The 45,480-nt window shown below is 36.5% G+C and carries 37 protein-coding genes and 2 pseudogenes; 30 read left to right on the forward strand and 9 right to left on the reverse strand.

Features of this window, described 5'->3' with window-relative positions; translation table 11 throughout:
• Window positions 1-97 precede the first annotated feature (97 nt).
• On the reverse strand, window positions 98-286 hold the full coding sequence (locus H6W52_RS16835; RefSeq protein ID WP_241277864.1) for a hypothetical protein: 189 nt from the start codon (window positions 284-286) through the stop codon (window positions 98-100).
• A gap of 18 nt (window positions 287-304) precedes the next feature.
• Window positions 305-361, reverse strand: a pseudogene (locus H6W52_RS21465) (hypothetical protein); the annotation flags it as partial.
• A gap of 362 nt (window positions 362-723) precedes the next feature.
• On the opposite strand from H6W52_RS21465, the gene H6W52_RS16840 reads away from it, so the two are divergent.
• The 6 genes from H6W52_RS16840 to H6W52_RS16865 all read left to right on the forward strand — a co-directional run bounded on the left by H6W52_RS16840 (window position 724) and on the right by H6W52_RS16865 (window position 6,189).
• On the forward strand, window positions 724-1,542 hold the full coding sequence (locus H6W52_RS16840) for a hypothetical protein (RefSeq protein WP_116099353.1): 819 nt from the start codon (window positions 724-726) through the stop codon (window positions 1,540-1,542).
• A 172-nt stretch (window positions 1,543-1,714) separates the two neighbouring features.
• Entirely contained in the window at window positions 1,715-2,110 is a 396-nt protein-coding gene (locus tag H6W52_RS16845) for a hypothetical protein (RefSeq protein WP_116099354.1), read from the forward strand.
• Window positions 2,111-2,120: 10 nt separating this feature from the next.
• Complete coding sequence (locus H6W52_RS16850) at window positions 2,121-2,852, forward strand: CsgE family curli-type amyloid fiber assembly protein (protein ID WP_116099382.1); 732 nt, start codon at window positions 2,121-2,123, stop codon at window positions 2,850-2,852.
• A gap of 11 nt (window positions 2,853-2,863) precedes the next feature.
• Complete coding sequence (locus H6W52_RS16855) at window positions 2,864-3,271, forward strand: curli production assembly/transport component CsgF (protein WP_087712102.1); 408 nt, start codon at window positions 2,864-2,866, stop codon at window positions 3,269-3,271.
• 31 nt (window positions 3,272-3,302) lie between these two features.
• Entirely contained in the window at window positions 3,303-4,667 is a 1,365-nt protein-coding gene (locus H6W52_RS16860; protein ID WP_116099355.1) for a CsgG/HfaB family protein, read from the forward strand.
• A gap of 10 nt (window positions 4,668-4,677) precedes the next feature.
• Entirely contained in the window at window positions 4,678-6,189 is a 1,512-nt protein-coding gene (locus tag H6W52_RS16865) for a carboxypeptidase-like regulatory domain-containing protein (protein ID WP_116099356.1), read from the forward strand.
• A 212-nt stretch (window positions 6,190-6,401) separates the two neighbouring features.
• Here the strand turns inward: H6W52_RS16865 and H6W52_RS16870 are convergent, their stop codons facing one another.
• The 7 genes and pseudogenes from H6W52_RS16870 to H6W52_RS21395 all read right to left on the reverse strand — a co-directional run bounded on the left by H6W52_RS16870 (window position 6,402) and on the right by H6W52_RS21395 (window position 13,253).
• The gene (locus tag H6W52_RS16870) at window positions 6,402-7,049 is read right to left on the reverse strand and encodes a response regulator transcription factor (protein WP_087712167.1); all 648 of its coding nucleotides are present in this window, start codon (window positions 7,047-7,049) and stop codon (window positions 6,402-6,404) included.
• 229 nt (window positions 7,050-7,278) lie between these two features.
• Window positions 7,279-7,746, reverse strand: a pseudogene (locus H6W52_RS16875) (OsmC family protein).
• On the reverse strand, window positions 7,743-8,627 hold the full coding sequence (locus tag H6W52_RS16880) for a hypothetical protein (RefSeq protein WP_116099357.1): 885 nt from the start codon (window positions 8,625-8,627) through the stop codon (window positions 7,743-7,745). The pseudogene H6W52_RS16875 and the gene H6W52_RS16880 overlap by 4 nt, the downstream one beginning before the upstream one ends.
• Before the next feature lie 98 nt (window positions 8,628-8,725).
• The gene (locus H6W52_RS16885; protein WP_116099358.1) at window positions 8,726-10,144 is read right to left on the reverse strand and encodes a T9SS type A sorting domain-containing protein; all 1,419 of its coding nucleotides are present in this window, start codon (window positions 10,142-10,144) and stop codon (window positions 8,726-8,728) included.
• 80 nt (window positions 10,145-10,224) lie between these two features.
• On the reverse strand, window positions 10,225-11,784 hold the full coding sequence (locus H6W52_RS16890; RefSeq protein WP_116099359.1) for a ribonuclease E/G: 1,560 nt from the start codon (window positions 11,782-11,784) through the stop codon (window positions 10,225-10,227).
• 366 nt (window positions 11,785-12,150) lie between these two features.
• Complete coding sequence (locus tag H6W52_RS16895) at window positions 12,151-12,441, reverse strand: HU family DNA-binding protein (protein ID WP_027388329.1); 291 nt, start codon at window positions 12,439-12,441, stop codon at window positions 12,151-12,153.
• A gap of 140 nt (window positions 12,442-12,581) precedes the next feature.
• Window positions 12,582-13,253, reverse strand: coding sequence for a LuxR C-terminal-related transcriptional regulator (locus tag H6W52_RS21395; RefSeq protein WP_116099360.1), 672 nt, complete (start codon window positions 13,251-13,253; stop codon window positions 12,582-12,584).
• 179 nt (window positions 13,254-13,432) lie between these two features.
• Here H6W52_RS21395 and tssO point away from each other — a divergent pair, with 179 nt between their 5' ends.
• The 24 genes from tssO to H6W52_RS17020 all read left to right on the forward strand — a co-directional run bounded on the left by tssO (window position 13,433) and on the right by H6W52_RS17020 (window position 45,387).
• A complete protein-coding gene (tssO, locus tag H6W52_RS16905; RefSeq protein ID WP_076392023.1) occupies window positions 13,433-13,969 on the forward strand; it encodes a type VI secretion system TssO in 537 nt (178 codons plus the stop codon).
• An 11-nt stretch (window positions 13,970-13,980) separates the two neighbouring features.
• Entirely contained in the window at window positions 13,981-14,508 is a 528-nt protein-coding gene (locus H6W52_RS16910) for a type VI secretion system transmembrane protein TssO (protein ID WP_116099361.1), read from the forward strand.
• A gap of 61 nt (window positions 14,509-14,569) precedes the next feature.
• Window positions 14,570-15,478: a PKD domain-containing protein gene (locus H6W52_RS16915; protein WP_076392027.1), complete on the forward strand. Its 909-nt coding sequence runs from the start codon at window positions 14,570-14,572 to the stop codon at window positions 15,476-15,478.
• 52 nt (window positions 15,479-15,530) lie between these two features.
• Window positions 15,531-17,930: a type VI secretion system protein TssR domain-containing protein gene (gene tssR / locus H6W52_RS16920; protein ID WP_116099362.1), complete on the forward strand. Its 2,400-nt coding sequence runs from the start codon at window positions 15,531-15,533 to the stop codon at window positions 17,928-17,930.
• A gap of 93 nt (window positions 17,931-18,023) precedes the next feature.
• Window positions 18,024-18,527, forward strand: a complete 504-nt coding sequence (locus tag H6W52_RS16925) for a DUF4280 domain-containing protein (RefSeq protein WP_116099363.1) — start codon at window positions 18,024-18,026, stop codon at window positions 18,525-18,527.
• Window positions 18,528-18,547: 20 nt separating this feature from the next.
• Complete coding sequence (locus H6W52_RS16930) at window positions 18,548-20,776, forward strand: M23 family metallopeptidase (protein WP_116099364.1); 2,229 nt, start codon at window positions 18,548-18,550, stop codon at window positions 20,774-20,776.
• Between the two features lie 8 nt (window positions 20,777-20,784).
• A complete protein-coding gene (locus H6W52_RS16935) occupies window positions 20,785-21,714 on the forward strand; it encodes a hypothetical protein (RefSeq protein WP_116099365.1) in 930 nt (309 codons plus the stop codon).
• A gap of 268 nt (window positions 21,715-21,982) precedes the next feature.
• On the forward strand, window positions 21,983-22,510 hold the full coding sequence (locus tag H6W52_RS16940) for a hypothetical protein (RefSeq protein ID WP_116099366.1): 528 nt from the start codon (window positions 21,983-21,985) through the stop codon (window positions 22,508-22,510).
• 250 nt (window positions 22,511-22,760) lie between these two features.
• Window positions 22,761-23,723, forward strand: a complete 963-nt coding sequence (locus tag H6W52_RS16945) for a hypothetical protein (RefSeq protein WP_116099367.1) — start codon at window positions 22,761-22,763, stop codon at window positions 23,721-23,723.
• Window positions 23,724-23,912: 189 nt separating this feature from the next.
• Complete coding sequence (tssD, locus tag H6W52_RS16950; protein ID WP_076392041.1) at window positions 23,913-24,317, forward strand: type VI secretion system tube protein TssD; 405 nt, start codon at window positions 23,913-23,915, stop codon at window positions 24,315-24,317.
• 258 nt (window positions 24,318-24,575) lie between these two features.
• Window positions 24,576-27,071: an ATP-dependent Clp protease ATP-binding subunit gene (locus H6W52_RS16955; RefSeq protein WP_116099368.1), complete on the forward strand. Its 2,496-nt coding sequence runs from the start codon at window positions 24,576-24,578 to the stop codon at window positions 27,069-27,071.
• Window positions 27,072-27,125: 54 nt separating this feature from the next.
• Window positions 27,126-27,998 carry a lytic transglycosylase domain-containing protein gene (locus H6W52_RS16960; protein WP_116099369.1) on the forward strand — a complete coding sequence of 291 codons (873 nt, stop codon included), beginning with the start codon at window positions 27,126-27,128 and terminating at the stop codon, window positions 27,996-27,998.
• 42 nt (window positions 27,999-28,040) lie between these two features.
• The gene (locus H6W52_RS16965) at window positions 28,041-29,978 is read left to right on the forward strand and encodes a type VI secretion system Vgr family protein (RefSeq protein ID WP_116099370.1); all 1,938 of its coding nucleotides are present in this window, start codon (window positions 28,041-28,043) and stop codon (window positions 29,976-29,978) included.
• 2 nt (window positions 29,979-29,980) lie between these two features.
• Window positions 29,981-31,660 (forward strand): T6SS phospholipase effector Tle1-like catalytic domain-containing protein, encoded by a 1,680-nt coding sequence (locus tag H6W52_RS16970; protein ID WP_116099371.1) that lies wholly within the window; start codon window positions 29,981-29,983, stop codon window positions 31,658-31,660.
• A gap of 58 nt (window positions 31,661-31,718) precedes the next feature.
• Window positions 31,719-32,711 (forward strand): DUF2931 family protein, encoded by a 993-nt coding sequence (locus H6W52_RS16975; protein WP_228457593.1) that lies wholly within the window; start codon window positions 31,719-31,721, stop codon window positions 32,709-32,711.
• Window positions 32,712-33,079: 368 nt separating this feature from the next.
• Window positions 33,080-33,487: a type VI secretion system tube protein TssD gene (tssD, locus tag H6W52_RS16980; protein WP_084196398.1), complete on the forward strand. Its 408-nt coding sequence runs from the start codon at window positions 33,080-33,082 to the stop codon at window positions 33,485-33,487.
• A 232-nt stretch (window positions 33,488-33,719) separates the two neighbouring features.
• Complete coding sequence (locus H6W52_RS16985) at window positions 33,720-35,759, forward strand: type VI secretion system Vgr family protein (RefSeq protein ID WP_116099373.1); 2,040 nt, start codon at window positions 33,720-33,722, stop codon at window positions 35,757-35,759.
• A 6-nt stretch (window positions 35,760-35,765) separates the two neighbouring features.
• Window positions 35,766-36,656 carry a hypothetical protein gene (locus H6W52_RS16990; RefSeq protein WP_116099374.1) on the forward strand — a complete coding sequence of 297 codons (891 nt, stop codon included), beginning with the start codon at window positions 35,766-35,768 and terminating at the stop codon, window positions 36,654-36,656.
• A gap of 233 nt (window positions 36,657-36,889) precedes the next feature.
• The gene (locus H6W52_RS16995; RefSeq protein WP_116099376.1) at window positions 36,890-38,509 is read left to right on the forward strand and encodes a hypothetical protein; all 1,620 of its coding nucleotides are present in this window, start codon (window positions 36,890-36,892) and stop codon (window positions 38,507-38,509) included.
• Between the two features lie 6 nt (window positions 38,510-38,515).
• Entirely contained in the window at window positions 38,516-39,016 is a 501-nt protein-coding gene (locus tag H6W52_RS17000) for a hypothetical protein (RefSeq protein ID WP_116099377.1), read from the forward strand.
• 169 nt (window positions 39,017-39,185) lie between these two features.
• Complete coding sequence (locus H6W52_RS17005; RefSeq protein ID WP_116099378.1) at window positions 39,186-39,536, forward strand: immunity 51 family protein; 351 nt, start codon at window positions 39,186-39,188, stop codon at window positions 39,534-39,536.
• Between the two features lie 856 nt (window positions 39,537-40,392).
• Window positions 40,393-43,230, forward strand: a complete 2,838-nt coding sequence (gene polA / locus H6W52_RS17010) for a DNA polymerase I (protein WP_116099383.1) — start codon at window positions 40,393-40,395, stop codon at window positions 43,228-43,230.
• 3 nt (window positions 43,231-43,233) lie between these two features.
• Entirely contained in the window at window positions 43,234-44,571 is a 1,338-nt protein-coding gene (locus H6W52_RS17015) for an AbiH family protein (RefSeq protein WP_116099380.1), read from the forward strand.
• 123 nt (window positions 44,572-44,694) lie between these two features.
• On the forward strand, window positions 44,695-45,387 hold the full coding sequence (locus H6W52_RS17020) for a hypothetical protein (RefSeq protein ID WP_123892005.1): 693 nt from the start codon (window positions 44,695-44,697) through the stop codon (window positions 45,385-45,387).
• Window positions 45,388-45,480 lie beyond the last annotated feature (93 nt).

Consider the following 45,480-nt stretch of genomic DNA (forward strand, 5'->3'; position numbering starts at 1 on the left):
TAAATCTTGTAATAAGCTCTTATTTTTCATCCTAAATAAATAGGCTGTCGTAAAATGAAAGGTTTTTCAGTGACCTCCCGCATTGCGGTGGGTTTTGTTATTTAGTGAACGCCTGTTTCGTTTTAAAATTTTGGATAATGTTATCTACGAGAAAGAACAGATGTTCTTTAGTTTCAGGATCAAGCTTGTCGATATCTTCAATGCGCTTCATTACTTCTTTATCATAAGAAGAAATCTCGCCTTCCCCAATTAAATAATCTACCGTTACATTAAAGGTTCTTGCCATTTTCATCAGCACTTCAATAGAAGGAGTATTTGCATTGCGTTCGTAGTTCTCTATGATGGTTCTGGAAACTTCAATCCTTTAGCAAGATCTTCCTGCGAAATATTAAAAAAGAAATGTCATAAATCTTTACAGAATATTGGTTTTATAGTCTAAGAATACAACATCCAAATTAAGAATCATTTGAATTTAATCGAATTCTAACAAAGTTCTTATAAATTCGTTCTCCAAAAATATTAGAAATAAATAACGATAAAACCTCTATTATTTAGCCAACCCGTATTTTCCCCTAATCATAACCCGTGATGCAATAAAAACAGCAAACGGTGATAAAACCGTACTGTAATCAGTGATTTTTAAAATTTACCATTTTATTGTGGTTCGCGGAGTTGCTGTAGAGTCTACCTTTGTCTTACTATTAACCAATTAATTTTTATAATATGAAAAACTTAGTTACAGGCGTATTTACATTAATGGCCATGGGATTCACATTTGCACAGGCAAATATGGATATGAGTACTCAAAACGGAAACATGAACGTTGCTACAGTAGACCAGACAGGTCTGATGAACGTAAATCAATTGAATCAGGATGGTAACAGAAACACTGCGGATATTGATCAGGTGGGAATTTTAAACACCAATGAGGCAGAAAGCTTAGGAAACCGAAATGCTGTAGACGTAGAACAAACCGGTGTCGGAAATTCAAATCTTACAAGCCAGACCGGAAATCGTAACGAAGCTACAACTTGGCAGATAGGTATGCTGAATTCTACACAGCAGACACAGCTCGGAACAAGAAACGAAACATCTTCTACACAGTGGGGAAATATGAATACTGCTGTTCAGTATCAGGACGGAGAAAGGAATGATGCTTCCTCTTTCCAGTGGGGGAATAGCAATGCTGCTACCCAGATCCAGTTAGGACAGAGAAACGAAGCCTCTTCCACTCAAGTAGGTGATGAGAACACTTTGTTGCAATATCAGCAGGGTAATGATAACGGTGCGACAAATATTCAGACAGGCGATAACAACATTGCTGCAGCCTTCCAGGTGGGAGACGATAATATGGCAATGGGAAGCCAGACAGGAGACGACAACCTGCTGGTTCAACTGCAGATCGGTGATGGAAACAGTGCTATGAATACACAGACGGGTGACGGAAATCTGGCGGCGGTAAGCCAAAGCGGAGACGCACACATTCACATAGGAAATCAAATAGGAAACAATAATTCTTTAATGGTTAATCAATCAAATTAGTACTTCTGTAATCTGAAGTTTGGGAGAGACGACAGTCTCTCCTTTTTTATTTTTTAGCCGTTGTTTATAATCCGTGTTTATACGTAACTGTAAGCAGTGATTTTGACGGATTACCAATTATACGTGTTTTATAGCAAGTTATATTAGACTAACTTTATCAAAATTAATAATCATGTTTACTCTAAAATGGGTTTTCTTTACAATGTTCTTCTTCATATCTGTAAAATCTCAACAGATAGATTGGGACAGGATTAACAGCAATAATGTTTTCAGCATTATCGCTGTACAGAATCAGGATCTTGTGGCTTCCTCGGATATTATTCAGATGGGTAATGGTAATCATGCAGAGCTTTCCATCAATGCCAAAACAGATATTGCGGTGATACAGTCGGGAGACTATAATGCGCTTTACTTTGTGAATTCATTTTCGGAAGCAGAAACAAAAACTGCAGTTACAACTCAAGGTAATAACAATATTATTGATATCACAGGAAGCAACAGGATATCCGAAAATTTACAGATCCACGTAAAAGGAGATAACAAAACCATCTTCATGAGGAATTATTAAAAATAGGATGATGAAAAACAGGTTTCCCCTTATTTTGTGTACTTTTCTTATCCTTCTGTCACACACCACTTTCGGGCAGGAGGATAAAAAAGTCACTGCAAAGATAGAAAGCAGAATTGTGGAAGATCAGATTCAACTCAAAGCAGTGGTTGCCAATAATACTCCAATCTATGCAGAACTCAATTATCTTCTCATTTCAATAAAAAAGGGAAACGGAGGAAATCTGTCTAACAACAAGCAAAACGGTAAATTTTCTATCAATCCTAATGAAGTAAAGGTTTTGTCTGAAATAAATGTAAACCTTGAGAAAAAAGATGCTTTAAAAGCTTTTCTTTATGTAAAAGATGAAGAAACACAGAAACTTATTGCGAAAGACAGCCTCGAACTTAATGGAGATTTATTCAGAAAAAAAATAGCCGGAATAGAAGAAGATGTTTTTTTTGAGTTAAAAGGTTTAACCATTGATGAAACCAAAAGTAAAGTAGGGAAGGACTTCTATGATATGTTTTACATGACTTACAGCCAGATTAAAGATAAACTGAATGCCGCTGTAAAAATCTCAGAACTTCCTGTTCGCGGAACCAACGGACAGATCAATATTGAAATTGAAGACAAAATTATATACAGTTTTATAACCAATCCGGGCGAAGATTACCTGAAAGAGCAATTGGTTGCTGCCTTAAAGTATATAAAAGAATTTAATGCTAAAAAAAATCTGATAAAGAATGAATTCATCTATTAATAACATCAGTCATGAAAACTCTTATTATTCTACTGAGCATTTTTGCGGGAATTTTCTCAGGAAAAGCACAACAGCTCGTTTACAAGCCTATTAATCCCGCTTTTGGAGGAGATACGTTTAATTATCAGTGGCTTTTGAGCTCAGCAAACGCTCAAAATCAGTTTGATGATAAAAAAAGCAACAGCTTACTTGATAATTTTAATTCTCTCGACAGCTTCAGCCAGAGCCTTAACCGTCAGGTTTTGAGTGAACTGTCCAGAAAATTATTTGCAGACCAGTTCGGAGAAGAAACTATTCAGCCGGGAAATTACCTGTTCGGCTCTATGTATTTACAGATTACCGCTACCGCTCAGGGACTGCTGATTAATATTTTGGATACCAAAACAGGCGATCAGTCCGAGATTGTTATACCAAAATAAAGAAGATTACCAATTACTAATTTTTTTGACCATGAGATCCACAACCTACACCAGAATTTTTTTCTGGGTAACGATGCTGTGCATTCTGCAGGCATGCAGCTCTTTGCTCGGATTGCCCTCCAGTCCGGAAAAGTCTACGCTTGGCGAAAACACATCGTATACCACAGAACTTAAAAATTTACCCTTGCCCAAGGAAAAAATCGTGATCGGAGTATACAAATTCCGGGATCAGACAGGGCAGTACAAACCTGCAGAAAACGGAAATAACTGGAGTACAGCCGTTCCGCAGGGAACCACAACCATTTTAATTAAAGCATTAGAAGACAGCAAATGGTTTATCCCGATTGAAAGAGAAAATATTGCCAATCTTTTAAACGAAAGGCAGATCATCCGTTCCACAAGGCAGGAATACCTTAAAGATGCCGATAAAAACAGTCAGGCATTACCTCCGCTCTTATACGCCGGAATTTTACTCGAAGGCGGCGTTATTTCCTATGACAGCAATATTATGACGGGCGGATTGGGTGCACGATACTTCGGAATCGGAGCTTCTACACAGTACAGACAGGACAGGATTACCATTTATCTTCGTGCTGTTTCCACATTAAATGGCGAAATTCTTAAAACCGTCTATACTTCAAAAACCATTCTTTCCACGAGCGTTAACGGAAGTTTTTTCAGATATATCGATACCGAAAGATTGCTGGAAGCTGAAGTGGGGCTTACTCAGAACGAGCCTGTTCAGCTTGCCGTTACAGAAGCGATTGAAAAAGCCGTAAAAGGATTAATTGTGGAAGGAATTAAAGATAAAATATGGGGGAAATCGGTAGATAATATCGATAATTATCAGGCGATTGTTGATGAATACGATAGAGAAGAACAAAAGAATGTAAACAGAGTAATTGGAAATAAATTTCAGGGCAATTACCGAAAGAATTTTGCCGTTTTCGGAAATGTTGAAGCACAAAAAATTAAAGACGATTACGTAAATCCCAAAATGAATATTGGCGGAAAACTGGGCTTTAAATATTTCATGAATCCGAATTTCAATCTTGAATTCAATTCAAACGTATTTACATTAGAAAATGAAAACATCGTAAAAAGAACTTTCATTGTTCCCGAAATTAACATCGAATATCTGCTTTTCCCGAAATATAAATTCACACCCTACATTTACGGTGGGGCAGGAGTGATGTATTCTGAGATCAAACCTCAGTACAAAGCACAGTTTGGCGGCGGCTTCGAGTATATTTTTGCTAAAAATGTAGGCTTAAGAGCATCTTCTCAGTACGATCTGGGTTTCAAAGACAAATGGGAAGGTCTTATTAACGGCCAAAGAAAAGATCAGGCGCTGAGATTTTCGCTGGGACTTAATTTTTATATCGGTAACCAATAAACCCTGAACTATGAAAACAATATTTAAAATATTCAGCATCTTTCTTCTTTCCTTACTTCTTTTTTCCTGCAATGAAGAGCTTGTAGATCAGGCACAGACAGGAACGCTGAAAGGAAAAGTAGTAAAAAGGGGAACCAATGCCCCGATTGCCAATGTGAAAATTTTTACTTCTCCCAGTACACAGACTGTATTTTCCGGAGCAGACGGATCTTTTGAAATTACAGGAATGCCTATCGGAAATTATTCTGTAAAAGCAGAGCTTACCGGCTACGTTACCAATTATCAGGCAGTTAATATCCAGACCAATGATCAGGCGGTAAGTGTGGTTTTTGAAATGGATGACGACAAATCTTTAAATTCTCCTCCCACAGCTCCGGTATTACTCAGTCCTGTTGATAATGCGGTAAGCCAGCCTTTAAGTGTAGAACTTACATGGAACGCAAGCGATCCGGATACCAAAGATGAACTTAAATACAGTTTAACAATTAAAAATAATATCAATACAAATGTTGTTCAGGTAAATGATTTAACGGTAAAACATTACACGCTTTCCAATCTTAATTACGGAGTAAGCTATTTCTGGCAGGTTTCTGTTTCAGACGGAATCCATCCTCCGGTGATGAGTGCCATCGGAAAATTTACCACCAGTACAGTTCCGACGAACAGATATCATTATGTTAAAAAACTCAACGGGAATCTTGTGATCGTTTCCAGTGATGTCTCAGGAACGAATTTTCAGTTTACCAGTTCTTCTTTCAACAGTTGGCGTCCTAGAAAAAACAATAATTCTGGGCTGGTTGCTTTTTTAAGAACAGAAGGCGGCAGTAATCATATTTACACTGCAAATCCCGACGGTTCCAATCTTTTTAAAGTGACTACGGTTCCGGTTGCAGGTTTCAGGAATGATGAGCTGGATTTTTCCTGGAGTACAAACGGGCAGGAACTTTTATATCCAAATTTTAATAAATTATACAGGATTAATAAAGACGGAAGTGGTCTCAGTCTCGTGTACACCACACCCGATGGCAGCATGATTTCCGAATGCGACTGGAGCTACGACGGATCTAAAATTGCTTTAAAAACAAATGATTACAGCGGTTACAATTCAAAAATTTATGTGATTGATATGCTGGGAAATGTTCTTAAAACCGTTCTCACAGGAATTTCCGGAGCCAGTGGCGGACTGAATTTTTCTGTAGATGGGCAAATGCTGCTTTACTCTCGGGATATTTCAGGATATCAGGATACTTCCGGAAATTACAGACAATTGGATTCCCATGTTTTTGTCTATAATCTCACAACAAACACAAACCACGATATTTCGGCAGAAAGCGATAAGATGATGGGAACTAATGACCTTGATCCCAGATTTTCGCCGAACAATGCTCAGGTAATTTTCATGAATACTTCTAATGATAACATCTCCCAACGGAATGTTATGGTTATTGATCTGAACAGCTCGATGACGGATCTCACTAGAGCTGTTCTTTTCAGTAACGCGGAAATGCCGGATTATGAATGATATTGATGAGGTTACTTTTTGTGAATAGCCAATGAATTCACAGGTACAGAATGGTTAGCTGTCAGTCCTTAATTACCATTTGTCTGTGTCGCAAAATTGGCTGTTCACTTTTTTTAAGAGATAACATTTTTTTGATTTTTTCATGGTTCTTAAAAGGAAATTCCAAACCCGTAAGTTTGGAATTTTTTTTAATGAAAAATTGGAGCTGCTGTTTAATCTATAATATGATTTTCCAATGCATATTTTACAACTCCTACCGAATTTTTTACATTCAGTTTAAGAAGAATTCTTTTTCTGTGTGTTTCTACCGTGTTTATACTTATGAAAAGTTTTTCAGAGATGTCTTTGCTGCTGAGTCCGTCGCAGATAAGCTTCAGGATTTCCATTTCGCGCCTCGTTAACGGATCTTTTATTTGGTTTTTGCCCGTGTCCTGCTCATTGCTGATGAAGTTAATCATTCTGTCTTTTGCATGATTGCAGACGTAGATTTCATTGGACAGAAGTGCTTCTATAGATTTTATAAATTCATCGTAGCTGCTGTTTTTATCCAGATAGCTTTTGATGCCTTTGTTGAATAATTTTCGGATATCGATCACGTCATAATCGTTTCCTATAATAATAATCTTAATCGCTTTATTTTCGGTGGTAATATTTTCCACAGATTTATACAGTTCCGTAAAAATCAGCATATTGGCACTGATCATGAGAAATTCCGGCGGATCGTCCTTCAAAAGTATTTTTAATGCTTCCGGGCAGTTGCAAATATCAATTGTTGTGAAAATTCCACTTTGTTCGAGAAGTTTTGAGAGCCCTTCCGTATACAACAGAGGCTCGTCGAAGATGGTTAATCTTGGTCTCATCATGATTAGTTTTAGTTTATATAAAAATAAGAAAAAAACTTAATATTTATATAAATATAATCAAAAAATATCTAATTAAATCGATTAAATTGTTAAAATAATACAGTTATTTATGATTATTTGATAAATAATTCCCTTTGGTTTGATTTTTAAGGGCTATTTTTAGAGTTATTGATTATAAATGCCTTTATTTATCATGCTTCTCAAGGGTCTGTTTTAATTTGAAAAATTATTTAACTAACACTTTTGGGATATGTTTTATCGGAAAATTTACAGAATTGGCGATGAAGCAGAATTCATTTGCTTTTTGATGAAGTTCTGTTGCTTTTTCAATCATAGACTCTTCCGAAACCGTAACTTCAGGATGAAGAATTATTTCCGTAAAATGTCCGCTTCCGTTTGCCAGTTCTGTCATTATACCTGTAGGAAAATCGTTATAATCCGTCACTACAACTCCCGCTTCCGAACAAAAGTGAAGATACCAAAGCATATGGCATGAGGAAATTGAGGAGAGAAGCATTTCTTCGGGATTATATTTTGTCTTGTCACCACGAAATGCCGGATCGGATGAAGCTTCGATTATCATTTTATTTTCTCCGGAAATTTCATGACTTCTTTCATATTCTCTGTAAGAACTGGTTCCTTTTCCTTTATTTCCGGTTCAGCGAACGGTTATTTTGTATTGGTGATTTTTCATTTTGATAATAGTGCGTAAAACTTTGAAAAATGTAAAATTTTATTAAGTTTTTTCCTTGTTTCACTTTTAGATAAATTTTTAAAATTTATATCGTATAAAATTACATCTCTATCCATGAATTTGACGTAATATATAGTATTTTCTATAGTATTTATAACGCCTTGCTTGGAGTAAAGCGTTTTAAAAGATTTTTTAAAAAATTTTCTAAGCTCATCTTTTGTATATTTTTTGGAAAGAATTTCATACAGTTTTGTAACAGTAGGAGAATTTTCATGTACCATTGGAATAGCAGCTACCGGAATCAGGATGTCACAGATTTTTTCATCATCGTGAAGATTTGAATAGCATTCAGAATAGAGATATGCAATATAAGCGATTTCTGAAAATAGCCCATTTCCGCAAGATATTCTTACCGGGTTATTTTGGGCTAAATTAAGATATTGTATGGCTTCCCTGTAATTTTTTTGAATCATCTCAAGATGAGCGAGCTTTTTGTAGAGTTCATACAAAAACTGACGATCTTCACTGTAGGGTATTCTTAAAAAAGGATCTTTTAAGTTTTTGTTTTGTTCAAAATAATTTAAAAGTTCCACATAAGATTTTTTTGCCTGATCGTAATTTTTCAATGTATATTGAGCAGAAGCTTTACCTCCCAAAATACTAAATGTGTAGTCTGATACAGGAAATTTTAATAGAAACGTATCATATTGCTCAAATAAATGTTTAAATTTTTCATTAGCTGAATCCTGTTTCCCACTCTCTATATTTTCTATAAAGTCATCTTCAGTTTGCCTTATTATTTCATATGCAACAGAATCTTCCTTCTGCCCAAAGGCAAAAAATGAACACTGTAGTAAGAGTAAAGAGAAAATGCTTCTCATTAGGTATTAGTTTTTATAATAAGCGTGTAAAATTATGAAAATCAGACCATAAAAAATCTCCGTAAAAATACGGAGATTTTAAATTTTATGCGTTAAAATTAATTTTTGATAAGTTTTTTTGTTAAAATTTTTCCATTTTCAAAAGTGGTTTTTGCAATATAAATACCCTTTTGAAGCTCGGAAACATTAGAATTGTTTTCTCTAACGATCTTTAGAAGCTCTCCATCGATAGAATAAATGTCTATTTTGCCTATTTTTTCTTTCGATTTATAAACTAAATTTAGTGTTACAGGATTCTCAAAAGAAATATCATTCTCAGCTTTTGTAATATTTAGAGTTGATAATGTAGTCGTATTAAATAAATATTTTACAATACTTCCGCCGACATTTGAAATAATATTATTGTTGTTGACTATTATTTCTTCAACACTAGCAAAAGAGCTGTCCGCATAATAACCAAAATCAGAAGCTATTGAACCGCTTTGAGTGAGTTCTGTGAAAAAAACAGGAGATTCATCTGATCCGTAAGGAATATATGGATGAGAAGATTGGTTTCCTCCAATGTAATAATGTCCATCTTTTTCAATAATGCTTTTTGCTAAAGCAGTGGGATGTATTGCAGATAAAGCACAATTAAATGTGGTATCAAGAGTTCCATCAGGGTTAAGTCTAAAAACTTCATTACCGGCAGGATTTGATTTTGAAATAACAATCTTATTATTGCTGTCTATAATTGCTGTACTAAAAGGAGCAAAATCTAAATTAGACTGTAAAACACCATTATTTCCAAAGTTCATTAGCGGCTGTCCATTCGGATTGAATTTTTCAATGATGCTATTACTGTAGGGTGAGTTGATTTTAGTAAGACAAATAATATTAGATTGATTATCTAGTAGTACAAACGCGCCATAGTAAAAGTTTCCCTGAATTGCTACGGAACCATTAACTCCGAATGAGGTATCCATACTTCCGTTAGCATTAAGCCTGTAGATAGCAGTAGAATTATAAACGAGTATTTTTCCATTTTGTAGGAGTAGTCCTAAAGAACGACCATTGGTATCACTGTTAAAATCATTAGATATAATAGAGACTCCATTAGTTCCGAAAGTGGTATCTAGTTGTCCGCTTGGAAGTATTCTGTATACAATTCCTACATTGGCAGAACCGGAAATTCCACCACTCACATTACCGTAACCAAAAATTACAAGTTTTCCATCAGGTTGCATTTTGGATTGACATTGATAAGTGTAATAAGATAACTGAATTTTTCCATTGTTTCCAAAATTCGAATCCAGAATTCCATTATTTGTAAGCTTATATACAAAGGTTTCGTTACCATTCGGCACAGAATAAGATGAGTAAATACTGCCATTGGAATCTTGAGTCATAGTCCATGAATAGCTGTAATTGGCAACATCGGATATTCCGTTTGAACCAAAAGAAAGATCTTTGGAAATAATCTGTGCAAAAGTAAGATGTACTACAGTAAGCAGCACAAGAAATAATAGTTTTCTCATTTGTGTTTAAAATTCTTTTGTGTAATCTGATACAAATATATAAAAAAACCTCTGGTTTTCCAGAGGTTTAAAATTTTGTATCAATTAGAATATCCTATCAATTCTTCTTTATTGGAATTGTAAATTCTGTATTCTAAATATTTAAAAGAATCCCTTGGAATAACGGTTACCCACTTTTTGTATTTCATAAACCATTTCATCTGGATGCTCTTAATTCCTTTCGTAAGGTAAGCTTCCACAAACGGATGTACATGCAGATAAAGTTTTCCTTTTTCCTTCTGCATAATGGTTCTCAGGGTTTCTCCCATTCTTTCCACGATCACGATCGGAGCTACGATTTCTCCGTCTTTGTTCGGGTTTTCTTCTTTGGTGTCGATCTGTTTTTCCGGACGGTTTCTTTGTCTGGTAATCTGAATGAGCCCGAATTTACTAGGCGGAAGGATTTTATGGCGGGCTTTATCACGCTTCATCTCTTCCTTCAGATGTTCGTACAGATCTCTTCTGTGTTCGGGGTTTGGCATGTCGATAAAATCGATCACAATAATTCCACCCATATCACGGAGACGCAGTTGTCTTGCGATCTCGGTTGCTGCCATTTTATTCACCTTTAAGGCGTGTTCTTTATTTACGGCAGTTCCGGTTGTGATGTTGTTTCCGGAGTTTACGTCAACTACGTGAAGTGCTTCTGTGTGTTCTATCACCAGATAAGCGCCTTTTGAGCTTGGGATATTGACGTGTTTTCCAAAGCTTTGTTTGAGCTGTTTTTCAACATTGTAATATTCCAGAAGAGGAATATGGGAATCGTAAAAATGGACAATGTTTTTCCTTTCCGGAGCGATAACTTCCAGATAGTTTTTCATCTCTTCCACCATCTGTTCGTCGTCGCAGGTAATGCTCACGAAATCCTGGTTGAAGTTGTCTCTTAAAATAGCTGAAGCTTTATCATCTTCGCTTAAAACTCTGGACGGAACTTTATTTTTCTGTATATTTTTGAAGGTTGTTTCCCACTTCTGAATCAGCTGATTCATATCATTGTGCAGGTCTGCAACTTTTTTGCCTTCGGCAACGGTTCTTATGATAACCCCGAATCCTTCAGGCTTGATGCTTTCGATTAAGGTTCTCAGTCTCTCTTTTTCTTCAGAACTTTTTACTTTCTTGGAAATTGAAACTTTGTTATCGAAAGGAATAAGTACCAAAAAACGCCCTGTTAAAGAAACCTGAGTGGAAATTCTCGGTCCTTTGGTGGAAATGGGTTCTTTGGTAATCTGAAGCAGAACAAGATCGTCTTTGGCGATTACCTTGTCTACTGTTCCGTTTTTGTCTATTTCGGGTTGTATCTCGAAATTTTTTAAGCTCGAAGTATTCTGTTTTTTGGAAATCGTATCTCGCAAAAACTTTCTGTACGTAAGGTACTGTGGTCCCAGATCCTGATAATGCAAAAAGGCATCTTTTTCGTATCCTATGTTTACGAAAGCTGCATTAAGGTTAGGTGCCAGTTTTTTTACTTTCCCAACAAACAAATCTCCAACTATAAAATCGCTTTTGTCCTCTTGCTCATGAAGTTCACATAGTCTTCCGTCTTCCAGCAGTGCAATCTTTGTAAGATCATCCTCATGCGAAACTATTAGTTCTTTCTTCATTTTGTTGTAAGATAAAATTGTTAAGATTGTAGGAAAAGAGTGTTTTTTTCATCAAATAAATTTTAACCTTAAGTTAAGCATAACAATTGAATGAATGATATTTTTTTTTGATAAAATATAAAACGTTCTTTTCCTTAGACATCTTATAGTTGCAAAACAAAATATAGTCGGTGAGGCTTTAAAATTTAAAATCACCAACTATATCTTTATATTGTAAATCCCGAGAAAAAGAGATTATTTCTTCTTATGTCTGTTCGCTCTTCTTCTTTTCTTTCTCTTATGAGTTGCAACCTTGTGTCTTTTTCTTTTCTTTCCGCTTGGCATAATTATAATTTTTTAGTAACTAGTTAATATTCAGTTAATTTCTTATTTTACTGTAACTTTCGTTTTTACTTTCTCCACAAAAGATTTTGATGGTTTGAAAGCAGGAATGTTATGAGCAGGGATTTCAATGGCAGTGTTCTTAGAGATGTTTCTTCCTGTTTTTGCTGCTCTTGTTTTAATGATAAAAGATCCAAAACCTCTTAGATAAACGTTATCTCCATTATACATAGAAGTCCTGATTTCTTGCATAAATGCCTCTACAACTTTCTGTGTTTCATTCTTTTCGGTTCCCAACTTATTTGAGATGGTGTTTACCAATTCTGCCTTTGTCATTTCCTTATTTTAATTTTAAATTTTAGGTGTGCAAATTTAGTTAAAAAAATTGAATATTAGCAAATTAGTGGTAAAATATTTTTTGATAAGAGGTTGAGAACTTAGTATTTATTCTGTAAGCATATTATATTAAGTCACCATTACATACTGGAATTGTAGTAACCATTCTCCACGCAGAAGCGGATGAGGTGAAGTTTTGTCTTTAATCCGAGCTTTTCCGTAAGACGGTTAATGTACGTGTCGATTGTTCTCGTGCTGAGATTCAGTTTTTCTCCTATCTCTTTGTTACTGAAGCCTTCATAGCAGAATTTCATCAGTTGGATTTCTGTAGGAGAAAGTTCTTCCTGACTTTTTTTCTGGCGGTTCATATAATCCATTACCGCCAAAGGCTGTTGTTCCCACTGTTTTGTGTACGCTTCATAATCGAAACTGTCTGAGGTAATTTTTCCTTTGATGATTTCTTTAATAATCGTACTTTTTTTCTGGCAGTAAAAAATGTTGGGAATTTTAGAAAGAATCTCCGCCATATCTTCCTGATAAGTTCCGGAATACGTAATAATCGGGGTTTCAGAATCGCTTTTCCGGATGTATTTAATCGCTTCCAGCCCGCTGAGAACAGGCATAAAAAGCTCTACAATAAATACATCTTCCTGCCTTCTGTAATTCCTGCTGATCAGTTCATGCCCGTTGTTGCAGTCGTTCAGAAGCATGTAGAACGGATTTTCTGTCAGCGTCTTGATCATGATTTTCTTAAAATAAAAATCACTGTCGGCAATAGAAAATCGCACAGTATTGGTTAATATTTTGCTCACTTTTAATATCGATTTGGTGGTGATAATTAAAATTCAGATCACTAAATTAGGAAAATATGCTGAAAGTGAAAATTAATCTTAATTTAATTCGAAAAATAGAATTATTTAATGTAAAAACTTAAATTTTGTGCATAAATTATTTTTTTATAATTTCACAGAACCAAACCAAATCACAAAATATGTCTTCGATCAGGGAGAAAAAACTAAACAAAGCAGACGTTAGGGTAGGCATTTGGAAATTTGTTCTATCATTCATTGTCTTATCAGGTGTATCCTTCATCTGTGTCTTTTTCTTTTTTAAAAGCTATGATATCCAGCGGGAAGGAATCAAAAAACAGGCGGATGACTACCGCGAACTGCTCACCAGAAGCGATCTTCTCAGAATTCATGTAGACAGCATCCTCTATCGTATGGATCAGCTCGACATCAATAAAGTGGATAACGATATTTTCCTCCGCAACTACATTATGGATAACGTAAGAGATGCCAAAAACATCATGGGAAAAGACAGTGCCGACAATTTCAAGCATTATTCCATCCTCATGAAGCAGATTGAGCCGATGCTTGCACTGAAAAACCAGATCGTGAACGTTTCCTACAAAGAGCAGAATGCTTTACGGGATCTCAGCGAATGCCGCGGTAAAGTAGGAATTGTAAACCACGAACTCAGGGTAGATCCTACAAGAAAATTTTCGGGAAGCCGACGAAGAAGATAAAAACTAAAATTATGCAGGGACAAATCACACTATCGAAAAAAGAAAGGCATTATCAGTTTTTATATTTGATCTTAATGCTTTTTGCAGCGCTTATTTTTCTGGCAATTATCTTTTTAAAAGGTTTTGAATCTCCGTTTTCAGACGAAGACATGATCTCGGTACAGAATCTTGAAGAAAAGGCAAAATTCGATCAGAAGCAGAAATTTTCCTACAAAACTTTAGACAGTACCTTTTCTATGATTAATAAGCTGACAGACGAATCGCCGCAGCCTTTCGTGGAAAGCAATATCATGTACGGAATTAACGACGTTGCCAATTACTTCCAGAATGGAGATAATATTTCAGACATCAGAAAAGATGCGTATCCGCAGATTGCGAAATTCTACAAAATGTATTTCAACGATAAAAAATTAATTTCCAGCAAAACGGAAAACATTAAAAGCTTTGAAAAACAATTTGAAGAATGCTCCATAGGCTTTAAAGAAAAGAAAAGTCAGCTTTTTCAGCGGGAAACCGCTTTAAAAGCAAGAACTCAATAAATTTTATCACTTTTCATAATAACACACCAAATAAAACACATCCATCACACAATCATTAACTATGAATTATTTTCAAAAAAACAAAAAAAACATTATCATCGGTGTTATTGCGACGCTGCTCATCGCGGCACTGGTTGCATTGTGGCTGCAGAAGAAGGTAATACACTCCGCAGATGATATTGTAGGGGTTGTTTATCCCTCTTCCCTGAAAGTAGGAGACACCCTTTTGTTTGAAGACAAAACCCAGTTTGCAAAAACCAAAAAATGGATCTTCGGAGACGGAACTTCAAGCGATAAAAACAGCGGCTTTCACTTTTACAACAGACCGGGATATTATCAGGTAACGCTGATTATTGATAACAAATATTCCAAATCTTTTCCCGTAATGGTTTCCGCGAGATCAATTCCAAAGCCGGTAGATTCTGCAAAAACAAGAACTTTAATCGATGCACAGACTCAGGCAATGCAGTTTGAAAACGTACAGTTCCGGGCAATTTCCGATGCCAAACAGTTTACCTGGAAGTTCGGAGAAACCGGAAATATCGATTCTAAAGATAAAATGGCGATCTATTCCTACAAAAAACCGGGAGATTATGTCGTAACACTTTACACAGACGAAAGTGCGGAGCCGATTCTTCATCAGATCAAGATTCTTCCTGCTTATGATGCCTTGGAAGAAGAGGTAAGTGTAGAAGACGCTTATGCTAAAATTGATAACGATTTTAAATATCATCTTCAGCAGATTGCCAACGGAAACAGCTTTAATATGCACTATAATTATTTACTGAGAACCTATCTGTGCAACAATGAAAATACCGTAGTAAAAGTAAGTGACAGCAAAGTCAATAATTTTTATATGTACTGTGCAGGTCTTCAGTTTGATAAAAACATGGTGATCCAGACCGTGAAAGTGAACTTCGATGATGCGCAGAACTGCGTAACCAAAGTTGATATTAACCAAAGTAAATAATTTCCGTTCAGAATTTTTTTGAACCACCACACCAATCATTAAATAAATCAGGATGAAAAATAAACTTCCTCTAGCAGCATATTATATCGGAGTTTCAGTATTGCTCGTAAGCTGTCAGGTAAAACTGCCATCGAAAAGAACTCCCGAACCCACCCATTACGGACAGGTTGATAATTCACCGGTCGTCAACGGTTTTCCTAAAAAATCAGTTCCGTGGATTGCCATATCCGACAGATCCCGAAATACCGCATATCTTGATAAAAGCGATGAAAAATCCTATAAAGAAGTTAAATTTTTAGAGCCTTTAATGGTGTTAAAAAACCGCGACGGAATGGTAAAAGTAGCAGAATACATTCCGGATGCGCTCATGAAAAAAGTATCTTCCAAACAGATAAAAACTTATGGCTGGATTCCTGAATCTGATCTTCTTTTATGGAGCAATTCCTTAAAAAGCGAAAAGACAGGTTTTCCGGTAAGAGTAGCCATTGTTCCGAGCAACAGTGAGGTCATCAAAAACTCAGAAAGATATTACAAGAACGATTCCATCATGGTTTTCAATTCGCCAAGTCTTATTGAACAGGCAGATGTGAAAATTCCGAACGGACAGATCGTATACGTCTACAAACAGGCAGAAAACAACAAAAGATTTCTGGTGGGTAAAAAACCAAACATCGATATCGACAGCATCGGTACAAGTCTGTACGGATGGGTAAGTTCCAATGTGGTTTCTACATGGGGAGAACGTTCTGCCGTAAAAATGAAAAATACCACAGGAATTACAGAAACCACACTGGGAATTCATGAAGGCGCTCCGGGAGGAAACGAAACCGAAAACAGAACCGCCGTTTTGTTGACAGATGTAAACAAAAGAACGCCGCTTGAAAATATTTTTCCGGTAACATTACCCTTAAATGAACCGCCCACTCCGGATTCTAAAACAAAGTATTTTACCAATATTTTAGATTACAGTAAAAATTACGTTTTCAATGTATTGGGAGAGCCGATTTATTTCGACCGTTATCGCGAGATTACAGAGAAAAATAAAAAAATAAATATCGTATTTGCCTTAGACATCAGTGCTCCGAATGCACCTTATGCTCCGATTGTGAAATCTTTATTACAGGATTTGCAGTTGAGATTCGAGAAACCATCTTACTTTAATCAGGTAAAATACGGAGTGGTTTTGTACAAAAATAATTCCTGTGGAGACAATGTGGCGGTTTCAAATTTAAGCACAGATTACAGCAAGATCACCACCTTCATCGATCAGAAGAGCAATGAGATGAACTGTGTAAGCAACAGCGGTTATCAGCCCGTAAATGAAGGTTTGATGGCAGCCGGAAACCTCTTATCCAACGTTCCGGATGAAACCAATATCGTAATCACGGTGGGAACATCGTCCAGTCAGGGTGGAAATATGTACGGAGTCATCAATTCCTTAACGCAGGCTCAGGCGAGACTGATCATGTTTCAGACCAGCGCGAGATCATCCGATACCTACAATGATTTTGTTTTGATGGCAGAAAATGTGGTAACGAATACGGCAAAAAATATTGCTGAACTGAAAAAACAGAAAATTATTAATCAGAATGATGTTTTAACGAAAAATAATTTCAGTCTTATTGAAGGAGATGAAGGCTTTTTCTCACTCGATTATCCGAAGCAAAGTATGGCACAGGGATTTGTGATTTTTCCTAAAAAAGGAGATATCGCGAAGCCGGGTTATCTTAAAAAATCTGTCGACAGCCTGATTGCGCAGGTTACTCTCGATAATACGACTTTGGATAAATCTTTAAATGATTATTTCCATTCATCAGTAGGAGCAGGAAGAACCGATGTAGATGTAAAATACAAATATCTTTATCCGGGACTTACCAATCCTGTTCCGGCAGGAATTGCCGCACAGCTCATCAATTACGGAAATCCGTTTCTGGTGAAAGGTTATATTCCGAAAGAACTGAAAGATTACAAACCGGGATTAGAGAAAGGAATTTTAATTTCTGAGAAAGAATTTGACAATTTAAAACTTTTCTATACCGAAGTTTATCAGAATACAGGAGCGGAAAGATCAGATTTCAGCCAGTCCAGAGCGATTAACGAGTACGTGAAACTGCTGAAAAAGTACAATCCCACTCTGAAATTCTTAGACAAAAGCGATCTTTACAAACAGCCGATGTCTTACGCGGTGGGAATAAGTACAGGTTTTGATAATTCTGATGAAGAGCTGATGTCGAAATATATGCTGAAAGGCTGGAAAAAATCTAAAATTGTGACTAATGAAACGGTAAAAACCTATTTTAAACATTACAAAGATTTAGCCGACAGAATGTTGTCTCACAGAAATGATCCTGCGGTGAAAATCGAGCAGAACGGACAGACTTTCTACTGGCTGAACGAATATTTCATGCCGACCATGATGCCCGTTGAAGAACCGGAATATACTCAACATTAATTCTTTATAAACAGAAAAGCGGAAAATAATTTTCTGCTTTTTTTATTTTTTAATGTAAATTTTTTATCTTTGGATTACCCAAATCACGTAAATATGTCACAGCAATCATCACCTCATGACGGCAAATACTTTGTTGTCCAGAAAGGCAAAGCCCAGTGTAACCAGGGTGATCAGTTCCCGCAGTACAAAGTTACCTCCCATCAGAAACATTTTTGGAACGATTCCGATGGTAATGCAGATTTTCTTGGCGTTACCGAAGACGATCTTCAGTTTAATCCATCCGGTCCCAGTTTCGGAAAATGTAAACTGAAACCTACTTCAGGAGGTTATCTGCCATGTTCTTATGCACCTGCCGGAAAATGGCAGAAAACATACGACAAAGTAACCATTATGGGTAAAAAGATCGTCACTGAACTTTCTGAACTGCAATGTGTAATCGGAGGTAAAATTACCATCAAAGATCACGGACAGCGTGGAGAAATGAGTAAACAGAATGTGAAAAATGCGGATAATAAAACCGTTCAGCACATCAATCCTTTAGTGAAAATGCAGGATTTTAAAGAAACCGTTCTTGAAAATGAAATTGATGCGTATTAATTAATCAAAAAAAACGTTCTATGTCTAAACAAGGAGTTTCAAAAATCTCGGGAAACCCAAGTCCGGTGGTTGGCGAAAAAACCACCTACAGGGTTACAGACTGGTATCCTGCAACACCTGCCGGAGAAAGAAATCCTGCTGTGGTTACCTGGGAGCTTTTTAAAAAACGTCCCGACGGAAGTTTTACCACAACAAACATCAAAAAAGTGGGGGACGGAAGTTTTACCTTTGGAGAAGTTGCAGCCAAAAATACCTATCGTCTCGAAGCTTATCTTCATCAGCCCGAAGGAAAAGGAAGTACCACCATTGATATTACTCCGCAACCGGGAGAAATTCCAAAGATCAATAAAGTGGAACTGCGCTATGCAGACGATTCTCTGGGAACCGTTTTCAGTTATCAGGAAAAACTTGTTGCCAACGCGCAGTGCGTAAATCTTGCAGGTAAAAAACTGCTGTTTACGCTTTGGGAAGATGATGCAGCAGGAGAGGGACATAACTCTAAAAATAAATTTGTAGACAGCAAAGAAGCGGTTGTAAGCAGAACCGGAACGGCAACCGCAGAATTCATACTTACTAAAGCTTTGATGCAAAAAGCTTCACAAGGAGAAAGAGATCTTAAAGAACTGGAATTTTATGTAACGGTAGAATATTACAAAGACAGAAAACACGCAAGTGAAAACAGAGTGATAAAAAATCCTGAATACAAACCGCCTGTTCAGCCGTCTCAGGCTCCGAAATCCACGCCAAAAGCCACCGGTTCACCCGCCGCTTCAAAACCAGATTCTAAAAAAGAAACCAGCGGAGTATTTGATTCTTTCACAGAAACCGTAAGAAATACATGGAATGAACTTTGGGACTGGGCAGAATCCAAAGGAACGGTAAAACCTGATAAAAAACCCACGACTCCCAAACCGGAAGGTAAAACAACGAGTGTGGTAAACGGAGAAACTAAGGATTCATGCCTGTGTAAAGAAACCAAATTGTTTTGGGGGAAACATTTTACCTGTCAGGAACGCAAAAAAATTATTGAAATTTCGCATAGACTTGGCTGTAAACCCGATTATCTTACTTCAGCTATGGCTCTGGAAACAGGAGGCACTTTCAATCCCGCAATCGTCAATAGTTTAGGATACACAGGTTTAATACAGATAGGAACTACGGCGGCAGCGGATATCAACAGGAGGAAAGGAACCAATGTAACTGCCGGAAAAAACGGAAATCTGAAAAACATGACCAAGCTGGAACAGCTTACATACGTAGAATATTATCTGGAACCCTATAAAGGAAAACTCAATACACTGGCAGATTTTTACCTTGCTATTTTAATGCCTGTAGACTGCGGAAGAGGGAATGAAAGAAATCATGTTGTTTTTGATAAGAACTTACAGCTGGATTATGATAAAAATAATAAAGTTATTAAAAACACAAAATGGGTAAGACAAAAAGCTTATCAGCAAAATCCTGCATTTTTTAAAGAAGGAAAAAATGAAACAGGAAGAACTTACGTTTGGGAAATAGCGGAAGAAATAGAAAAATGGTACAATAAAGGGGAAGCAAATGCAGAAACAAGCTTTTCATGCCAGAAATCTGCTGCACCTGCAAAAGTAGAACAGCAGAGTGGAAAATGGCATGATCCTGTTGATAATCCAAGACTTACAAAATATAATTATGGCGGAAATGTAAAACCTTCCAGCGGAACATACGGCTGGTGCAGAAGAAACAGCAACGGAAGCAAAAAATACCATTCAGGATTTGATTTCTTTGCCATCCCCGGAAAAGATAAAGTATATGCAACTTTAAAAGGTAACATCCATCAGGTAAGATATTCTGCAACTGCAGGATGGATTGTAAGAGTAAAAATTCAAAATGTGAAAGACCTTTTGGAGCAGGAGAAAAAAGTAGCTTACAAAACACAGTTTACCGATGAGCTAAAAGGAATCAATATAAAAGAGACAGATGACGTCTACTTTATTTATATGCATTTAGACAGTGTTTCGGTAACAGAAGCTGATGCAAACGCCAAAAAAGAAGTGGACGCAGGAACCGTTTTAGGATATGCCGGAGTTTCGGGATCTATTGCAAGCGGAGGAAGAGCGCCTCATTTACATCTTGAAGTGGCAACAGTTTTGGATGCATATGGAAAAGGCGAATCGGTAAGAACGAACCCTGCAAGATTTGTAAAACTGAATTCTTACGATACAAAAGATCAGGATGAAGCAGCCAAAACAAGCCATACATACAAAAAATAAGACTATATATGAAGAACTATTCTAAAAGATTATTGCTAATACAGCTTCTGCTGTTTATTTTTATCGGATGCAAAAAATATCAGTCACAGGATCACATCAATACAAAATTTACTGTTGATAAAGAAAATATAAAAGACGATAGCTACAGTTCAAAAAATTTAGATAATCTTTTTGCAGCAAAAGGAAATACTTATTTCGAGCCAGATTATACAGGTAGTTCTTTTGACGATTATTACGTTAAAAATATTGTCGTAAAAGACCAAAAAGGAAAGAAATCTAATTATCTGCTTTTCTTTGATAACAAAGATATTTTAAAAGATACTTTGAGAATTGCCGATGATGAAATGTATTCTTTAAATGTTATTTTTGATAGCAACCGGAAAGGAATTGCGGTAGGAACTTTCGATGCAAAACAATCTTACTTTAAAATCGAAAAGAATTTTAAATTGGATAAAAATATAAAGCTTAAACCCATTCCCGTTTCTTCAAAAATTGAAAAATGTCCGCTTCCTATACAATTGCTGTCTGAAGAAAATGTAGGTCTGGAAGAACATTTTACATTTGGAACACAAAATTCAGACACCAAAAAAGAAAGTCAATCTGCACAGACTGTCGTTGATGAATTTTCACAATGGAAAGGGAATTATCAGGCTGATTTTGAAATTTCAAGAACGGATGGAGATTATCAGGTAAAATATGAGATTAAAATTACAGATAAAAATAATGTTACCATTACCGAAAAGATTAATGATGAAAGCAATTTAGTCTCAGGAACTTTTATAAATTCTGCATCTGATGATAAAATCGTGATCAAATCCAAAACCGATGATACATTAGAATATATTGTTGCTAAAATTGGCGGAAAATATTATCTCATGGGAAATACCATCTACATGCTTAATCCCCCGAATGACAAATATATTCTGAAGAAAATTTAAAAATAGCAGAGATAGTGTTTTTCACAATCTCTTTTTTTTGGCAAATCTTTTAAACTAATCTCACTTTTGCCATTAAATATATTTTGAACATATTGTGCTGTCATTTGCTGAATGAATTTTCTTTGCGAACGCAGTATTAAAATACCACAGAGCTTTTCATCTTAAATCATCGCCTCAATCATTTTTCAGTTAATTTTAAAACAAAAAATATTATCGGATTAAAATTTATGGTATTTTTGATCTAATAAATACGTCAAAAGTATACCTTATGATTACAAAAAAAATCATTAGAATTTGTTTACTGGCAGGGATCTTTATCATTTCCTGCTCCAAAAATGAAACAAAGAACAACACAATAAAAGCGGACTCAATGTCCGTTTCTCAGCCTGTTGAAAAAACGGCAGTTCCTGTTGAGAAAAAAGATTCAGCACAATCTGATGAACAAACAGAAAGTCCGGAAGAAAAAGATACAAAAAAGACAGTCTCCAAAACTTCTGTTGAAGGAAAATTTATCGCAACAACCTGTGAAGGTGCAAGATTTTCAATAGAATTTAAAAATACCGACGGAAATCCAACGTTTAAAATTTTAGATAAAACAAAAGTAATTGCTGCCGGAAATGTCTCTGCAGAAACCGACGAAAAAACAGGAGCGATCACCAACATTATGATGGGCGAAATTGGCGGTGTGTATGAAGGTGACAAAATTGTGATCCAGAATTACGGAAACGCAATGAACGAATTCGAACACTTCACGCAATGCGGCGATAAATATCTGGAATTCACCAGACAGAAATAATCAAAAATTAATGATTGAAATAGAAACAGCATCCATTTTCGGGCGCTGTTTTTTTGTGGTTAAATTTAAAATGGTTTTAAAAAAGGCTGCATTGTTGGTTGAGTAGAACGCTTTTGCAAACTTAAAAAAGTGATTCGCATTAAAAAACTTGTAAACTTTACGTTAAATTAACAGGATAATCAAAACGGCAAAACTATTTTGCTGACTAAAATTTTTCCTCTAACTTAGTTTTAGCCAAAAAACAAAATATATGACCGTTCATTTTATCCTTTCCGGAGAAACGCTGGAAAGTATAGCTGAAGAAATTAATCTCGAAAATCCAAAATACCTTAAAGAATTTCACAATACCCATTGTGCAAGAGAAGATTTTATATATGATGATCTTGTTCCGCGGAAAAAACTTCTCATTCCCGATATTCAAAAAATAAAAGAATACAACAGCCGCAATGATGCCGATTTTAAAGATCCGAAATTAAATCCTCACATTCCTTTCCGTCCCGAAAATCTGGCTAAAATTTATACTGTCGAAAGCCGGGAAACCGAAGAAAATGTGCTTGAAGAAAAAGAAAATGCACTTTCTTACACCGTTTCAGTAAAATGGATTCGAAAAGAAGAAAATAATCACATTTTTCACCTCTTCAAAAATAATTTTTCGGAAAAATCGGGAAGCATGATGGCAGATCTCGCTTCAGAATCCATCCGTTCGCTGAATCCTGTTGAGGTAAAAACCGATGATAAAGGCAGAATTGTACTGATAGCTTTACCAAAAGAAACATTGGATAATCTCACTAAAATAAAAGAACGTTTAGAAGATCTTTTTCCCGATAAATACGCCAAAATATATCTTGATGAATTCGAACGGATTGTTCTTGATCCTTCACTTTTCTACAGCAGAATAAAGGACGATATTTTCATCAAAAACTATTTTGCCGACCTAAGAAACAGCTTTACGAAGGGAAAATCTTATCTTACACAGTCAATCGGAGAAGAAAATACAGAAATTCAGCTTTTGCAACAGGTGGAAAATGCGGATTATGACCGGGAAATTATTCTTCAGCAAAGAATAAATCCATTGGAAAATAATAAAGATTTCAAAGGAAAATATGTGCTGTTTACTGAATCGGGATTAGTAAAAGAGATCGAAATCAAATATACTATTTCTCAGTTTGGTGTAAAAAATACGAGTCTTTTTGTGTTAAAAGAATTGTCGTAAACATTTTACAGTAAAGGATTGTTAAGATTTTATTAAATCTACGATCGTAGAATTACGACATCAAATCGTAGAAATACGACAAAATTTAAAATTGCTGTTTAAAAACTTTCAGAAAAAAAATTACTGCTTTACCTTTGTTACACAATCACCGAATCACAAAATAGTAATAACGATTAAAATTTACCTATCATGGCAGCAAATTCAAGAGGAATCTTAAAATTCAATGGCGGAGAAGGGCAAAAATTGCTGAAACTGAACTACAGCGTTTCAAGATCTACGGATGTTTCCGGAAGAGTAGCTTCAGATCCTTCCAATGCGCTCATCAAAGTAACCGTAGAAGCAACAGAAAAATCAGACATTCTGGAAAGTTTACTGAACGGAAAATATAAACCGACAACAGGAGAAATCACTTTCAATAAATCTCATGAAGAAGGCACATTAATCACACTTTCATGGAACAACGGATATGTTATTCAGCACGAAGTTGAGTTCGACGCGGTAGACGAAAACAGTATGCTCATCAGTTTTGTGGTAAGTGCAGAAACCATCGACTACGGAAACTCCAAATACGAAGGTCTTTGGCCATCAAGCTAAAATATTCATTTCATCGTATTCATACAAAAGACTGTCGTGCAAGGCGGTCTTTTTTTACCATTTTTAATTAAATTTTGTTAAAATAATCATTCTAAATCACATTATTAAGACATAATTTTCCGTTTTTGAGAAAAAACAGTTAACTTAGTAAACAATAAAAATTCAGAAGGTTATAGATTCATCCCATAAAAAAATAAGGAAAATCCAAACCCGAAGAACACCAATCACCACACACCAAATATTAATCTGAATAGTACAATGGGAGTATTAGTTACCAATGAGACTGTAAAGCAGCTATTTCATATAGCACAATCCATCGCGAAGGAAAATTACAATGCAACCTACGGAGCACCGCACATTTTGCAGGCACTCATGCACAAAGACATCGGGCTGAACGAATTCCTTAAAAGCATCGACAAAGATCCCGGATATTTCTACGAATGGGCAGATGTTCGCATTGAAGATTATCCTAAAACCACCCATCTTCCCAACGAAGCCGGAGAAGATGAAACAGTAGATCATATTGTAGAAGAAGCGGATGATATCCGTCTGAAATTAGGTCTGGACGAAATTACCCCGATCTGTATTTTAACAGCCATTGTAAAACCACAGGTCGCTTTTACCTTGCAGCAGCTCAAATCTCTTCCTCTCAGAGAACATGAAATTTTCAATCTGTACAGAAAAGATACACCTTACGAAAGTTCGGAAAACGGAGAATTTTCTTCCATATTTTCAAACGGTTCAGACTATTCAGACCAGTCTTTTCCTTCCATAAAAAGCTATTGCACAGACAGAACAGCTCAGGCGAGAAAAGGAGAACTGGAAAACATCATCGGAAGAGACAAAGAACTCAGAATGCTGGTTGAAATTCTCTGCCGGAGAAGCAAACCCAACGTCATCATTATCGGAGAACCCGGAGTCGGGAAAACTGCTTTGGTAGAAGGTTTTGCCATTGAAATCACCAAAGGAAATGTTCCTGAAATGCTTAAAAACGGAACCTTACTGGAATTGGACACCGGAGCATTACTGGCGGGAACCTCTTACAAAGGCGAAATTGAAGACCGTCTGAAAAAAGTCATCAACGAATGTAAAAAGATTGAAAAAGCCATTCTTTTTATTGATGAAATTCATACCCTTTTAGATCCAAAAGGAAGCATCGGAAACGTTGCCAATCTGCTTAAACCTGAACTGGCGAGAGGTGAAATTACCGTCATCGGAGCCACTACTAAGGAAGAATACAGGAAAATTATCGAGCCGGAACAGGCTTTCAACCGACGATTCGAAGTGTTAACGGTGAATGAGCCGGACGAAAAAACCTGCGTTAAAATGATTGACGTTTTACTGGAAGGTTACAAAAAACACCACGGAATTGAAGTAGAGAAAACTGCCCTTCCCGAATGTGTCCGTCTTGCAAAAAGATATGCTAAAGGGAAAAAACTTCCCGATGCAGCCATCGATCTCTTAGACAGAACCATGGCGGCGATTAAAATGCTCGACGAACTTTCAGAAAAAGAACTGGAAAGCTGGAAATTAACGTACGAAAAGCTTCAGAGCGAAGATTATTTCGATGAAAAAGACAAAGCAGACGAACTGATCTGGAATTACAATCTGCTGAGAGACAAAATAAGTCCGATTTTGTGGGGTTCTTTAAGTGAGCAGCCACAAATCGACAATTCCACGCCGGTGGAACAGATTCAGAAAATTATTGAAGACAGCTATGCCGAACTTTTGCAGCACGCCTCAAAGAAAAGAGAAAAAGTAGACCGTCTGGAACTCGCGGCGGTAATGGCGGCAAAAACAAACATTCCGATCGGGAAAATTCAGGCGCAGGAAAAAGAAAAGCTTCTGAATATGGAATCGCTTTTAATGAACCGCGTTGTAGGGCAGGATCATGCTTTAAAAATCCTTTCCGACGCAATTGTTGAAAATCGAAGCGGACTCAATAAACCGGGACAGCCAATAGGTTCGTTTTTCCTTTTGGGACCTACCGGAACCGGAAAGACCGAATTGGCAAAATCAATGGCAGAACTCCTTTTCAACGACGAAAAGGCAATGGTTCGTTTTGATATGTCTGAATTTAAAGAAGAACATTCAGCCGCACTTTTGTACGGTGCGCCTCCCGGATACGTAGGTTACGAAGAAGGAGGAATGCTCGTAAACAAAATAAGACAGCAGCCTTACACTGTGGTGTTATTTGATGAAATTGAAAAAGCCCATCATTCGGTTTTTGATGTCTTTTTACAGATCATGGACGAAGGAAAAGTTCATGATAAGCTTGGAAAAGAAGGCGATTTCAGCAATGCGCTGATTTTATTTACTTCAAATATCGGAAGCGAAGAAATCGTAAAGCAGTTTGAAGAAGGAAAAATCCCGGAATCAAAATCACTAATGCAGATCATGTCGAATTCCGGACGTTTCAGACCCGAATTTTTAGCAAGAATTACAGAAATTATTCCTTTTGCGCCAATTACAGAATCCATTGCCGAAAGAATTTTTAATATTCAGTTAAAATCACTGCACAACTCTTTAGCGCGACTGGGAATGAGCCTGAAAATCTCCGAAGGAGCAGTGAAAAATCTTGCTTTGGGCGGATTCAGCAGCAAATACGGAGCAAGACAAATCTCAGGAGTAATACGTTCTCAATTGGCAAGACCGATCTCGAAAATGATCGTAAGAGAAGAAGTAAAAGCCGGACAGACCATTCATGTCGACTGGAATTCAGAAGAAGAAAAACTGAGCTGGAACGTAGAATAAGAAAGAATGAAATCGTGATTCAGCCTAAAAAACTTTTCACAAAAGCATAAAACAATGAATCCAAATCTCAAAAATATTTTTCTAACCGCAATGGTATTGTTGTGTTCTAATTTTACGAACGCACAGTTTCTTACCGCTTCCGATACTTCGGAAAGCAGTGTGAAGAGATATAAAAGTATTATTAATGGCAACAGAGAAATTGTAGATTTTATCGAATATTCTCTGGTTCAGAAAGGTTTGCCTAAACATTTGAGAAATTTAGCCTTAATAGAATCCCATTTCAACAGAAATATAGCTTCGGGAGCCGGAGCAGTGGGAGTTTGGCAGTTTATGACCGCTCACGCCAATCAATACGGATTAACCGAACAGAACAGAACGGATCTTTACAAAAGCACAAAAACAGCAACAGTTTCCTTAGCCAATCTCTACAAAAAATACAACAACTGGATTACTGTAGTGGCTGCTTACAACTGTGGAGAAGGAAATATTGCCAAAGCCATGACCGCAGCAAACTCTACTCAATACCATGTCTTTTATAAGTTTTTGCCGGAAGAAACCATCAATCATGTTAAAAAATATCTGAATGCATGCTACGCAACCGGAGAACTGCAGAGTGTTCTGGCAAACTATAATTCTTCAAGAATGAACACCGTTTTCCTCGTAAAAGGAGGAAGCGGAAAAAACAATGGGCAATTGGCAGAAACCGAGATCAATGCAGGATTCAATCTCAACATCATTGCCGATGAACTGGATGTGGAAGTAGACAAACTCCTCTCCTGGAATCCCGGAATCAGCGATGAACTTCAGAAAAAAGGAGAAGGCACTTTATATCTTCCTACTGATCTAATGCCCGATTTTTTATTGAGAAAAACTAAAATTCTTTCAAGATCCGTAAAAGAAGGAAATACACAAAACACCGCACAGTAGAACACTAAGCGATCATGTTTAACCTACCAAATCACAGGAAATATGAAAACAGAATCACAAGATACAGTACAGAATCCTTCCTTCCGTCCATCGCAGAACGCAGACGGAATTTCCCAGAATCATCATACAGGAATCAACCGTCTGGTAAAACTTTCTCTCGTGATCGAAGGAAAAGTGATTAAATATTACAAGCATTTTCAACTTACCCAAAGTACAAAACGGCACCACCAATTCAGCGTGACATTGGCTCATGATGCTTTAGGTGACCGACAGACTCATACCCTCGAAGAAGCCAATAAATTTCTCGGAAAACGTTTAACAGCCGTTATTTCCTACAAAGATATTGAAAGTAGCCCCGAAAGAACCTTTGTCGGAGTCATTACAGGAGTAGGTTTCAGTCAGGAAAAAATGAGCCTTGGAAATATTGTGTTAACAGGGTACAGCCCGACCATTTTACTCGATGGTGCGCCGCATATTCAGAGTTTTGGCGGAAGTTCACCGGTTAATATGGGAATCATTGCCAACGAAGTCATCAAACAGGGGATCGATTCCAGCCGTTTTGATGTGAGAGTGGATACCAACGATTATTCGCAGATTATTTACAGCAGTCAGTACGATGAAACGCATTATAATTATCTGGCAAGAATGGCTGAAGCGTATGGCGAACAGTTTTATTATGACGGCGAAGTATTGCATTTCGGAAAACTTCCGCCTCAGAACAAACCGATCAAATTAACCTACGGAAGCAGCGCCAATGATATTAAGGTTGAATTAAAAGCAGTACACACAAAACCCCAGTTTTACGGTTACAACAGCAGTAAACATGAAAAACTGACTTCGGGTGAAACGCCGGTTCAGCATGTGGGAGATTTGGCAAAAACAGCTTATTCTCACAACGAAAAAATATTTAAAACCCCTGCATTACAGGTTGCGCCCATTAAAGCTTCCACTCATCTTGACGTAGAATATTCTCAGAAAAGTGCGGCAGGAAGTGAAGCGGTGAGCGTATTTTCATTTTCAGGAAATACAACCGTTCCTTTTTTGCATCCGGGTTGTGTCGTGGATGTCCAGATGAGAAAATTAGACAGCAACGAATCCGATTATTTTACGAGAATCATGGTGACGGAAGTTACTCATGAAATTGATACCATCGGTCATTACAAAGGAAGCTTCGAAGGAATAGCTTCAGACACCGGATTTTTACCTAAACCCGAATTTAAAATTCCAAAAGCCGAACCGCAGATTGCTACCGTAATTTCCAATACAGATCCGGAAGGACAGGGAAGAGTTCAGGTAAGATTCGACTGGCAAACCAATGATACAACGCATTTTATCAGAATGATGAGTCCCGATGCGGGAGGAACCGATCAGGTGAACCAAAACAGAGGTTACGTCGCGATTCCCGAAGTGGGGGATCAGGTGATGGTGAATTTCGTTCACAGTCATCCCGACCGACCTTTTGTGATGGGCGGAATGTTCCATGGCGGAATCGGTCTCGGCGGTGGTGTGGATAACAGAGTAAAATCTATCCAGACGAGAAGCGGTCACAGAATTATTTTCACGGAGGATGAAAGCATCGTCATTACCGATAAATCGGGAAATAAAATTCATTTAGACACCACCGGAAGCAACATCACCATTACAGCTCCTGAAACCATGACGTTCAACTGCCGGAACATGAACATCAACGTCGGCGAAAATATGAGCACCAATGTCGGAATGAATAAATCCGACACCATCATGGCAAATCATACCGAAAGTGTAGGTTCCATGAAATATCTTTCCACCGGAGCAGATTTTATGACCAATGTGGTCGGAAAGATGAGTCATTACGTAAAAGGCGATATGGAAGTGTATGGCGAAAAAGAACATAAATTAACCAGCCTTAAAGGTGTTGAGGTTAACAGTCAGGGAAAAGTGGAACATCACGCAGAAAAAGAAGTTCAGAACAATAGTGGCGAGAAATCTAAAAATCACTAAAAATGAGCATTGAATATTTTGTAGAAGGTAAAGCGGTCACCCGTTTTGATGGAGATTCCAGAACTTTTGCCAAAGAAGGCATCAGTCATAACAGTGCGGCAACCGTGGAACAGAAAGGAAACGGAACGGGTGTAAGCTATAACAAAGCAGAAACCATTAATCCCGATGATAAACCCGTTAATACCATTGATATAAGCCTGAATCTTTTTTTTGACGGAACCCAGAATAACAAAACCAATACCCAGCTTGGCGGAGATTTTAAAGAAGCAAGCAGCGATAAAGACGACAGTTACAACAACGAGTTCACGAATGTCGCCCGTGGTTATGATACGATTGATCCGAATGCACAGAATCAGGTTTCATGGTATATTGAGGGAATCGGAACGGAGGACAGAAAAAGCGACAGTATTTTAAAAGGTGTTGCACAGGGAACCGGAGATACCGGAGTGGTGGCAAAAGTGGCAAAAGGATGCAAAAGAGGAGCTGAAGCCATCGTAAATAAACTTAAAAATAACACGAAACCGATCGGGGTTCTTACCGTAAATGTCTTTGGTTTCAGCAGGGGAGCTGCGGCGGCGAGACATTTTATACACGTTGCAAACTCTCCGGGAATAATTTCTTATGCTTTAGGAAATGAAACATTACAGGTTTTTCCTCCGGAATTTATTAATAATGAAACGGTTACAATAAAGGATAAAGATGGCTCCAAGTCGCAGTTCATCATGCGGCACGGATATTTCGGAGCCTGTCTTCTTGCGCAGGATCTTGAGGTTAAAGAGATAAGATTCCGTTTTGCAGGATTGTATGATACGGTTGCTTCTTACGGCTTAAATCACAGAGGAGGTTTTGGAATTGATGACGATACCAAACAGCTTGGTTTAGATACCATCGGAGGCGGAAAAGTAAATTTTGTTCTTCAGCTTGCTTCGGATGATGAATACAGAGATAATTTTGATTTAACGAATATCGACAGCACAGGTTTATACGGACTGGAATTTACCCTTCCCGGAGTGCATTCCGATATTGGCGGATCTTACGGAGAAGGAGATGAAATTTCTGTTTTATATTGCGATTCTTATGATCCTTACAATAATATATTTACCCACAAAGAATGCGAAGCATTTAAAAAAATTGTAGTAGAGGAAGGGTGGTATCATGATGAGCAGTTGGAAATTAAATCTTTCAGGCAAAAAGATGTGAACTACGACCGGTGGTGGAATAAAATATCGATGTATTATGGCTTGGTGGGAACCAGAAACTTATCCAATAAATATGATAAAATTCCCCTAAACCAGATGTTTCATTATTCCAGACAGCATGAAGTGAAATATCTTGAAGATCTCATCAACGAAAATCATAAAATAACAGATTCTTTTTTAACCGGAATTTACAGTCAGCTTTCATCATATACCAATGCGTGTAACCAGCTCAGAAATAAGTATGTGGAAGATATTAAAGCCGGAAAAAAACCTTCTGTTGCCAAATACAAGCAGGATATCAAAGCAATTTCGTATTTAGGTCACATTCAGGAAGAAGATCTTAAAAAATTAAGAAACGAATATCTTCACTGGTCTGTAAAAGCCAACCAGATCGGTCTGGATGCACGACCCAACGACAATGCCCCGAAAAGAAGAGGTGCATTGGCTGCACAATACCGCAAAAGAAACATACAGAATGGATAGAACGATAAAAATAATATTTTTTTTAATCCTCCTTTTTCAGAATATAAGTTGCCAGAAAATGAAAGAAGAACAGTTGCCGGAATTTAACGTAGAAATAAGCAGTCCGAATAACAATATGATTATAACGCCAGTGGAAGATAAAATCACCACTCTGGAAGGTGTTCCCGCGAGTCTGCCTTACGGAAGTTCGTCGGGAACGTGGGGGAATTCAGGGAAAGGCTGGACAGAACAGCAAGGAACTCCCGTCGGAATAGATGTTACTTATTTTTCCAGATATGAAGATACTTTTTATCATCTGAAGGCAGACTTTCCGGTGGAAAAAATCAAAGACTACATGCAGCGTGCGTATTCGCAGCGCGAAGCTTCTCTTTACGATAAACCTTTGGAAGAATATAAAAATCTGGGAAGGAATGAAAAATACAGCAGCGCAGAAAATCCATACAACAGTTTTACAACGCTTGTTTTTGGTTTTGCCCCGAAAGGGATGGTTGTAGTATGGCTGAGATTCCGAGCTGTTCAGATTGAGCTGGGAAAATTTCAGGCTGAAATGGTAAAAGATGATCAACAGCTTGAACAGAAGTTTTTTTCGAAACTTTCGGTAACACGTGAGGAAATGAAAAAGAACAGATTTTTGGATGCGGAACCTAAAGAATGGGAAGACTACAGAAAAAAATACAATTGGAAACCGCAGATTACTTCAGAAAATCCGGCTTTTAAATTATTCGAATCCAATATCAGTTATTACAACGCCGAAGAAGAGGTTATTCTCCGTTCGTGGATCGATAAAATTCCTTCAAGAGAAAGAGCGGTTCCAAAAGAACTGAATTTTATCTGGGAAACCGCAAAAGGCGAACAGTTTATCGGAAGAGCGTATTTCAATTGGGAAAGGCTCAACAGTGAGTTCGAAAAAGCAGGAAAAGACTTTCAGTTAGATTTTAAAGTAGCAAAAGACAACAGCAGTTTTGATATTTTCATTAACAATCAGCCCATTAAAGCAGACAGCATAAGAATATTCAGGGCAGAAAGAGAATTTCACGACTCCTATCAATAAAAATAATTCAATTCTCAGTTTAGTTTATAGAATTCCGGTGAAAATTTTTTTTATCGGAATTCTTGTTTTAATTTCAATTTCTAACCGTTAAGAAATAGTAAAAATATCTTAATTAAATCTTAATATTTCTCTTTTTAGTGTGTAAATTTGTTTGATTTTTATTGCGTTTTAAGTCTTTAAATAATTGATTAATAGTGTTTTAATTCAAAACGTAATTCTTTAATCGTAGAATTACTACACGCAGTCGTAGAACTACTACAAAAACTGAGATTACTGCTTAATTCCTTTCGGATTGAAAAAAGGTGTTATATCTTTGGAATACCAAATCAGCCAAATCACAAAATATTAACGATTAAAATTTACGAATCATGGCAGCAAATTCAAGAGGAATCTTAAAATTCAACGGCGGCGAAGGACAAAAATTATTAAAACTGAACTACAGCGTTTCAAGATCTACAGATGTTTCCGGCAGAGTAGCATCAGATCCTTCCAATGCACTGATTAAGGTTACAGTAGAAGCTACAGAAAAATCCGACATCCTAGAAAGCTTGCTTAACGGGAAATACAAACCTACAACCGGCGAAATTACATTCAACAAATCCCACGAAGAAGGAACCTTAATAACTCTGGGTTGGGAAAACGGATATGTAATCCAGCATGAAGTGGATTTCGATGCAGTGGATGAAAACAGTATGCTCATCAGCTTTGTCATCAGCGCAGAAACCATCGACTATGGAAATTCTAAGTATGAAGGTTTATGGCCGGGAGCTAAGTAATTCAAAACCCTACAATCATCTTAGTAAAAATAAAATTGGTTACAGAATAGCACGGCTCAAAAGAGTGGCTATTCTGTTTTTTCTTTTTTACACTGAATTATTTCATCTTTTTCAATGAATTCTTTAAAAATAGAAATTACATTGAAATTCGATAACAAAAATTTATTTGATGTAAAGTCGGATAAATTTTAGCATTCAAAACAAAACACATCAAATCACAAAATATCAGGCTATGTTTAAGGATGAAAATATACCCAAAACGCCTTCTTCAACAGGAGAATCTTCAATGCTGATGAATGAGAATTTACAGCCGAATAAACCTGTTTTGGTGGATGAAAAATTCTGGTCTCAGCAACCGACTTCGAAAATACATAATGCAAAGGCAATTCCCGAAAGTCAGATTCAGGGAATTAACCGTGTGGTAAAGCTGGATATTATTGTTGAAGGAAAAGCGGTAAAACATTTTAAACACTTTCGGTTAAAGCAAAGTGCGACAAGACATCATGAATTCAGTCTTTTATTAGCTCACGATACTTTAGGACGCGCAGAAAACCATAATCTGGAAGCGGCTCAGAATTTTTTAGGCAAAAGAATTACGGTAGTTTTTAAATATAAAGACCTCGAAGACGGTCCGGAAAGAAGCTTTGTAGGAGTTATCACAGAAGTTGGATTCAGTCAGGAAAAAGGAAGCCTCGGAAATATCGTTCTTACAGGATGCAGTCCTACGATTCTGCTGGATGCGGCTCCTCATATTCAGAGTTTTGGCGGCGCACAGGAAATCAGCCTGAACAGTATTGCCAATGAGGTGATTAAAGAAGGTTTCGGACAGGGAAAATTCGATTTTCGCGTAGATGCACAACACGGAAATGTTTCCTACAGCTCTCAGTATGAAGAAACCCACTACAATTATCTGGCAAGAATTGCGGAAGCCTATGGCGAACAGTTTTTTTATGATGGTGAAGTGCTGCATTTCGGAAAACTTCCCCCACAGGAAAAACCTGTAAAGCTTACGTACGGAAGCAGTGTAAATGATGTGAAGATCAAAATGAAAGCACAGCACGTAAATCCTACATTCTACGGCTACAACAGCAGTAAAAACGAAAAATTAACAACAGGAAGTTCAAAAATAAATCATACCTCAGATATTGCCAAAAGAGCGTATGAAATTTCAGAAAGAACGTTTACGACGCCATCCTTAAGAGTTGCTCCCATTAAAGCAGCCTCTTTTATGGATATTGATGCTTCCCAGAAAGGAACCGCCGGAAGTAAAGCTTCCGATGTTTTCATTACTTCGGGTGAAACTACCATTCCTTTTCTTTATCCGGGTTGTATTGCCGATATTGAGATGAGAAAAACCGATACGAACGCGACCGCTTATTTCACCAAATTAATGATTATTGAAGTTAATCATGAAGTAGATGCAAGAGGATATTACACCGGAACTTTTGAAGCGATTGCTTCAGACACAGGATTTATTCCGCGTCCTGAATTTCAGTTGCCGAAGGCGGAACCTCAGTTTGCCAAAGTGATTTCCAACTCAGATCCGATGAATCAGGGAAGAGTAAGGGTACAATTCGACTGGCAAAACGGCGCAACTACTACAGAATACATCCGTGTAATGACTCCCGATGCGGGAAGCAGCGATAAAGTGAATAAAAACCGTGGTTTTATGGCAATTCCGGAAGTCGGGGATCAGGTGATCGTTAATTTTGTACATCAACATCCGGATCGTCCCTTTGTAATGGGAGGAATGTTTCATGGTGCAATTGGTGCAGGTGGTGGTGCAGGAAATAATATTAAAAGTTTAAGCAGCCGAAGCGGAAATAAGCTCGAACTGGACGACGGAGCGGGTTCTGTTTTTCTTACCGATCAGGGTGGCGCGAATATGAAGTTTGACGGAGCAGGGAATGCGGTTACCAATGCGAATCTCAACAAAACCGTCAATGTAGGAACTGCCAATACAGTAAATGCGGGAAGTACCAATATTATCAATGTCGGAAGTAAAGAAGGTGGTGGTGCAAATTCCAAAATATCGATGGATAAAGCCGGAAATATCAGTTTGGAATGTGATACCAATGTCACAATTAAAACCGGAGCAAGTTCAATTACATTAAATTCGGATGGAACCATCATCGTAAAGGGAAAAATTATCGGAATCGGAGGTGAAGGAATCGGAATTGCGGCGTCTCAGGGAATCGATGTCTCTTCACCGGCAAACCATATTGGAGGAGGCCCTACAAAAATCGATGGTGGAGATGCATTTATAAATTAATTTTTCATGGATAGCTTATTTAAAATAAAAGATAAATTTTCTGAACAATATACATTAACGATCGATTCAGATATCAAGGCAGTGAATGTTCACATGACTTCAAAATCCCAATTGCGATGGGATTTCAGTGTTTTGAAAATCGAAGAGGATTTTGTTGAGGTTAAAATTATTCAGCTTGATCATATTTTATTGGAATCGAATAATCCTTTGATTAAAGAAATTGCGGCATTAACGAACGCTTTTTCAAGATTATATAACGAATTATATTTAAAAATAAATTCGGAAGGAAAAGTAACAGAAGTGCTGAATATGGAGATCATTAGATCCAAATGGCAGCATACAAAAGCCGAAATGGAAGCTATTGCAGAGAATAATCCGGATATAAAAAATGCAATTGTCCTGAATGATAATATTTTTCAAAATCCATTAAAATTAATAGAAGGAATTCAGAATAATGAATTTTTTCTGATGTTTTTCAATAAAATTTATGGGAGAAAAATTCCCGGAAGTTACAAGGAAAATGCGTTGAATTTATTCAATTCTGCTAATGTGCATTGGAGCTACAATCTTAAAAATGTAAGCAATCCTTTATTGTCATCTGATGAAATGATTGTTGAACTTTCAGGAGAACCCTCTGTTTTGTTGAATATTGGTTTCTACAACAGAGCTTATGTACAATTTGCCAATCAGATCGATACCAAAAAACTCAATACTTCACTCAACGAAAGAGGAATTTTCAGAGTAGATCAGACTACGGGAAGAATCATCGAAGCTTCTTTAAACAGAGAAGAAATTGCCGATCCCGAAAATCTTTACAACAAATTGAAATATACTTTCTACAGTGATGAGATATTAAAATTTAAAATGTCTGATGAACACGTTACCGCAGAATCTTAGCATAAAATCTTTTGTTAAAAGGTTTTCATTAAAAAATTACTACATCGAATTTAATTTAAAATTGGATCGTAAAAATTCTGCCCGAAGTTTATTCATTTTAATTGAAAAAAAATACCGCGAAAATCAGGAAGATTATATCAAAAGAATCGGTTATGGTTTAGAACATCAACTGATTAATAAAAGAAATAAAATAACTACCCATACAAGAAAGCAAATACTTAAAAAAACATGATATGGGAAATAAAATTATCACAGAGAAAGATTTCTGGATGTGCTCCAGTGGCGCAATGCCCGCTCAGTTACAGGGAACCAGAAAAAGTAATAAAAAAAGTTCTGGAGATGTCTACATCACCGTTGCAGATACTGCAACAAGCAGCTGGATAGACTTCGGATGCACCAAAAATATGTTGTTGGCGGCTCTGATAACGGCAATTGCTGTTGTAGTCGTTGTGGCTCTTATCGTCGGAACAGGCGGTGTTGCAGCCATCGGACTAATCGGAATGATGGCAATTGGAGCAGCAGCCGGAGTTGCAGGAGGGATTGTTGCTGCCGTTGACGGAGCTTTGAAATGCGGACAGAAAAATGCTACTGCAAGAACTTGGAGTGACAGCAAAGGAAATCTTCTGCTAACGGGAACTCCTGCTATTACTGGCGATAAAACCATGACTTGTTCCATCGGCGGTGTTGTAAAATTTGCCCCTGAAATCAAAAGCTGGACTCATGCTCTGGCTTTGGGAGGGTTTAATTATGTTACTCAACTTGCAGGCTGTGCTTTGGGGGGAGCTGCAGTCGGAGCCGGAGGATTTCTGGTTTCTGGTTTAGCCGGAGGTTCACTTGCGGTTGCTGCGCCTACATTTTCGAGTGTGCTATCGAATGTTGCAGGAAGTTTTACAGGAATTTGGGGAGGAAGCAGAGCACTTTTCGGACTTAATTCCTTAGCAAATGAACATGCTTACGGAAATGTTCAGGATGCGGGAGACGCAGGAGCAGCGTTGGTAAATGGAGGTGTTCCGGAAATCGGAATGGGACAACGTATTTTTACCGGACAGGCACATCCTTCTGATTATCTTCTTTTCTTATATTTGTTGAACATTAGAGCTAAAGGTCCGGCAACTCCTCATGTAGAAGAACCGAATACAGCAGGAGATAAAGATGGAAATACGCCGACAGATAAAGACGGAAATACAGCAAATAAAGACGAAGGACAACCAAAAGAAGAAGGAAATCAGACACCTGAAGATGAAGGTGCTAATGGAAGTAAAGGACAAGGTGACGAAGGACAGAATAACTCTAATAAAAATAAAAAAGGAGATGCCTACGAAAACCCTCCTAAAACTCCTCAGGAAAAACTAGTTGAAGCTACGGAGGCAAAAGCAAAAGAGATTGTAGGAAGTCAAAGTGCCTCAGAAAGAGGACCTTGTTTATCCGGAGTTTATGATCCCGCAACAGGTAAAACATTCTTTGGCCAGAATTTTAAAACCAATGCAACGGGTAGGGCTGCTTATGAAAAATGGCTTACAGATCCTCCGGAACTTGGAGGAGCAGATCCTATTATAAAGCAAAAGGTTGCGGAATACGAAGCTAAAATTAAAAGCGGTGAAATTAAACCACCCGAAACTGCTGATAACAGATTAGCCGCTCACTCAGAAATGAGAGCTTATGATCAGGCTTTAAAAGCAAGAAGAGAAGCCGGATTGCCTGTTGATGAAAATTCAATAAGAGAAATGGATCTCCATAACAGAGATTTACAAAATAATGCAATCAAAAATAATGGAGGAACTCCTCCGCCGAAGGTAAGATGTCCACATTGTGGTTTCTTAACGGATGGAATTAATACTCACGGACATAATTAAAAGTATATGTTGGATTTATTTAATAAAAAATTAAGACTTGAAGATATTGATGATCGTTTTTACACTAAAAATGACATCAATGGAAATGCAGTTTATTTTTTAGACAAAGAATTTAAAGAACCATTCACTGGTGAAATATTTGTAACGTTTAATGGTGTTTTGGAGTCTGAAGCCCAATATAAAAACGGATATAAAAATGGTATCGAAAATATTTATAATTCTAATGGAATTTTAGAACAAACCAATGAAAATAGAGGAAATGTAATTTTTGGAGTCTCCAAAGAATTTAATGAAGAAGGAGATGTTGTAATATCGAGTATTGTTTACAATAATGACTATATCAGATCTGTGGAAAATTCTGATGGCGAAGTTGTAGAAACCCAATCATATACAGGGAAATATGGCGAAAATTTACCGGAATATCTCCAAAATTTATTAAGGCTTTCCAAAGAAGATTTATTTAATTATGAGTTCAAAAGTGAGAATCCATATTTAAATATTAACTAAAATAGTTATATAGTAATGTTTTAGATTTTAACTAATCTTAGGAAACGTAAGAAACTGTCTTATTTTTTAGCATAAAATAAAAAGGGCAAAAGTTAATAAATGTTATAAAAAATAAATGAGCTCAGAAATTTATTATCTTTAATATTCAATTAATTTTAATAAAAATAGTATGGAAGCCTACAATTTTGAGACTGCTATTAAGCCCTTTTTTTGGGTATCCTCAGAAAAAACATATTCAGTATGTTTAAACGCAGGAACGTACAAACCTGAAATTTTCGAATGGAGAAAAGACGAAGGTTTCGAAGGCAATGGTTACGACTGGACTTCACTGGCAAAAGTTTTTGTAGAAGAGAAAAAACCGAACCTGTCGGACGACATTAAATTCGATCCGGAAGCAGATATGTTCTGTGCCTACTCTAGCAATCCGGAAAGCCTGAAAGAATTTATTTCTGAATTCAAAAAAGCCTGTGAAAACGAAATGCTGATTCAGTATCTCTTTTCAAAGGCAGAAATCGATTAAAATTATTTCTAAAATATTCAAAAAGATCTCAATTTGAGGTCTTTTTTTTAATGTCATTGCGAGGAGCGAAGTAACGAAGCAATCTTTTAAATAATTTTGAGATGAAATTATACACGAGATTATAATTCTAAGTGCTTAGATTCTTCCTTCGTCAGAATGACAGTTCATATTCAATTAAAATCAGACTTCGGAAGCTGAAGCATTAAGAAAATGAATCCTATGAACGTTAAAAAAATCTACTGTCTGAGCGCGACAGAATTTTAAACCGAAGAACCAATTTACCATTCGTGCGAGTTTTAGAATTTTTAGAGCATAGGATTCATTTTTAGCATTCAGTTTCCAGTCTTGAATTTTTGTTTCTTTTTTTCAGTACAAAAGAAATATTATAATAAAAAAGCGTTCAGATTCTTCCTTCGTCAGAATGACACAAGCAATGTTAAATCAGACTTCGGAAGCTGAAGCGTTAAGAAAATGAATCAGATGAACGTTAAAAAAATTCTACTGTCTGAGCGCGACAGGATTTCGAATCGAAGAACCAATCTACCATTCGCGCGAGTTTTAGAATTTTTAGAGAATAGGATTCATTTTTAGCATTCAGCTTCCCGGTCTTGAATTTTTGTTTCTTTTGTTTCAGGACAAAAGAAAATGTTATAATAAAAAAGCATTTAGATTCTTCCTTTGTCAGAATGACACGGGCATTGCTAAAAAAGTATTGAACTTTATTCAAGACAAAAGAAAAATATTTAAAATAAAATTCAACATTTAGATTCTTTCAGAAGACAATTCGCACCGTTATTTTAATTCAACACAAAAGAAAAAGAAAAGTAATTTCTTATCTTTGTTCCTTATGGAAAATATGGACGCAACACAAGATAAAAGGTTATTTCTCATCGATGCTTATGCGATGATTTTCAGGGGATATTACGCATTGATCAGAAATCCGAGGCTTACAAGCAAAGGTCTGGACACTTCTGCCATCTTCGGATTTACGAATTCTTTAATTGAACTGATCAGAAGAGAAAAACCAACCCATTTGGCAGTGGTTTTTGATGTAGGAGAGGCAAGTATAAGAACCGAAGACTTCTCAGATTATAAAGCGAACCGAAGCGAAACGCCTGAAGCCATTAAAAATGCGATTCCATACATTCACAGGATTTTGGAGGCGATGCATATTCCTATTTTGGGAGTTCCGGGATATGAAGCAGATGATGTAATCGGAACAATTGCCTGCAAAGCAGAAAAAGAAGGCTACACCACATTTATGGTAACGCCGGATAAAGATTTTGCACAGCTTGTAACGGACAAAATCAAAATTTATAAACCGGGACTTAAAGGCGGAGACATTGAAATTTTAGGCGTTGAAGAAGTCAAAGCCAAATACGAAATCGAAGATCCGAAACAGGTAATCGATTTCCTTGCGATGATGGGAGATGCAGTCGACAATATTCCCGGACTGGAAGGCGTTGGTGAAAAAACAGCCATGAAATTCCTGAAAGAATTCGGAAGTATTGAAAATCTTTTAGCCAATACAGATCAGCTTAAAGGAAAGCTGAAAGAAAAAGTGGAAGCTTCAGCCGAAAGAGGAATTTTATCCAAAAAATTAGCGACCATTATCTGCGATGCTCCTGTAGAATTTCATCAGGAAGAGTACGATCTGGAAACTCCTGATTTCGATAAAGTAAAAGAAGTTTTTGAAGAAATAGAATTCCGTAGATTATACGAAAATCTTTACCGTGCTTTTGCTCCGGCTGCAGCGCCAAATGTAGTTACAGAAGTGGAAGTAACCGTTACGGAAACGACTCCTCAGCAAAAAGTTGCACAGGCAGTCGGACAGTTGGATCTTTTTGCCACTTATGAAGATCTCGATCAGGCAACCTCCACAAAATCGACGATTGAGCAGAATGATCACCTTTATCAGTTTGTAGATAATCCGAAAGCACAGAAAATTTTAGTCAATAATTTATTAAAACAAAAAGTAGTCTGCTTCGATACCGAAACCACCTCTCTTAATGAACTGGAAGCCGAATTGGTCGGGATGAGTTTTTCCTACAAAAAAGGATTGGCGTATTATGTTCCTTTATCCGAAGATCAGGGAGAAGTTCTGCAGACGCTGGAAATTTTCAGACCGTTTTTCGAGAAAGAAGATCTTGTAAAAGTAGCGCACAACTTAAAATTCGATTATAAAATCCTTAAAAGATACGATATTAAGATAAAAGGAGCCATGTTTGATACCATGATTGCACACTACCTTTTAAACCCTGACGGAAGACACGGGATGGATTATCTTTCGGAAGTTTACTTAAATTACAAACCTGTTTCCATCGAAACCATCATCGGTAAAAAAGGGAAAAAACAGGGCAATTTCCGTGATGCGGATCTCAGAACGCAGACCGATTACGCTGCAGAAGATGCAGACGTAACCTTCCAGTTGTACGAATTGTTTGCGCCACAGCTTAAAAAAGAAAATTTAGAAGACTTATTCTTCAGTATAGAAATGCCTTTGATGGAAGTTTTGGCAAAAATGGAACTGGAAGGAATTTCTCTTGACGAAAAATGGCTGGCTCAGGAAAGTATTGATCTGGAGAATGATCTAAGACAACTCGAATCTAAAATATTTGAGATTTCGGGGGAAGAATTTAACATGAATTCTCCAAAACAGCTGGGTGAAATTTTATTTGAAAAAATGCAGCTCGACCCGAAAGCGAAAAAGACAAAAACCGGACAGTATGCAACTTCGGAAGATGTCCTTCAAAAACTGTCTTCAAAACACGAAATTATCAAGCATATTCTGGAATACAGAACCTATCAGAAATTAAAATCAACCTACGTTGATGCATTACCGTCACAGATTGAAAAAACAGACAACCGTGTTCATACCAATTTTTCGCAAACTACGGCTGCAACAGGTCGTTTGGCGAGTGTAAACCCGAATTTGCAGAATATTCCGATCCGAACTCTTAGAGGTCAGCAAATTCGTGGTGCGTTTGTTTCTGCAGAAGGAAAGAAAATTATTTCTGCCGATTATTCCCAGATCGAACTTCGTCTGATTGCCGAAATTTCAGGGGAAGACAATATGATTAAAGCGTTCCAGAACGGGGAAGATATTCACGCTTCTACGGCGGCCAAGCTATTCAATATTCCATTAGAGGAAGTTTCCAAAACGCAGAGAAGTCAGGCAAAAACCGTAAACTTCGGAATCATTTACGGACAGGGTGCTTTTGCATTGGCAGAGCAGACCGGACTTTCCAGAACAGAAGCCAAACAAATGATCGAAGCTTATTTTGAAACTTATCCGAAACTGAAAGAATACATGGCGGAACAGGTAAGAAAAGCCCGTGAAGTCGGTTATGTGGAAACACTTTTAGGCAGAAAACGTCATTTGAAAGACATCAATTCCAATAATTTTGTCGTTCGCGGTCATGCGGAACGAAATGCGGTAAATGCTCCTGTTCAGGGAAGCGCGGCAGATGTCGTAAAAATGGCAATGATTAAAATTCAGAAAGAACTGGAAAAGGAAAAACTGCAGACAAAAATGCTGCTTCAGGTACATGACGAATTAATTTTTGAAGCCCCGATTGATGAAGTGGAAGTTGCCAAAAACATCATTAAAATGGAAATGGAAAACGCCGTTGAAACGCAGGTTCCGTTATTGGTTGAAGTTGGAGTAGGGAATAACTGGCTGGAAGCGCATTAATTTATGGAAAAAAAAATTGTAATTCTTGGTAATGGTTTTGATTTAAGACATTTTTTACCAACATCTTATAATCATCTAAGTTCTGTATTATCTGAGATTGAAAAACTTCCAGTTGATAAAGCTAATGTTTCTTTTTCTGATTTATTTGGAAAAGCTTTTAAGAAAAAAAATGAATGGTTTTATCAAAAAATTAATGAATATTATCAAACCGAAAATTTCATTTTTGATCTTGAGGCAATTAAATCTATTCAAGTTAGACTAAAAGTAAATTCTTGGTTTCAATATTTTAAATCAGTAGATGAAAGTAAAATTGAAACTTGGATTGATTTTGAAACAGAAATTGAAAGAATTTTATTATCTGTACTTGAATATTTTGAATGCTTTAACAGAAATGAACTGAAAAAGCCTAGATGCGGAAATATTAATGGAAAAGCTGTTTTCTTTGTGCCAATTTCATTAGAAAAGGAACATTTTAAAAATAAATTACAAATAGCAATATTAAAATCTTTTGGCTTAATTCAGGCAGATAGTCATAATTTAAATGTTGATGGAAATTTTATTTTAAATATTGGAAATGAGATTCAATACTATAAAGAACGCGATTTTTTTAATTATTTATATAAATCTTTAGACGAATTTATTGCGATCTTCAACGACTATATGGTTAATATTATCAATTTATTTTATGATAATTTTAAAAAGCAAATGCAAACGAATTTTATCATAAAAGACGATGTGAAAATATTTAATAAAGTTTCTAAAATTTATTCATTTAATTACACGAATACTTTTGAAAAATTTTATAAAATTGAAAAAGATAAATTTACAGAATCGTTGGAAAGACTTAATATTAATTATAAAAGAGTAAGCGAAGTTGAGTTTATACATGGATCAGTTGTTGAGAATTATAGTAATTTAGAGGAACTAAAGATTGTTTTAGGTGTTGATGATATCCATGATTCATTAAAGAAGCATAAGCTTTTCCAATTTACTAAATATTTTCAAAAGCTGCATAAGCAGACAGATTATCTCTTCTTAAAAGATTATCAAGTTGATGGAACTGTTGTTAAGAATAGCGAAAAATATACTTTTTATTTTTGGGGACATTCACTAGATTATTCAGATAGACAATATATAAGAGAAGTATTTGATTTAGTTACAAAAAGTGGAAGTGAAATAAAGGTTTTTTATCATTCGATTTCTGCAAAAGGAGAACAATTAAAAAATCTTTTAAGTATAATAGATAAAGAAATAATTGAAAATTTTATGAAAGATAAAAAATTGGAGTTTATTGAGTCTAGTTTTGAAAATTTATTTAATGAGCTTTCCACAGTTGATTAAAGGCGATCTTAGAAAAATTAAATTAGGAAACTTTCACAACAACGTGGAAGTTTTTTATTGGTTTGTTTGAAAAAGCAATTTTTACAAAATTATTAATAATTTTAAGTGAACAAATTTTATCTGATGAAGTTTTTATTTCTGCTTTTCCCTATCATTATCTTTTCCCAAGCGAAAAAGGATTCTATTTATGAAAATTATATATACTCAAAAGCGAAGTGCATTGAAGAAAATAAAAAAGATAAGATTCTGTATGATAAACTAAAGCATGAAGCTTCCGAAATGGATTTCAATTCTTTAACCAGAACCTTAATAGATGATTTGGATGAGCGACAATTTACCAGAAGATACATTAATTTCAGATACAGTGTTTTTAGATTAGAATGTGGAAGTTTCGATCCTGGCGAATATGAATGTGAAAAATACAATCTCAAAGATCCTTTTTATAATCTTCAAAACTGGACAACTGATGATTTGATTTATTTAGGGAAAAAATTTAAAGATAAATTTATCATTCCAAGTTCGGTTGGCAGTGGTTTGGGATATTATGAAGGATATTATTACGTGGATAAAGAAGATGCAGAAAAATTCAAGAAATTTAGTGTAGGAAAAGTGAAAGAAACCGGAGCAGAATTTTATTACTATTCCAAAAACAGTAAAGATTCTTTGGAAATCTCAGTAAATACAGGGATGGATTACATTCAATTTAGCTTTTATAATCTGCCGGATTATCAGGTAAAAGTTTATCAGTATATCAATAGTAAAAAAACAGTAAAAACCTACGAATACAAATATGATAAGTGGGAAATTATTGACTGATTTTACTGAAATTACACGACACTATCCCGTAAAGTGTGTAAGTAGAAAAGTTAGGCTTGGATTTTATAATCTGAGCCTTTTTTCAAAAATAAG

It is taken from the genome of Chryseobacterium sp. C2(2020) (genome assembly GCF_014218915.1).
Lineage (GTDB): Bacteria > Bacteroidota > Bacteroidia > Flavobacteriales > Weeksellaceae > Chryseobacterium > Chryseobacterium mucoviscidosis.

Excerpts from the sequence above, each read along its gene's own strand:
- H6W52_RS16865 (WP_116099356.1), top strand. The coding sequence starts at position 4,678 with ATGAAAACAATATTTAAAATATTCAGCATCTTTCTTCTTTCCTTACTT.
- H6W52_RS17020 (WP_123892005.1), top strand. The coding sequence starts at position 44,695 with ATGAAGTTTTTATTTCTGCTTTTCCCTATCATTATCTTTTCCCAAGCG.
- H6W52_RS16940 (WP_116099366.1), top strand. The coding sequence starts at position 21,983 with ATGATTACAAAAAAAATCATTAGAATTTGTTTACTGGCAGGGATCTTT.
- H6W52_RS16970 (WP_116099371.1), top strand. The coding sequence starts at position 29,981 with ATGAGCATTGAATATTTTGTAGAAGGTAAAGCGGTCACCCGTTTTGAT.
- H6W52_RS16835 (WP_241277864.1), bottom strand. The coding sequence starts at position 286 with ATGGCAAGAACCTTTAATGTAACGGTAGATTATTTAATTGGGGAAGGC.
- H6W52_RS16925 (WP_116099363.1), top strand. The coding sequence starts at position 18,024 with ATGTCACAGCAATCATCACCTCATGACGGCAAATACTTTGTTGTCCAG.
- H6W52_RS16850 (WP_116099382.1), top strand. The coding sequence starts at position 2,121 with ATGAAAAACAGGTTTCCCCTTATTTTGTGTACTTTTCTTATCCTTCTG.
- H6W52_RS16935 (WP_116099365.1), top strand. The coding sequence starts at position 20,785 with ATGAAGAACTATTCTAAAAGATTATTGCTAATACAGCTTCTGCTGTTT.
- tssD (WP_076392041.1), top strand. The coding sequence starts at position 23,913 with ATGGCAGCAAATTCAAGAGGAATCTTAAAATTCAATGGCGGAGAAGGG.
- H6W52_RS16965 (WP_116099370.1), top strand. The coding sequence starts at position 28,041 with ATGAAAACAGAATCACAAGATACAGTACAGAATCCTTCCTTCCGTCCA.
- polA (WP_116099383.1), top strand. The coding sequence starts at position 40,393 with ATGGACGCAACACAAGATAAAAGGTTATTTCTCATCGATGCTTATGCG.
- H6W52_RS16860 (WP_116099355.1), top strand. The coding sequence starts at position 3,303 with ATGAGATCCACAACCTACACCAGAATTTTTTTCTGGGTAACGATGCTG.
- H6W52_RS16945 (WP_116099367.1), top strand. The coding sequence starts at position 22,761 with ATGACCGTTCATTTTATCCTTTCCGGAGAAACGCTGGAAAGTATAGCT.
- H6W52_RS16855 (WP_087712102.1), top strand. The coding sequence starts at position 2,864 with ATGAAAACTCTTATTATTCTACTGAGCATTTTTGCGGGAATTTTCTCA.
- H6W52_RS16915 (WP_076392027.1), top strand. The coding sequence starts at position 14,570 with ATGAATTATTTTCAAAAAAACAAAAAAAACATTATCATCGGTGTTATT.
- H6W52_RS16845 (WP_116099354.1), top strand. The coding sequence starts at position 1,715 with ATGTTTACTCTAAAATGGGTTTTCTTTACAATGTTCTTCTTCATATCT.
- H6W52_RS17015 (WP_116099380.1), top strand. The coding sequence starts at position 43,234 with ATGGAAAAAAAAATTGTAATTCTTGGTAATGGTTTTGATTTAAGACAT.
- H6W52_RS17000 (WP_116099377.1), top strand. The coding sequence starts at position 38,516 with ATGTTGGATTTATTTAATAAAAAATTAAGACTTGAAGATATTGATGAT.
- H6W52_RS16985 (WP_116099373.1), top strand. The coding sequence starts at position 33,720 with ATGTTTAAGGATGAAAATATACCCAAAACGCCTTCTTCAACAGGAGAA.
- H6W52_RS16975 (WP_228457593.1), top strand. The coding sequence starts at position 31,719 with ATGAAAGAAGAACAGTTGCCGGAATTTAACGTAGAAATAAGCAGTCCG.
- H6W52_RS16895 (WP_027388329.1), bottom strand. The coding sequence starts at position 12,441 with ATGACAAAGGCAGAATTGGTAAACACCATCTCAAATAAGTTGGGAACC.
- tssO (WP_076392023.1), top strand. The coding sequence starts at position 13,433 with ATGTCTTCGATCAGGGAGAAAAAACTAAACAAAGCAGACGTTAGGGTA.
- H6W52_RS16890 (WP_116099359.1), bottom strand. The coding sequence starts at position 11,784 with ATGAAGAAAGAACTAATAGTTTCGCATGAGGATGATCTTACAAAGATT.
- H6W52_RS16955 (WP_116099368.1), top strand. The coding sequence starts at position 24,576 with ATGGGAGTATTAGTTACCAATGAGACTGTAAAGCAGCTATTTCATATA.
- H6W52_RS16840 (WP_116099353.1), top strand. The coding sequence starts at position 724 with ATGAAAAACTTAGTTACAGGCGTATTTACATTAATGGCCATGGGATTC.
- H6W52_RS16870 (WP_087712167.1), bottom strand. The coding sequence starts at position 7,049 with ATGAGACCAAGATTAACCATCTTCGACGAGCCTCTGTTGTATACGGAA.
- H6W52_RS17005 (WP_116099378.1), top strand. The coding sequence starts at position 39,186 with ATGGAAGCCTACAATTTTGAGACTGCTATTAAGCCCTTTTTTTGGGTA.
- H6W52_RS16885 (WP_116099358.1), bottom strand. The coding sequence starts at position 10,144 with ATGAGAAAACTATTATTTCTTGTGCTGCTTACTGTAGTACATCTTACT.
- H6W52_RS16995 (WP_116099376.1), top strand. The coding sequence starts at position 36,890 with ATGGGAAATAAAATTATCACAGAGAAAGATTTCTGGATGTGCTCCAGT.
- H6W52_RS16910 (WP_116099361.1), top strand. The coding sequence starts at position 13,981 with ATGCAGGGACAAATCACACTATCGAAAAAAGAAAGGCATTATCAGTTT.
- H6W52_RS16930 (WP_116099364.1), top strand. The coding sequence starts at position 18,548 with ATGTCTAAACAAGGAGTTTCAAAAATCTCGGGAAACCCAAGTCCGGTG.
- H6W52_RS16880 (WP_116099357.1), bottom strand. The coding sequence starts at position 8,627 with ATGAGAAGCATTTTCTCTTTACTCTTACTACAGTGTTCATTTTTTGCC.
- tssR (WP_116099362.1), top strand. The coding sequence starts at position 15,531 with ATGAAAAATAAACTTCCTCTAGCAGCATATTATATCGGAGTTTCAGTA.
- tssD (WP_084196398.1), top strand. The coding sequence starts at position 33,080 with ATGGCAGCAAATTCAAGAGGAATCTTAAAATTCAACGGCGGCGAAGGA.
- H6W52_RS16960 (WP_116099369.1), top strand. The coding sequence starts at position 27,126 with ATGAATCCAAATCTCAAAAATATTTTTCTAACCGCAATGGTATTGTTG.
- H6W52_RS16990 (WP_116099374.1), top strand. The coding sequence starts at position 35,766 with ATGGATAGCTTATTTAAAATAAAAGATAAATTTTCTGAACAATATACA.